The organism is Ensifer sp. 22460, from assembly GCF_052044935.1.
In the GTDB taxonomy this organism is placed as follows: Bacteria; Pseudomonadota; Alphaproteobacteria; order Rhizobiales; family Rhizobiaceae; genus Ensifer.
Genome location: NZ_JBQENZ010000014.1, coordinates 114,847 through 169,238 on the forward strand (window position 1 = coordinate 114,847; position 54,392 = coordinate 169,238).

Consider the following 54,392-nt stretch of genomic DNA (forward strand, 5'->3'; position numbering starts at 1 on the left):
CTCCGCTCGCCGACCCGCATGGGCTCGGGGTTATCAGCGGCTTGCCGCTCGATTCCTCCTTCGATGCGCTCTGCCGTCTCTATTGGCGCACCTGCGTCGCGATCGCGCTCGGCATCCGTCACATCCTGGAGATGATGCGCGAGGTCGGCTACCAGCTCGACACGCTGCACGTCACCGGCGGCCACGTGCGCAACGCGCTTCTGATGGAGCTCTACTGCGATGTGACCGGCTGCCGCGTGGTTGCGCCGCAGGCACCGGACGCGGTGCTGCTCGGTACGGCGATGGCAGCTGCGGTTGCCGGCGGCATCCACCGGGATCTCGCCGCCGCAGGGGCGGAAATGGCGTCGGAGGGGCACGAGCGCCTGCCGAACGCAAGTGCTCGCGGCACCTATGACCGCGATTACCGCCGCTTCCTGGCGCTCTACCGCCATCGTGACGAACTCGACAAGATGCAGTGAAGCGGTAGGCCGAAACGGTCAGGGCGGGTGCTTGGAACCTTTTGCCCCGTCGCGCATTCTGTTTGCGACCGGACGGTGGCGCGCATAGCCCCCAATGCCGCGCCGGAGGCAGACCGCCGGCCTACAACTCACACTCCCCGAGTGAGTTGCACATACCAGCCAGTGCCTTCCCTCGGCACTGGCTGTCGTGTTTCCGGGGTAAGCCAAAGAGATGCTGCGGGAAATGTGAAACGGCGGGGTGAGGCCGGCTGACATGAAGTCGCGCCGGCGAGTGTGCCTCCGCGCGAATATCGGGAAGTGGCGCAAATATCAGGAACGGCTGATTTCGGGAAAACCGGCCATTCGCCGCTTCGACGAAACGGTAAAATGGACTACGGCGTCGCGGCCCTTTGTGACGCGCGACGCTGTAGCCCTTTGAATGACCTGCATGTTCTTGCCTTTGACCGGCTGCGATCAAAGGGAACATGCAGGTTGCACTCAGGCCGCCGCCTTGGTCGATTCGTTGAAGAACAACGCCTGACTGATCAGTGCCTTGACCATATCCGGGTTGAACGGCTTGGTGACCAGGAAGGTCGGTTCCGGCCGCTCGCCGGTCAGGAGCCGTTCCGGGAAAGCGGTGATGAAGATCACCGGAATGGCGCTCGTCTTCAGGATGTCGTTGACCGCGTCGATGCCTGAGCTGCCGTCGGCGAGCTGGATATCGGCAAGCACCATGCTTGGCCGCGTCCTCTTGTAGAGGGCGATCGCTTCGTCGCGCGTCCGGGCGATGCCGGTGACCCGATGGCCGAGGCTTTCGACCATCTGTTCGATATCGATGGCGATCAGCGGTTCGTCCTCGATGATCATGATATCGGTCGCGACCTGGCGCGAGATTTCCTGCGAGGCGCGGTCGAGCAGGCTGCCGACCTTATCGGTGGACACGTCGAGAACCTCGGCGGCCTCCTCGGGACGGAAACCCTCGACCGAGACCAGCAGGAAGGCCTGGCGGGCAAGGGGCGAAACGGTTGCAAGATTGATCGATGCACGCTGTTCCCAGGCAAAAGGCGAGATCGGTTCCGGCACAAGCACGGACGAGGAACCGAAAAGTGAGGTGAAGAGCCGGAACAGGCCAACGCGATCATTGCTCGCTTCCGGGAAAATCGACGTGTCGGCGATCAGCGCTTCGAGAACGGCAGCGACATAGGCGTCGCCTGATGTCTGCGAGCCGGTCAGCGCGCGCGAATAGCGGCGCAGATACGGCAGAAGCGGTGCTATCCGCGTGGACAATGTCATAGGGGAACTCCCTCGGGTATCTTTCTACGGTGACGTTGCGAGAACGCCGGACGTAAAAAAAGGTTCCGCGAGGGAACATTTCAATTTTCTGCTGCGTTATGGCGGCTATGGACACTCGAAGGCGACAGTTTGACAATGAAATATAAAACAGGGGCAGGGCGGACTACCGGCACGACCTTATGGACAGAAGACCCAAATGCGCAGATCGCAGCAAAGCTGAAAGCGCTTTATCAGTCCGTGCAGGAAGAGGCGATACCCGCGCGTTTTCTCGATCTTCTGGAAAAGCTCGACGCAGCCGAGCAGCAATCGGCGCTGCAGGGCAGGGAGTAAGTGCCAGAATGTCGTCCGAAAAAAATGATTTCAAGCGAGAGATGCTTGCCGCCTTGCCGAGCCTGCGTGCCTTCGCCATGTCGTTGATCGGTCGCCACGACCGTGCCGACGATCTGGTGCAGGACACGATCATGAAGGCCTGGGCGAAGCAGGACCATTTCGAGATGGGCACCAATATGAAGGCCTGGCTCTTCACGATCCTGCGCAACGAGCTCTACAGCCAGATGCGCAAGCGCGGGCGCGAGGTGCAGGACACCGACGGTCACTTCACCGAGTCGCTGGCCCATCATCCCGAGCAATACGGCTCGCTCGACCTGCAGGATTTCCGGCGCGCGCTCGAGATGCTGCCGCCGGACCAGCGCGAAGCGATCATCCTGGTCGGAGCTTCCGGCTTCTCCTACGAGGAGGCGGCGACGATCTGCGGCTGTGCCCTTGGCACGATCAAGAGCCGGGTCAACCGCGCGCGTCAGCGGCTGCAGGATATCCTGCAGGTGAAGGGTGAAAACGACTACGGGCCGGATGAAACCTCGGCTCCGATCACGTCGCGGGCCTTCATCTCCTGAGGGAAGAATTTCGGGCAGGACACCGTTGCAAAAGTGGCGGTGTCCTGCTTTCACTGGCGGCTTGAGCCCAAGGGGGACACGCCGTGACGGCTGGCATCGACTGACGAATGCGCAGTGATGACGATTTTGGGGCGAGACGCTCCAGAATCGAGCGGGATGCGGGTGGATCGCCAGGGCTTCCTCATCTCGTTCAGATTGAGAATTGAGACAGTATGCACGTGAGGACAGAGAAAACGGACCCGCCCGTGACGAAGCTGCTCGACGCGCCCGAGCGTCTTGGCGTTCTGCATGCGACCGTCCCCGACATGGCCATCCCGGATCGGGATTTCGACGGGATCGTCGAAATTGCTGCCGGGCTTTTCGACGCTCAGATCGCACTGGTGACGCTGATCGACCGCGAATGGCAGTGGTTCAAGGCGGCTGTCGGCACCGATGAGACCCGTGCCCCATCCGAAGACGCGTTTTGCCCGCATGTGACCGCTGCGGCCGACTCCAGCCTCGTCGTGCTCGACGCTTCGACCGATCCGCGGTTCGCGCGTCACCGACAGGTCAAGGGGCCGCCATTTCTGCGCTTCTATGCCGGTGCGCCGATCGTGCTCGACGGGCAGGCAGTGGGCACGGTTTGTGTGTTCGACGACAAGCCGCGCGCTGAGGTGTCGCAACCGCTCATCCACCAATTATGCCGGCTTGCCGCGCTCGCAGCCTCGCTCTTCAAGGTCAAGGACGAAGCCCGTCGGCGCGCTCTAAAGGAGGCGGCGTTGTCGCGCGAGGAGCAGCGGCACGCGATGGCGCTCGAAGCGGCCAACATCGGCAGCTGGCTTTGGGATATCCGCTCAGGTGCGATCGCCGGCAACAGCGCATTGAAACGTATGTTCGGACTTTCGGCCGAGCGTTCGGTTGGCGTCCGGGACATCTTCGGCGCGATCCACGTCGACGACCGCGGCGCGACTTTCGCCAAGCTTCGCCAGGCGATGAAGGCTGACGATGAATATGACGGCATGTTCCGCATTGGCGATACCGGTCGCTGGCTGCTTGGCCGCGGCCGCGTGCACGACCGTGACGGCAAGGGCAATCCGCTTACGTTCATCGGCGTGACGATCGATGTCACCGACCAGCAGGCTTCGGCGCAGCGCACTCGGCTCCTGCTCAAGGAGCTCAATCATCGGGTCAAGAACACACTGGCCATGCTGCAATCGCTTGCGCGCCAGACGCTTCGCCAGACGAGCGACCCGGCCGAATTCATGACCGCGTTTGCCGGCCGCTTGCAGGCGATCTCCGAGGCGCATGGTCTGCTCTCTGATCACGAGTGGGGCACCATCCGGCTTGCCGACCTGATCGCCAAGCAACTGCTGCCGCATGTGAGCGCCTATGCGGACCAGATCGAACTGCACAAGGACGAAGTGTCGCTTGGTCCCGACCAGGCCGTCGGCCTCGGGCTGGTCCTGCACGAGCTTGCAACCAACGCCGTGAAATACGGATCGCTGTCGGTGCCGAAAGGCAAGGTGGTATTGACGGCGCGAAACGTCGTCGAAGACGGCGACACCGTTCTTCATCTCACCTGGACCGAGGTTGGTGGGCCGCCGGTGCGCGAGCCAAAGCGGCGCGGCTTCGGCTCCATCCTCATCGAGCGCAGCCTCGACAAGGTGCTGGGTAGTTCGGTGAAGGTGGAGTATCTCCCCGCCGGGGTCACGGCGCTGATCCGGTTGCCGCTCTAACGGGATCGCACCCGCCATTGAGACGACTGGCTTGCTGCGTGCATCAGTCGTCGTGTTTGCGTCCGCGTCGCTTGCCGGTGCCGAGAAGCGCGCCGATCGCAACAGCCGTCGCGACGGCGAGAAGCGGCTGTTTGCGCAGGATGCCGGCGGCTGCGAGCAGGGTCAGATTGGTCTGCATTTGCGTGCGACGGCGGCGTTCTTCCTGGCGCCGCCGGTCACGGTTCTGCAGAGACATGAGGATGCCAACCAGCACCAGCGCGGTGACGACCAGAGCCCCGGCGATTGCCGCCGCGGCCGCGACCGGGGAATAGCGCGCGCTGAGATAAAGAAAGGCTGCGGCTAGCGCGAAGACATAGGCGGTGACGAGCAACAGCCCTATGACGCTCCATAGGGCTGCATTGCGCTTCACCCGAGAGGCGGCGGCGCCGATATCGGCGGCCAAGAGGCTGGCGAGGGCGGCCGTCAATGGTCCCATGCGTTACTCCCCGTCGTGATAGGGCTTCTTAGGCAAGGTCGGGATACGGGCGGAAAACCTATATGCTTTTCCTCATCTCGTTCGAAACCGCGAACTGTTGCCCGCGGGTCCGGTTCGACCGAAATCAGCGCCGAAGCAGCGCCGCCACCGCGAGCCCGATCAGGGCGGCGGCGCCGAGCGTGGCGATGGGATGCTCGCGAACGGCGTGGCGAACCTGTTTTTCCGTGCCGGCATAGCGGTCGCGAAGTTCGGCCAACAGGTCTTCGCCGCTTGCCAGCAATTCGCTGATGCCGGCTTCGGCCTGTTCACGGGCGTCCTGCGCCTTGCCACGTGCCTGCTTTGTGGCGGCCGATCCACGATCGGCCAGCAATGCGACGAGCGTTGCGACATCACTGCGCAACTCGCCCAGTTGTTCCTCGATGGAGATATCGGCGAGCTTGCCGTTGCTTTTTGTCGATCGCGAGCTCGAGCCGGAGAAGAGGCTAGGCGCCATGATGGATACTCCCTTTCACGCATGCGCCGGCCGCGAACGGTCGGCGCTGTCTGACGGAACCGGCGAGCACAACTAGAGGCCCTTGCCGGCGCTTCGGGAGAACAACGCACAAGTGCGGAAATTGTTTCGATAAATCTTGGTGTTGAGGCTTGAGAAATCCGGACGCCCCAACGGGCATCTACCGGATCCGCGAGCGTGGCGTCAGAGCGATGCTGTCTGCGGCAGGACGAACGGCACGTGCAGCGCCGGTGCGACACCCACCTGCATGCGGCAGCCGAAGACGGCTTCCATCGTCTCGTCGGTCAGAACCTCGCGCGGCGTGCCGCAGGCGCGGACCTTGCCGGCCTTCATCATCACCATCCGGTCGGCGAACATGGCCGTCAGGTTGAGGTCGTGCATCACTGTGACGACCCCGCCGCCGCGTTCGCAGAACTTGCGGGCGAGCTGCATGATCCCGAGCTGGTGGCGGATATCGAGGCTCGACACCGGTTCGTCCAGCAGCAGGTAGCGCGGCTCGCCGTCGATGACCGGATCGGTGATTTGGCAGAGGACACGGGCAAGCTGCACGCGCTGCTGCTCGCCGCCTGACAGTTCCTGGTAGAAGCGTCCGGCAAAGCCAGCCAGATCCACCGCTTCCAACGCCTCGGCCGTGACCCGGTCGTGCACGGCGGAATGCGCATTGGCACCGGCGGCAAGACCCAATCTCACGACCTCGCGCACGGTGAAGGGGAAGGAGATGACCGTCGACTGGGGCAGCACACCGCGCATCAGCGCGAGTTCCCACGGCTTCAGTCCGCGCAGGTCGCGGCCATTGATGCGGATCGTTCCGCTCGACGGCGAAAGCTCCCCGGAGATCGCCTTCAGCGTCGTGGTCTTGCCGGAGCCGTTCGGGCCGACGATGGCGGTCAGTGCGCCGGGCAGCGCCTCGAGCGAGACGCCGTGGATGACGGGTCGCCCGCCAAGGCGAACGGAGAGATTGGAAACGTTGATCATGGTTTCGCTCAGAGTCCCATGTTCGAACGGCCGCGCAGCAGGATCCAGAGGAAGAACGGCGCGCCGATAAAGGCGGTAACGATGCCGATCGGCAGTTCCGCCGGAGAGACGATGGTGCGGGCGATCATGTCGGCGAGGATCAACAGCGTGCCGCCGAGCAGCGCCGAGGTGGGCAGCAGGTAGCGATGATCGGGACCGATGACGAGCCGCAGCAGGTGCGGAACCACGATGCCGACGAAGCCGATGCCGCCGCTGACCGCAACGGATGCGCCGGTCGCCGCGGCGACACTGACGATCGCAATGTTCTTCAGCCGCTGGACAGGAATGCCCATATGGAAGGCGGCCGCTTCGCCGAGCGTGATGGCATTCAGCCCGCGCGCCAGGAAAGGGGTAACCGCGAGCGAAGCGAGGATGATCGGCGCTGCAGCCAGGATCTTAGTCCAGTTGGCGCCGGCGAGCGAACCGAGGCCCCAGAAGGTCAGGTCGCGCAATTGCTTATCGTCGGCCCTGAAGACGAGAACGCCGGTGACCGCACCGGTCAGCGCGCCGAGCGCAATGCCGGCGAGCAGTAGCGTGGCAATCGAAGTCTGGCCGCCGCGCGTGGCGATACGGTAGAGCAGCAGCGTGGTGACGAGACCGCCGACGAAGGCTGCGACCGGCAATGCATAGAAGCCGAACAGCGCGAAGAGCGGCCCGAAGGCGGCGGTTCCGAGCACAATCAGCAGCACGGCGCCGAGGCTCGCGCCTGAGGACACGCCGACGAGGCCGGGATCGGCCAGCGGATTGCGGAAAAGGCCCTGCATGACGACGCCGGAAACCGCGAGCGAAGCGCCGACGAGCATGCCGAGCACGGCGCGCGGCAGGCGGATATCGAGAATGATGATGCGGTCGCGGATGCTCAGGGCCTGATCGGCCTCACCCATCAGCCAGCGCCAGACGTTGGCGAGCGATGCATCGGCGGCACCGGTCATGATCGAGCCGACGAAGGTCGCGACCGCAAGCGCGATGAGGGCGACGATGACGAGACGTGCCAGCCGGGACCGGTTGCCCGAGCGCCACTCGTTGCGGATATCGGCGGCAAAAGCGGTCAGGCGCATGCCGCGGGCCAATGCCTCACTGCGAGGCATTGGCCTTCTTCCCGTAGATTGCGGCATTCAGTTCGCGGACGGCGCTTGCGGTGCGCGGGCCGAAGCCGAGCAGGTGCAGGCCGTCCATGCGGATCAGCGCCTTGTTCTTGGCGGCAGGGGTAAGGCTGAGCGCCGGCAGGGCGAAGAGTTCGTCCGCCTCGGCGGAATGTTCGCCGCCGCGGTCCATCATCAGGATGACATCGGGCTTGGCCTCGATGATCGCCTCGTCGGTCAGCGCCTTGTAGCCGGGGAAGGTGCCGACCGCGTTGATGGCACCTGAGAGCTCGATGATGCCGTTGGCGGCAGTTCCCTGTCCCGATGCCATGACCTTTCCGCCCTGCGTGCTCAAGATGAAGAGCACGCGCTTGCGGTCGCTTTCCGGACGGGCGGCATTCTCGGAGACCGCCGCATTGAGATCGGCTTCGACGCTCTTTGCCAGGGTTTCGGCCTTTTCCTCGACACCGAGGAAGGTGCCGACGGCGCGGATCTTGGCGGGGATGCCGGCCTTGTCGAAGGTTTCCGGCACACTGGTGAAGGCGATGTTCGCCTCCTTCAGCACGGCCAGCGCCTCTGGTGGGCCGCTGCCTTCGACGGCGATGATCGCGCTCGGGTTGGCGGCGATGATGCCTTCCGGTGCGAGCTGGCGCATGTAGCCGACATCCGGCAGCGCCTTTGCCGCCTCCGGATAGGTACTGGTGGAATCGCGACCGACGAGGCGACCTTCCTCGCCGAGCGTATAGATGATCTCGGTGATCGCTCCGCCGACCGAAACGACGCGCGAGACGTCGGTCTTCTGCATGTCCTCGGCCATCGCCGGCCGGACGAAGGAGGGGGCACCGGGTGCCACCGCCGGCAACAGGAAGGGAGCCGAAAGGGCGAAGGCGGCAAGCGCCAGTTCCCAGCGGCGAAGGCGACGGAAGTCGAGACCCTTGATCATCTGAGTGTCCTATCCTGTCTTCAGGCGGCGACAGTCGTGTCGAGACGCGGCAGGCCTTCGGCGATGGAGCGCCATTCCGGCCGTTCCGCGAGACCCTCTTTCCGCTTGCCGAAGAACTGGATGATCATCTCGCCCTTGGCGTCGAGCGCCTCGATCGAGGTGACATGGCCGTCGGCCGTCGGCTTGCGCACGGCCCAGAGTTCGGCGATGTGGTCGGTGCGCAGATGCAGATGGAAGGTCGGGTCCATGACGTTGAGCCAAGGGCCCATCGGCGCGATCTTGGCAATCGGACCGGAATGGATCTGGATCATGCCGCGGTTGCCGACAAAGCACATGATCGGCAGTTCGATTTCGGCGCTCTCGCGCATCATCGCTTCGATACTGGAGGGGTCGAGCTGCCAGGCGAAATCCTCGCCGATGTTGCTGAGCGCCTGGCGACGGCCGATCTTCAGCTTGCGCAGCATGCCATGGAACTGGTGCGTGTCCGTCATTTTCGTCCAGCGGTCGCGCAGTTCGACGACGTCGACCACGGTTTCCGGCTTGTCGTCGGTTGCCGGCGCGCCCACGTCGGCGGCGAATTCCTGCGTCTGGTCGTCAAGGCGGAAGTCCGCGACGATCTTGTCATAGGCCGCAACGTTCGATTCCGGGCGCAGATGCACCTTGTGCACGGCATTGCCCCACTTGTCGAAGAACTGCAGGCTCTTGCGGGCTTCGCCCTGGTCGTCGGTCTTCGTCACGGCGAAAGCATGCGCCCAGGCGCTCGGGAAAACCCGCAGGTCGATCTGTTCGCCAAGCACGATGCTCGCCATCTCGCCGGTGGTGATCTTCTCGTAGACGCCGATCTTCTCGTGGACCGCGCTTTCGTTGCGGGTCAGCGCCATGACTTCGCCCAGTTCCTCGACGCGCGACAGGAAGCGGTTGGCATCGGCATCGATGCGCACGGCGGTCAGCCCACATTCGGCAGCAACGAGAGCGGCTTCGGAAACGCCGAGTTGGGCTGCGATATCACGCTCGCGCATCTTCGGGTTCTCGGCGCGGTAGGCGCGGATTTCGGAAGGAGTGGGGCGGAGGCTCTCGGTCATTTTCATCTGCCTATTTGTTCAGGATCAGTTTGCCTTGGCGGGTGATCTTCATGCGGTAGATCGCGCCGTCGTGGGAAATGAGGATCTCGTTTTCGCTGCCGAAAAGTTCGCGACTTTCGATAATCCGCTGCGCGCGCCCGGCCTGGATCGGCGGCTCGGAAGGGCGTGCAAGGTCACTGTCGTTGGTCACTGCGTTTGGCCGTTTCGAGAGGGCAGGCCGCGCTGTTTTTCCAGCATTTCCTGCCGTGCAATTCGTTTACTATCTTGACTTCATTACTCATATTTATTTATGGACGCAATACCGGACTTCTGCACTCAAGTTAGTTCTTGCCGGCTTGTGGACAAGGGCGTGCGGGTCTCGTTCGGTGGTTCGCTGCAACCTTTGGGGTGATGTCGATATGAAGTTTTCCAGCCTTCCGATTGTTTCCGTTGCTCTTGCGGCTCTCGTCGCTGCAGGCAGTGTCAACGCGCAGGAGGCTGTTCCCGCCGCCGGGCTGACGATCGAGTTGAATGACGTCGCGCCGTCGCAGAAGGGTTGCAAGCTCACCTTCGTCGCCGGCAACGCGCTTGCGCAGTCGCTGAGCAAGGTGTCCTTCGAGTTCGTGATCTTCGATCAGAAGGGCCTCGTCGAGCGCATGGCCGTGCTTGACTTCCGCGATCTGCCCGCCGGCAAGACCAAGGTTCGCCAGTTTGATCTCCCCGGCACCAACTGCGATGCGGTGAAGAGCCTGTTGATCAATGATGCGCCGGCCTGCGTCGGCAACGGCGTGCAGCCCGGCGCCTGCATGAGCGGGATCAAGACCGGCTCGAAATCGGCGGTGGAACTCAAGGGCTAAGTGAGGCCGCTCCTTCGGAGCGTGAAGTTTGCGCCGCCCGGTGCGGCGAAGGTAAGGCTGTAATGAAGCGTATCGTCATCTGGGCTGGGGCCGCCATCATCTCGCTTGCAACGCATGGCGTCGTGCTTGCTACCTTGTTTGGCCCAGGGCCGCCGGAAAAAGAGCATGCCCTCATGCTCGGCGGAGAGGCGACCGAGGTCGCGATCCTTGGCGATGCCTTTGAAGAGACGCTACAATCCGGCGATCCTGCGGAGATCGTCGAGCCGACCGAGGACGTTCCGGATGAGGTCAAGCCGGAGGAGATATCGCCCGTCGAAGATCTCACCTCGACAACTCAGGAAATCGTTGCCAAACAGCCGCATGATCTGACCGCGACCGAGGCAGACGTGATTTTGCCGGCTGAAGAGATGCCGACCCTTCAGGTCGCCGAGGCCGTCGTGACGGCGAGTGTTGCGCCGGTCGAAACCGTGGTGCCTGAAGAAAAGCCCGAGATCGAAGAGCCCAAGAAGGAGAAGGTTGAAAAGCCGGAACCGAAGAAGGAGCCGGTCAAGAAGAAGAAAGTGACCCGCAAGAAGACGGGTGACAAGGGCGAGCAGGCGCAGAACCAGGTCAAGGGCAAGCAGGACGGCCAGGAAAGCGGCAGTGCCGCAGCCGCGACCGGCAATAGCCGCGCATCCGAGGTCGGCAATGCCAATATGGAAAATTATGACGGCAAGGTCCGCAGGAAGATCATGCGGAGATTCAAGGTGCCGTCTTCGGCAAGGCGCGAAGGCGTTTCCGGCACGGCGACCGTCCGCTTCACATTGACCGCCAACGGTGAATTGACGCGGGTAAACGTCGCCGGCAGCTCAGGTTCTCCCGCCATCGACGACGCAGCCGTCGATGCCGTGCGCAATGCGGCGCCGTTCCCGGCCTTTCCTGCCGGGGGGCCGAGCTCCAAATCCTTCATCGTTCCGATGGTTGCCAGCGTCCGCTGAGGCGGGCGCCGTTTCGTATGCTCATTCGTACGGGCCGGGATTCGGCGAAAGAAATATGATGAAAAAACTCATGTTTATACTTTACTCTGATTATCAAGTTTAATAGGTTGCCCTCGTCACGCAGCCGAAGGGCGTGTGTCGAGATGATGTCCCGATGCGACCGGCTGCCCCTTGAAGGCCCTTGTCGCACGATCAGGCGGAGAGGATTGCATGCGCGGCAAGCGTCACCAGAATGCGGCGAAGAATGGCAAGGGCCGTTCGGGTTCAGAACCGACCGAAGCCCGCCAGGAGGCCGGCAAGGCAACGCTCGAAGGGCGCAGTTTCCTCTATGTCGGCGGCCGCGATTGTCAGGTGGCGCACTTACGCGAAATCGCCAGTTCCTTTGGCGCCGAGCTGCTTCACCATGATGGCGGTCTGCGCGAAGCCGTCTCGCGGATCGACCGGGTGCTGCCGTCGGTCGACTGCGTCTTCTGCCCGATCGACTGCATCAGCCATGACGCATGTCTTCGCGTGAAGACCGGCTGCAAGAAGTGGGGCAAGGCCTTCGTGCCGCTGCGCAACGGCTCGAAATCGAGCCTGGAGCGGGCACTTCAGGACCTCACCGCCAGCCGCGACGAGCGGTAACCCTCCCAAGACAAGACGAGAGTTTGCACAATGAACGAAGGACGTCCTGACCTGTGCATGATGATCGGTCTGCACAAGCTGGCGGCGCAGCATGGCGATGGCCTGGTGCCTGAACTCTACGAGATCCTGACGCGCCGCGCGCGCATGCTGGACGACGCCAACGTCGCCGAGTTTCCAACCTGGCAGACGCGCCCGCCGGTTCGCGACCCTCTCGGTCTTGCAGAGCCGAAGGAAGGAACTATTCTCGCCTTTCCGCGGGCTGCAAACGATGCCGCCCGCAAGAAGGAAAGCGCATAAGAGCAATTCCAGGAAAAGTGCGAAGCGGTTTTCCGTCCGGAGTTGCGCCTTTTAGTAAGAGAGCAATTCCAGGAAAAGTGCGAAGCGGTTTTCCGTCCGGAATTATGCAGTAGTTCAAGGTTGCTGTAGGAGACCAAGATGTACGTTGCCATGAACCGTTTCCGTATCGCCATCGGCCTTGAAGAGGCCTTCGAAGCCGTGTGGAAGGGGCGCGATTCCAGCCTTTCGGAAATGCCCGGCTTCGTTTCCTTCCACCTGCTGCGCGGCGACAGCGTGCCGGAGGAGGGCTATACGCTCTTCGTTTCGAATTCGGTCTGGAAGGACAGGGATTCGTTTTCAGCCTGGACGAAGTCTGAGAATTTTCGCGCGGCGCACAGGAATGCCGGCGAGAATAAGGCGATGTATCTCGGTCCGCCGAAGTTCGAAGGTTTTTCGGCCGTCGAAGGCGCCTGATCAGGCGGCCTCGCGCACGATCGGCCGCGTAAATTTTTGATTTTATATGCCATTCACCTCCAAAATGGGTCCATTCGGGAGGTGAATTTTTTTCTCAGGCTGTCTTTCGCGGCAGGAAGGCGCCGAGGGAAACGGCAAGCCAGCCCGCCATGATCGTCGTGCCGCCGAGCGGAGCGGACATCGGGAACAGGCCGTGACCCGAGATGTGGCGCATGGCGAGATCCGCCGAGAACAGCGCCGTTCCAACTGCAATCAGCAAGGCCGCAGCGGCCGCCGTGCGAAAGCTCGGCCAGGCTGCGTAGAGCGCGATCAAGGCCGGGGCATGCGCCAGGCACATCGCGGAAATGCCGGCGAGCAATCTTGGATCGTCGCCGTGCGAAGCGGCGGCCGCGCTGACAACGCCGGTCAGGCCCATCAAACCGGCAACAAAAAGCGTCGTTGCGCGAAATCCGCTGTGCGACATCACGGCTATTCCTTGTTCTGCATATGAAGGGCGAGGCGGGTGATCGGGTCGAGAATGATCTGCCTCAGCTTCGGATGGGCGATCGCTTCTTCAAGCGCTCGGGTAAAGCAGAGCAGCCATTCGTCACGCTCCTCGGGGCCGATCTCAGCGACGAAATGGCGGCGGCGCAGCATCGGATGGCCGCGCTTCTCGACATAAATAGGCGGTCCGCCAAGCCAGCCGGTCAGGTACTCGTAGAATTTCTCTTCACTGCCCGAAAGGTCGGGCGGATGCACGGCGCGGCATCGTGCCGCTTCCGGCAGCGTGTCCATCAGCTCGTAGAAGCGGCGGGTCAGCGCGCGAACCGTCGGGTCGCCGCCGATCGCTTCGTAGAGGGTCGTGGTTTCCGTTTCCGCCATGCTCGCCTCCTTCATTCCCTGCGGTCCTAGCGTGCGGCGACGGGGCGGACAACGGTTTTCGCGAGCGCCGATTTGCGGCGTTTCATCGCGGTTTGCGCTTGACAAACCGTCCAGACGGTATCTTTATGGCGACATGACAGAAGCTCATCGCCGCAAGAAACAACCGGAACAGGTGCGCCAGCAATTGCTGGAGGTTGCCGCACGCCTTTCGCATGAGCAAGGCGTTGCGGGCATCACGCTCGACGCCGTGTCGCAGGCGGCGGGCGTCAGCAAGGGTGGGCTGCTGCACCACTTCCCGAACAAGCTCGCTTTGCTCGACGGCCTGTTCGACGACCTGGTGACGCGGTTCGATCGTGAGATCGAGGCGGCGATGGCGCACGATCCGGTGGCGAAGGGGCGCTTTACCCGTGCTTATATCGACGTCTGCTTCGCGCTCGACCCGGCGACGGACGTGCCGGGCTGGCGCATGCTGACGATCGCGCTCATTGCCGAGCCGCATCTGAAGAGCCGCTGGCGCGACTGGGTCCGCCGGCGATCAACGGAGTTCGCAGAAACGGACGCCTCGACCGGCTGCGTGCTTGCCCGCTTTGCCTGCGACGGCGTCTGGCTGGCGGATCTGATGCAGAGCCACGATCTCGATGCGGCGGCGCGGGCCGGCCTTGTTGAAAACCTCAAAGCGCTTTCGGCGCAGTAACCCGGATGGAGTCCGTCATGAACCCCGCCATGCTCTACACCGTCCTGGTTGCAGCGATCGTCTTTGAAGTGCTCGGCACCTCGGCGATGCAGGCGGCCCAGCACTTCACCCGGCTGGGACCGACGGTGATCATGGTCGTCTGCTACGCGATCGCCTTTTTCTTCCTGTCCTATACGCTGCGCTTCATCCCTGTTGGCATCGCCTATGCGGTCTGGAGCGGGCTCGGCATCGTCTTGATTTCGCTCGTCGGTTACTTCGCCTTTGGGCAGAAACTCGACCTGGCGGCGATCCTGGGGCTGGGCCTCATCATATCCGGCGTGGTTGTGCTCAACCTGTTCTCCAAGTCCACCTTCCACTGAGGCGGTCGGCGGTCAGTCCTCAGGCGCCCTCTGGCGGGGGTGCGGTCGATTCCCGCAGGATCAGTTCCACCGGCCAGAGTTCGTGAACCTCTTCGGTCGGCCTGCCTGAGAGAAGCTGCAGCACGAGATCGGCCGAGCGTGCGCCGGCCGCGCGCATCGAAGAGCGCGTCGCCGAGAGCGACGGCACCATGTTTTCCGCCGTCAGGTAGGGGAACACGTCATCATGGGCGATGACCGAGACTTCGCGACCGATTTCCAGGCCTATGGACCGCGCCGCCCGATAGATGCCGAGGGCCGTCATCATCGAGCCTGCGACGAAGGCCGTCGGCCGCGGCGTTTGTTCCAGGAAGGAGCGTGCGAAGCGGAAGCCGAGTTCGTCGGTGAAGTTGCCGTGGGCAACGAGGCGCGGATCGAACGGGAGCCCGCGCGCCTGGAGCGCGTCGCGGTAGCCCTTGTCGCGGTGAAGCGAGAAGGTGCGTCCTTGCCTGCCGTTGATCATGGCGATGCGGCGATGGCCGAGATCGATGAGATGCGAGGTCGCGCGGCGGATGGCGCCCTCATTGTCGATATCGAGCCACGCATGCGGCACGTCGATATCGGATCGACCGTGGACGAGAAAGGGCATGCCGAGCTTGTGCAGGAGTGCGATGCGTTCGTCGTTCGGCTCGGGAGAATGCACGATCACGGCGTCGACGCGGCCGCTGACGGCAAGCCGGCTGTAAAGCTGGATTTCGCCCGTAGGGTTCTTGTCATCCATCGGGCTGACGAGGATGTCGATGTCCTCGGTGCCGAGCCGCTCGGCCAGGCCGCCCATGAATTCGGAGAAATGGAATTCGCCGGAGCGCCCCATGACGACGCCGATCGCACCGGCGCGACCGGTAGCGAGCCTCACGGCATTGATGTTCGGACGATAGCCAAGGCGAGTTGCCTCTTCGGCCACGCGCTTGCGCGTCTTTTCGCTGACCTCGGGATAGCCGCTCAGCGCTCGGCTGACGGTGGTCGGCGAAAGGCCCAGTTGTTGTGCGAACTCCCTCAGTTTCATTCGGTATGCGTTTCCTCAGCCTAGCCCGGTCCCAGAAGTATACACCTTCGTTGCCGGTAACAATCGGTTTGTCGCGTGCATGCAGCGCCTCGAACCACGATGGAATTTTACCAAACCGTTTTAAATTAATGCAGTTCCCCTTTGATTTTATGGGTTGTTGTTAGGTGCGGGTGAAATTTCTCCTCATCCGTTATAATATTGAAATTAAATAATTATTTTAAATGATTCACGGCAGAACGACTTTTTCTGATGTATGGATTGACAGTTTTTCCGTCTTCTGCCAACTTTTTTCAATCCAAACCGCTTTCGAATTTGCTGAGGAGCTTTCGTGCGGTGGAGGGGGAACAGGAGGAGTCGACCCAATGACAACCATGCTCAATGCCCTGAGTTTTTGTGCCGCAATCGTTGCAGCCGGAACGGCCAGCGCCGCCGAGCTCTCGCTCGCCGCCAACACGACCGGCAAGAACGTCAATTTCATCCGCGAGCAGCTCGCCATCTTCGAGAAGCAGACGGGGCACAAGGTGAGCCTGGTCACCATGCCGCCGTCGAGCAGCGAGCAGTTCAGCCAGTACCGTCTATGGCTCGCCGCCGGAAACAAGGATGTGGACGTCTACCAGACCGACGTCGTCTGGGCGCCGCAGCTTGCCGACCAGTTCGTCGACTTGACGGAGGCGGCGAAGGATGTCGCCGGACAGCACTTCCCGTCGATCATCGCCTCGCAGACGGTCAACGGCCGTCTCGTGGCCCTGCCTGCTTTCACCGATGCGCCGGCGCTCTTCTATCGCAAAGACCTCCTGGAAAAGTACGGCAAGGCGCCGCCGAAGACCTGGGATGAACTGGCGACGACCGCCAAGGAAATCCAGGAGAAGGAACGTGCCTCCGGCCAGGCCGACCTCTGGGGCTACGTCTTCCAGGGCAACGCCTATGAAGGGCTGACCTGCAATGCGCTCGAATGGGTCAAGTCGTCCGGCGGCGGCCAGATCGTCGAACCTGATGGCACGATCTCGATCAACAACGAGAAGGCGGCCGCAGCGATCGACCGCATCAAGGGGTGGGTCGGCACGATCTCGCCGCAAGGCGTGCTCGCCTATCAGGAAGAGGAATCACGCGGCGTCTGGCAGACCGGCAACGCCGTCTTCATGCGCAATTGGCCCTATGCCTATGCGCTCGGCAATGGCGACGACAGCGCGGTGAAAGGCAAGTTCGCCGTGACGCCGCTGCCGACGGCGACCGATGGCGATCAGCCGTCCTCGACGCTCGGCGGCTGGAACGTCGCCGTCTCCAAATATTCCGACGACCAGGAAGCAGCGATCGCGCTTGCCAAATTCCTCTCTTCGGCAGAGGTGCAGAAGCGCAGGGCCATCGAGCTCTCCAACCTGCCGACGATTGCCGCACTCTACGACGACGCGGAGGTCGCCAAGGCCCAGCCGTTCATGCCGGCCTGGAAGCCGATCTTCGAGAGCGCCGTGCCGCGCCCGTCGGCGGTCACCAAGGTCAAGTACAACGAGGTTTCGGCCAAGTTCTGGAATGCGGTCCATAACTCGCTCTCCGGCAACGGCACGGCCGCGGAAAACCTGGAGCTGCTCGAAGTTGAGCTCACCGAGATGAAGGGCGATAGCTGGTAATCCTCCCGGGGGCGAGGGGAGCGCCTCCGGGCCTTCCCTCGCTCCACCGAGCAACCGCCGACGACGCCCAGCGCTCTGAACAAGTGCTTTGAAAGCAAGCAATTCTGGATGGGAAAACGCTTCACACTTTCCTGGAATTGCCTGGTGGCGTCGTTCCTCTCGGGCCAACCGCTCGGCCGCGCGCCGAATGGCAAGAGTGAGCCAAGACAATGACCGATCTTTCACTCGCAGATCCCCCTTCCGTCCTCGGACAACAGGCAGGGATCCGTTCCGACCTCAACGCCAGCCGCATTCGCTCCGCCTGGATCTTCCTCGCGCCGACCTTGCTGGTGCTCGCGCTCGTCGCCGGCTGGCCGCTCATACGCACCGTCTATTTCAGCTTCACCAATGCGTCGCTGACCAATCTCGAAGGTGCCGAGTTCGTCGGCTTCAAGAACTATCTGAGCTGGATCACGCTGAAGAGCGGGCGCACGGTCTATAACGGCCTGCTTGCCGATCCTGCCTGGTGGAATGCCGTCTGGAACACGCTGAAGTTTTCCGCCGTCTCCGTCACCATCGAGACGGTGCTCGGCCTGATCGTTGCTCTGGTGCTGAACGCCCATTTCCCGGGCCGCGGGCTGGTGCGCGCCGCGATCCTCATTCCCTGGGCGATCCCGACCATCGTTTCCGCCAAGATGTGGGCCTGGATGCTCAACGACCAGTTCGGCATTCTCAACGACCTTTTGCTCGGCCTCGGCCTGATCAGCCAGAAGATCGCCTGGACGGCCAATCCGGAGACCGCGATGGTCGCGGTGCTGATCGTCGACGTCTGGAAGACGACGCCGTTCATGGCGCTGCTCATCCTTGCCGGCCTGCAGATGGTGCCAACGGATATTTACGAGGCGGCCAAGATCGACGGCGTGCATCCGCTGAAGGTCTTCTGGCGGCTGACGCTGCCGTTGATCCGGCCAGCGCTGATGGTCGCCGTGATCTTCCGCATGCTTGATGCGCTGCGCATCTTCGATCTCATTTACGTGCTGACGCCCAACAACGCCCAGACCAAGACGATGTCGGTGCTGGCGCGCGAGAACCTGTTCGACTTCGACAAGTTCGCCTATGGCGCCACCGCCTCGACGATGCTGTTTCTGATCATTGCGGCGATCACCGTCGCCTACATGTGGTTCGGCCGCGTCAATCTTGAGGGAGAGCGCTGATGGTTGCCACCCTTGCCAAGCGCACGGCGTTCTACGCCCTTGTCGCTGCCATCATCATCATGGCCGTGTTCCCGTTCTACTACGCGGTGCTGACGAGCTTCAAATCCGGAACGGCATTGTTCCGGGTCGATTACTGGCCGACGGAAATATCCTTCGACAACTATGCAGGTATCGTCACGAGCAGCGGCTTCCTGCGCAACCTTGCCAATTCGCTGATGGTTGCGACTGTTGTCGTCGCGGTGTCGCTGCTGCTTGCGGTTACAGCCGCCTATGCCTTGGCGCGGGTGCGGTTCCGCGGCCGCGGACTTCTGCTCCTGACGATCCTGTCGGTGTCGATGTTTCCGCAGATTGCGGTGCTTGCCGGCCTGTTCGAGTTGATCCGCGCCGTCGGCATCTTCAACACCCCCCTGGCGCTGATTTTTTCCTACATGATCTTTACGCTGCCCTTCACGGTTTGGGTGCTAACCACCTTCATGCGCGACCTGCCGGTCGAGATCGAGGAAGCGGCGATCGTCGATGGTGCGACGCCCTGGGTGATCATCACGCGCGTGTTCATGCCGCTGATGTGGCCGGCACTGGTGACGACGGGGCTACTCGCCTTCATCGCCGCTTGGAACGAGTTCCTGTTCGCGCTGACCTTCACGTCATCAGACAGCCAGCGGACGGTACCGGTCGCGATCGCGCTGTTGTCCGGCAGCAGTGAGTACGAAGTCCCTTGGGGCAACATCATGGCCGCATCGATCATCGTCACCGTGCCACTGGTTATCCTCGTGCTGATCTTTCAGCGGCGGATCATATCCGGGCTCACGGCCGGCGGCGTCAAAGGATAAGGGGAAAAAACATGGCAGAGCTTCAATTGCGCAACATCCGCAAGTCCTTCGGTGCCTTCGAGGTGATCAAGGGCGTCAGCATGGATATCCGGGCCGGCGAATTCATGGTCTTCGTTGGGCCCTCCGGCTGCGGCAAGTCCACGCTGCTGCGCCTGATCGCCGGGCTTGAAGACATCTCTTCGGGTACGCTTTCCTTCGACGGACAGGTGGTCAATCAGTTGACGCCGTCCAAGCGCGGCATCGCGATGGTGTTTCAGTCCTATGCGCTTTACCCGCATATGACCGTCTTCGAGAACATGTCCTTCGGCATGCAACTCGCCGGCAAGGATAAGGAGCAGTGCAGGAAACGCGTCGAGGCGGCAGCGGAGATGCTGCAACTGACCCCCTATCTCCAGCGGCTGCCGCGGCAGCTCTCGGGTGGCCAGCGCCAGCGCGTCGCCATCGGCCGGGCGATCGTGCGCGACCCCAAGGTGTTCCTCTTCGACGAGCCGCTTTCCAATCTCGACGCGGCGCTGCGCGTCGCGACCCGGATCGAGATCGCGAAACTGCATCGCAGCATGCACAACACGACGATGATCTATGTCACCCACGACCAGGTCGAGGCGATGACACTGGCTGATCGCATTTGCGTGCTACGGGATGGCCGGGTCGAACAGATCGGCACGCCGCTCGAACTCTACGAAAGCCCGAATTCGGTTTTCGTCGCCGGCTTCATCGGTTCGCCGAAGATGAACTTTCTGACCGGCGCGCTCGCCGCGCCCTATGATGCCCATACGATCGGCATCCGAGCCGAACATCTGGAGATCAGGGCAGGCGACGGCCGATGGTCGGGAACGGTGGTGCATTCCGAAATGCTCGGTTCCGACAGTTACATCTATCTCGACATCGGCGCCGCGGAACCGGTCATCGTCCGGGAAGGCGGCACCTCGCTTCACCGGCCGGGCGAGACAGTGCAGATTTCGCCGGTCGGCGACAATATCCACCGCTTCGATGCAGCGGGGCTTGCTCTGGGCCGGACGCCCTTGAAGGGGGCGGCCTGACACATCCTGACGAACACCGAAACGGTCTTCAAGCTTCGGGGTCGCCAATTTGTGGCGACCCCATCAATCGTAAGTCGACATGCCCGCAACGGGCGAACATGTAAGGAGAATGACCGTGCCTATCAGAACAGTCGTTTGGGGCGAGAATATCCACGAGCAGACCAATGAGGTGGTCCGCAGCATCTATCCGAACGGGATGCACAACACGATCGCGGCGGCGCTGAACACGGAAAGCGCGATCGAGGCGACGACGGCGACGCTGCAGGAGCCGGAGCATGGTTTGAGCGTCGAGCGCCTTGCCAATACCGACGTGCTTCTGTGGTGGGGACACAAGGACCATGGCGCCGTCAGCGACGAGATCGTCGAGCGGGTCGCCAAGCGCGTCTGGGAGGGCATGGGCCTGATCGTGCTGCATTCCGGCCACTTCTCCAAAATCTTCAAGCGCCTGATGGGAACGCCCTGCGCACTGAAGTGGCGCGAGGCCGGCGAACGCGAGCGCGTCTGGGCGATCAACCCGCGGCACCCGATCGCCGAGGGGCTCGACGAGAACTTCGTGCTTGAAAATGAGGAGATGTATGGCGAGCAGTTCTCGGTTCCCGAGCCGCTCGAAACCGTGTTCATCTCCTGGTTTGCCGGCGGCGAAGTGTTCCGTTCGGGGCTTACCTGGCGCCGTGGCGCCGGCAACATCTTCTATTTCCGCCCCGGTCATGAGACCTACCCGACCTATCACGACGCCAATGTCCAGAAGGTGCTGCGCAATTCGGTGAAGTGGGCCTACAACGCCGACAACCGCTACACGGCGATCCACGATGCGCCGAACGTGCCGGTCGAAAAGGCGCTGGAGCCGATCGTCGAGCGTGGCCCCCGGCTGCACCAGGCCGGCGAAGCAGGATACAGGTGAGCATCATGCGTCTTCTTGTAGTTGGAACCGGCGGCATGGCGAACAGCCATGCCCAGGCCTTTGCCAAAATCGAAGGCGTCGAGATGGTCGGCGCGGTCGATGTCGACCCCAAGCGTGCGCGTGCCTTTGCCGACAAGCACGGCATTGCCGAGACCTTCACCTCGCTCGACGAGGCGATCGCCTGGGGCAAGTTCGACGCGGCGACGAACGTGACGCCGGACAAGGCGCACCACCCGACGACGCTGGCATTGCTTGCCGCCGGCAAGCACGTGTTGTGCGAAAAGCCGCTCGCGGAAAATTACGCCAAGGCGGCGGAGATGGCCGACGCCGCCGAGCGCTCCGGCCTGGTGACGATGGTGAACCTCACCTATCGCAATGTCGCGCCGCTGCAGAAGGCACGGGCGATGGTGCTCGCCGGTGATGTCGGCCAGTTGCGCCATCTGGAGGCGTCGTACCTGCAGAGCTGGCTCGTCTCCAAGGCCTGGGGCGACTGGGCAACGGAATCGCAATGGCTGTGGCGACTTTCGACCAAGCACGGCTCGAACGGCGTTCTTGGCGATGTCGGCATCCACATTCTCGACTTCGCCGGCTACGGCGCCGGCACCGACGCGTCGCGGGTTTTCGCCCGTCTGAAGACCTTCGACAAGGCACCTGATAACCGCATCGGCGAGTATGATCTCGATGCCAATGACAGCTTCGTCATGACGGCGGAGTTCGGCAACGGCGCCATGGGCGTCGTCCATGCCAGCCGATGGGCGACCGGGCACTTGAACGAGCTCAGGCTCAGGCTGCACGGCGACAAGGGTGCGCTCGAAGTGGTGCACACGCCCGATGGCTCGACGCTCCGGGCCTGCCTCGGCACTGACGTTGAAACCGCGACTTGGCGCGATGTCGACGCGGGTACGGTTCTGACCAACTATGAGCGCTTCGTTGCGGCAGTCCGCGAGGGCAAGACCGAAGAGCCCGGGTTTCGTCACGCGGCGAACCTGCAGAAGGTGCTCGACCTCGCGATGGTGACGGAAGCCGAGCGGCGCGAGCTGCCCGTCTAACGTGAGTGACGGTCGGGGGAGCTGCTTTTGGCAGCTTCACCGCCCTCCGGCGGTACCCAAGGGGTCACTGCCGAGCCGACGGTGTTTTCCATCGATTGACCCAGACGGCGCAGCTGCGCGTCGTAGTTCTTGCGGGTGTTGGGATCGAAGATCATGATCGGCGTCGAGACCGCGAGACTTGCGGCACTGCCGACGGTCTGCGTTGCGCCGAGCGTGACGGCGCCCAGACGTTCGCCGAGCCCGACATCGGAATCGGTCACGGTCTGGCCGGCGATCAGCCGGTTGCCAAGCAGGCGCACGACTTCCGGGCTTTCGGCGAACTTGCCATGGTTCAGCTTGTCGCCGCCCTTCAGCGCCGTCAGATCGATGACGCTGATACCTGCCTGTTCGAGTTGTGTGCGATAGGGCTCGGCGGTCGGATCGATCTGGCCAAGACGGTCGACATTGCCGGAAATGCGCCTGGAGAGCGTCAGCGCCCGGTCGTCGCGCGACACGAACAGCGTGAATTTCGGGCGCTTGTCGCCCATGGCGCGGATCTGCTGGCCGAAGACGTCGACGTCGAGATCGGGCGAGGCCAGGATGACGTCGGTGATCTTGGGCGCGATGCGTCCGTCGCGGATCGCCATCTGGCGCAGAGCTTCGACCGTCACCCATGAGCCCATCGAATGGGCCATGACGGTGATTTCGCCGACCTGAGGATTGCTCGACGCACGCCGAAGCAGTTCCTCCAGCGCGTCACGCGAATAGTTGGTGCTTTCCTTGTCGTAATTGTAGTCGAAGATGCTGGCCCGCGAGGGCCAGGTGAAGATGACGGGGGCGACGTCCGTGCCGCTATCGTGGACGATCTGGGCAAAGCGGTAGACCGCGTCCTCGTAGCGGTTGTTGAAACCGTGAACGAAGATCAGCACGCGCCGGCTCTTCGGCAGGTTACCCTTCAGCCAGCTTTGGACGTCGTTGCCCTCACGCAATGGCGTGACGCTGACCGTGGAGAAGTCGCGCTCCGGATTGGCCGGAAGCTTCTTCGGCCATTGCACCTGGCCGACTTGCCGGTTTTTCTCCGGCGGAATTGAAACGACGATTTCCGTCAGGGAAAGCTGGTCCGACCGTTCGCCGCTGAAAAGCACGCCCGGTTCCGCCGTGGGCGCGCGCGTTGTCGCGACCATCAGGTCGACCTGGGAGGCGCCACCCGTCGTGCCCGAAGGAACGAGCACGCCGACCGGCCGGCCGGCACAGGCCGTAAGGGTTACGGCGAGGAGGAGCGTGGCGGCGATGCGGCTCCAATGCCCTTGCGAACCTGCGAGTGAAAACGGACGCAGCAACCAAACCCCCAGTACCGCATCATGCGGTGCGACATCCCTGCGAGCGGGACCGAGCCAATTCCTTGCATTAGAAACGCCAGATTTTCATCCCTTGATCGGCATTGCACACCTGTCGCCGCTGTGTTTGACGGCGAGATTGCGACAATCATGCAACATTTCGCTACAGGCAGCCCTGGGTAAAACCCCCTGATATTCATTGAAAAGGCTTTGGCCTTTCACTAGCATCGCCACAACCTTTCCCCGGACGCGGCCGTAGGTGCTCCGTTCGATCTCCCTGAAATGATGAAGGAATTCAGGAATGCAGGCGGTTTTCGATGGCCATAACGACGTGCTTCTGCGCCTGTGGCAGAACGCCCGAAAGGGGGCTGACCCGGTCCGCGAATTCGTCGACGGTATCGGCGAGGGCCACATCGACGCGCCGCGCGCCAAAGCGGGCGGCCTCATCGGCGGCATTTCGGCGATCTACGTGCCCTCGGGCGATCTGGTCCTGCAGCCGCCGGATGAAAACGGCCATTACGAAACGCCGCTCTCCGCGCCCCTCGAACACTTGCCGTCGCTGGCGATCGCCATCGAGCTCGCCGACATCGCCGTTCGCCTCGACCGGGCAGGGGCCTGGAAGCTTTGCCGCTCGACCGCCGAAATCCGCGGAGCGGTCGAGAAAGGTGTCTTCGCCTCGGTGCTCCACATGGAAGGCTGCGAGGCGATTGGTGCGGATCTGTCGGCGCTCGAAACCTTCTATGCCGCCGGCCTGCGCTCGCTTGGGCCGGTCTGGAGCCGCCACAACGTCTTCGGCCATGGCGTGCCGTTCTCCTATCCGAAGTCGCCGGACACAGCGCCGGGGCTGACGGATGCGGGTTTCGAACTCGTGCGTGCCTGCAACCGGCTGGGCATCCTGATCGACCTCGCCCACATCACAGAGCAGGGCTTCTGGGACGTCGCGAAAACCACGGACCAGCCGCTGGTTGCCAGCCATTCGAACGCGCATGCGCTGACGCCGGTTGCGCGCAACCTGACGGACAAGCAGCTGGACGCCATCCGCGAAAGCAAGGGGCTCGTCGGGCTCAACTATGCGACAACGATGCTGCGCGCCGACGGCCAGGAAAATGCCGCGACGCCGCTTTCCGACATGGTTCGCCATGTCGACTACATGGTCGAGCGCATGGGCATCGAATGCGTGGCGCTCGGATCGGATTTCGATGGCGCAACGATCCCCGTGGGGATCGCTGACGCAGCCGGTAACCATGCGCTCGTTACTGCGTTGAGAGGCGCCGGATATGGTGACGCCGAACTGGCAAAGATATGCCGGGAGAACTGGTGGAGAGTTCTGGGGCAGGCTTGGCACGAGGCCGCCTGAACCCATGAAGAAGGGCCCAAAAGGGCGCAAACGAGGGAACTGCAAAAAATGATGCACAAGCTCAATGGACGTCTTCGTCTTCTGACCGCTTCTGCGGCGCTTGCCATGGTGATGGCCGCGACCGCACCGGCCTTTGCCGAAACGCCGAAGGACACGCTGGTCGAAGCCTTTGCGATCGACGACGTCATCTCCATGGATCCGGGCGAAGCCTTCGAGCTGACCGCGGCCGAAATCACCGGCAACACCTACAGCATGCTGGTGCGCCTCGACATCAACGACACAACCAAGGTCGTCGGCGACCTCGCCGACAGCTGGACCGTGTCCGATGACGGCCTGACCTATACGTTCAAGCTGAAGTCCGGCCTTAAGTTCGCCTCCGGCAACCCGGTAACCGCCGAGGACGTCGCCTGGTCGTTCGAGCGCGCCGTCAAGCTCGACAAGAGCCCCGCCTTTATCCTCACCCAGTTTGGCCTCAACGGCGACAACGTGACGGAAAAGGCCAAGGCTACCGACGAGACGACCTTCGTCTTTACCGTCGACCAGCCCTATGCTCCGAGCTTTGTTCTGAATTGCCTGACGGCGACCGTGGGCGCAGTCCTCGACAAGAAACTCGTTCTCGAACACGTCAAAGTGGTCACGCCGAGCGACGACTTCAAGTACGACAACGACTTCGGCAACGAATGGCTGAAGACCGGCTACGCCGGCTCCGGTCCGTTCAAGCTGCGCGAGTGGCGCGCCAACGAGGTTATCGTGCTCGAGCGCAACGACAACTACTATGGCGAACAGGCCAAGCTCGCCCGCGTCATCTATCGCCACATGAAGGAAAGCTCGGGCCAGCGCCTGGCGCTCGAAGCGGGCGATATCGACGTCGCACGCAACCTCGAGCCGGGCGATTACGACGCCGTTTCGAAGAACGCCGACCTCGCCACGACGAATGCGCCGAAGGGCACGGTCTACTACATCAGCCTCAACCAGAAGAACGCCAACCTCGCCAAGCCTGAAGTGCGTGAAGCCTTCAAGTATCTGGTCGACTATGATGCGATCGGCTCGACGCTCATCAAGGGCATCGGCGAGATCCACCAGAGCTTCCTGCCGAAGGGCGTTCTGGGTGCCCTCGACGAGAACCCCTACAAGCTCGACGTCGCCAAGGCGAAGGAACTGCTGACGAAGGCCGGCCTTGCCGACGGCTTCACCGTCACCATGGACGTTCGCAACGGCCAGCCGGTCACCGGTATTGCCGAATCCTTCCAGCAGACGCTAGGCCAGGCCGGGGTGAAGCTCGAAATCATCCCGGGCGACGGGAAGCAGACGCTGACGAAGTATCGTGCTCGTAACCACGACATGTATATCGGCCAGTGGGGCATGGACTATTTCGATCCGAACTCCAACGCTGAAACCTTCACCAGCAACCCTGACAATTCCGACGAAGGCAAGAACAAGACGCTTGCCTGGCGCAATGCCTGGGACGTTCCGGAGCTGACGAAGAAGACCAAGGACGCTCTGCTCGAGCGCGACAGCGCCAAGCGTGCCGAGACCTACAAGGAACTGCAGAAGACCGTTCTGGGCGAAAGCCCGTTCGTCATCATCTTCCAGCAGACCGAAGTCGCCGGCTACCGCGGCAACGTCAAGGGCCTGAAGCTTGGTCCGAGCTTCGACACCAACTTCGTCGCCGGAATTTCGAAAGAATAAGCCGTCTCGAAGGAATAAACCGAAAGGATCGTTCCCTTGAGCATGAGCGCAACAGGGACAGTGGACGGGCGCAAACGCGCCCGTCCCGGCAAGATCGTGTCAGCCGTGCTGCGCTTTCTTGTCGTTGTCGTCACCACCTATCTCGGCCTTCTGGCCGTCACCTTCTTCATCGGCCGGGTGATCCCGATCGACCCGGTTCTGGCCGTTCTCGGCGACCGGGCGCCGACGCACGTCGTCGAAAGGACGCGCGAGGCGATGGGGCTGAACCTGCCCCTCTACCAACAATTCTTCATCTATGTCCGCCAGGCGCTGACCGGCGATTTCGGCGTTTCGGTGCTGACCACGAACCCCGTCATGACCGACATCCGCCGCGTCTTCCCGGCGACCATGGAGCTTGCGACGCTCGGCACCCTCATCGGCGCCATCTTCGGCGTGCCGCTCGGCGTTCTCGCCGCCGTCAAGCGCGGCAGCATCGCCGACCAGATCGTCCGCGTCATCGGCCTCGTCGGCTACTCGGTGCCGATCTTCTGGCTGGCGCTCCTGTCGCTGCTCGTCTTTTACGCGCGGCTGAAATGGGTCGCCTATCCCGGCCGCATCGACATCGTCTTCGAATATACGTTCACGCCGATCACCGGCTTCTACCTGTTCGACGCGCTCTGGCAGCGGCAGTGGGACGTGCTGTGGGACGTTTTCCGCCACATCATCCTGCCGGCGTCGCTGCTCGGTTACTTCTCGCTCGCCTATATCAGCCGCATGACGCGCAGCTTCATGCTCAATGAGCTGCAGCAGGAATATATCGTCGCCGCGCGCGCCAAGGGCCTTTCCGAGACCCGTATCATCTGGGGTCATGCGCTCAGAAACGCGGCGGTGCCGCTCGTGACCGTGATTGCGCTTTCCTATGCCGGCCTGCTCGAAGGCTCGGTGCTGACAGAAACCGTGTTCGCCTGGCCGGGCCTTGGCCTGTACATCACCAACTCGCTGCAGAATGCCGACATGAACGCCGTGCTTGGTGGCACCATCGTCATCGGTTCGGTCTTCATCGGCATCAATCTCCTGTCCGATCTTCTCTACCGGACGCTCGACCCGAGGACGCGCCAGCGATGAGCACCGTTACCGAAACACGTCCCCCGACACGCCCGATGACGCGGCGCGAATGGCTGCTGTCCGATCGCCCGCAGTCGCGCACCCAGGCCCGTCTCGGCCGCGCCTACATGACCTGGCAGCGCTTTGCCGCCAACAGGCTTGCCGTTCTAGGCCTCATCATCCTGCTGGCGCTGGTCTTCGTTGCGGCCTTCGCCGATGTCCTGGCGCCGCACTCGCCCTATATCGGCGATCTTGCCAACGCCCGGCTGCAGCCACCAGGAAGCCCCGGCTACCTGCTCGGCACCGACGATCTCGGTCGCGACATCCTTTCGCGGCTGATCCATGGTTCGCGGCTGACGCTTGCCGTCGTGCTGCTGGTCGCTGTTATCGCAGCGCCGATCGGCCTGATCGTCGGCGCGGTCGCCGGCTATGCCGGTGGCTGGGTCGATGCGGTGCTGATGCGCATCACCGATATCTTCCTTGCCTTCCCGAAGCTGGTGCTGGCGCTCGCCTTCGTCGCGGCGCTCGGACCGGGGATCGAAAACGCTGTCATCGCGATCGCGATCACCTCCTGGCCGCCCTATGCACGCATTGCCCGCGCCGAGACGCTGACGGTTCGCAACTCGGACTATATCTCGGCGGTGCAGCTCATGGGCGCGTCGCCGATCCGCATCGTCTTCCGGCACGTGATGCCGATGTGCATGTCGTCGCTGATCGTGCGCGTCACGCTCGACATGGCCGGCATCATTCTGACGGCCGCTGGCCTCGGCTTCCTCGGCCTCGGCGCCCAGCCGCCCTTGCCGGAATGGGGTGCGATGATCGCCTCGGGCCGCCGCTTCATCCTTGATCAGTGGTGGGTTGCAACGATGCCCGGCATTGCGATCCTGATCGTCAGCCTCGGCTTCAATCTGCTCGGCGACGGCCTGCGCGACGCGCTCGATCCCCGGGAGAGCGGCCAATGAGTACGCTGCTGACGGTAGAAGACCTCAAGATCTCGTTCCCGACCCGTACCGGCCTCATCGAGGCGGTACGTGGCGTCTCCTTCACGCTCGGCCGCGAACGCCTCGGCATCGTCGGCGAAAGCGGCTCCGGCAAGTCGCAGACGGGCCGGGCGATCATGGGGTTGACGCCGGGCCATGCGCAGGTGACGGCCAAGCAACTGTCCTTCGACGGTATCGATTTGCTCTCGGCATCGCCAAAGGTCCGTCGGGACCTCCGGGGCAAGCGCATCGCGATGATCCTGCAGGACCCGAAATATTCGCTGAACCCGGTCATGAGCATCGGCCGGCAGATCGTCGAGACGCTCAGGCAGCATGAGAGTGTCAGCCGCGGCGAAGCCCGGGAGCGGGCGCTCGACATGCTCGCGGCCGTGCAGATCCGCGATCCGAAGCGTGTCTACGATCTCTACCCGCACGAGGTTTCGGGCGGTATGGGCCAGCGCGCGATGATCGCGATGATGCTGGTTGCCGGACCGGAACTGCTGATCGCCGACGAACCGACCTCGGCGCTTGACGTCACCGTGCAGCTCGAAGTGCTTGGTATCCTCGACAAGCTGGTTGCCGAGCGCGGCATGGGCCTGATTTTCGTCTCGCACGATCTCAGGCTCGTCTCGTCCTTCTGCGACCGGGTGATTGTCATGTATGCCGGCAGGATCGTGGAGGAACTGGCTGCGTCCGAACTCGCCAACGCCAAGCATCCCTATACGCAAGGTTTGCTGAACTGCATGCCGGCGATCGGATCCGATCGCCATCCCCTGCCGGTTCTCGACCGCAAGCCGGAGTGGGCTCAATGACATCAGCCGTTTCCGTTTCGAATCTCTCCGTCACCTATGACGAATTCAAGGCGCTGAACGACGTTAGCGTCGAGATTGCGCCGGGCGAATCCTTTGGTCTCGTCGGCGAGTCCGGATCGGGCAAGTCGACCTTGCTCCGGGCAATCGCCGGTCTTGCGCCTGTTACGGGCGGTACCATCCGCGTCCATGATCGGGTGCTCAAGGGTGCCAAGCGCGACAAGGCCTTCTATCGCGCCGTGCAGATGGTGTTCCAGGATCCCTACGGCTCGCTGCACCCGCGCCAGACGATCGACCGGCAACTGCTTGAGCCTTTGGCTATCCACGGCGTGACGGACGGCGAACGCCGCATCCTCAAGGCGCTCGACGAAGTCGGTCTCGGGTCGGGGTTCCGCTTCCGCTATCCGCATCAGCTTTCTGGTGGGCAGCGCCAGCGTATCGCCATTGCCCGGGCGCTGATCCTCGAGCCCTCGACCCTGCTTCTCGACGAACCGACGTCGGCGCTCGACGCTTCGGTGCAGGCAGAGGTCCTGAACCTACTGGAGCAGGTCAGGCGCGACCGCAAGCTCACCTTCATCATGGTCAGCCATGACCTCGGCGTCGTCACCCATATGTGCGACCGGCTGGCGGTCATGCAGGGCGGGCGCGTCGTCGATTACCTGTCTTCCGGCGATCTCGTCGCCGGGCGGATCGGCGAGGACTATACGCGCAGCCTGATGGTGGCGAGCAAGGGGTTCCAGCGCAAGGACGCTGCCGCGACCGCGTGACGGTACCAGCGCAAGCGGGACGAGCATCCCGCTTGCGTAACCCTTGTTGGGGGGAACCGCGCCCTACAGCGCCGCGCGTCTTATCAGACGCGCAAAGGTCGCTGTAGCACTTTGAAGTGCTGCATGTTTTTGTCCTTTATCGGGTACGATTGAAGGAAACATGCAGTAGAGCCGGCACGTTTACGCGCTTTGCCGCCAGATCGAGGCCGAGTCGGTGATCACCTTCCGGATGCGGCGCTGTTCGCGCCATTCCCGTCCGATGTCCTTGATGACCGGGCGGGCCTCAGGCGAGAAGATGTAGTTCCGGCACCGGGCGACGTAGGTTTCCATTGCCGGATTTACGCCGGAATAGAACTGCTTCTCGGGGTCACGAGAAAAATCCATCAGCCCGGCGCAATGGTGCGCAAAGCCGCCGCGAAGGATGGAGGGAGACGTTGTGAATTTCGGGAAGGTGCGAAACAGCGGGATCTTGATCCCGAGGAAACGCGCATACTCGTTTCGCCGGTGGAAGTGACCCTTGCGGCGGATATCCCAGTTCTGGTCCGCCGTATGGAATGACACCTGGGTGATCGCCGGATCGGCAAAGGGTGCCAGCAATTCCTCTCCCATGTCCCTCAGGGCAATCGTCTTCCAGATGGAAGACCCAGTCGGCGCTGGTCGACGACCAGAGTCTCGCGACAGCCGCGCAGAAGCCGGGGTTCTCCGGTTGGAAGACGATGCCGTCGGGGAAGTGGCTGCGGAAGATCTCCACGCAAGTGCTGTGATCCTCGGGCGATCCGAAGATCGGATCAAGGTTGAGATAGGCGCCGCGCAGCTCGAGCCTGAGAAAGATCCTGTCCCGGAAGCTGGCCAGCGTCTGGGCAAGCAGGTCCGGTCGCCGGGTGGCGACAAGGCATAGGTCAATAGTGGACATTGCACCTCCTTAGGGTGCTAATTTGCAACTGTTGGAACCCACGCCATCGCCGAATTTCAATCTGAACACGTCAAATTTGGGGCAGACCAACCCCAGGCGATATACATTATGGATTTTCGCTGCTTGGTGTGGGGTCCGGGCGGAAGCATGTCCACATTTTCTCCGCCCGGCGCCGGGAATCAGAAGATTTTCAGCTCCGGAATTGCAACGACGAACTGTCCGTCCCAGTCGCGGATTGCGGCATTGTCCGCAACGATTTCCGTGGTCAGGTTCCACGGCAGGATGACGAGATAATCGGGCTTCGCAACCTGCAGGTGGGCCGGTGCGTGCACCGGGATATGGGTGCCCGGCAACAGCTTGCCCTGCTTCAGATCGTTGCGGTCGACCGCGAAGGCAATGTCGCCCGGCTTTACGCCGCAGACATTGAGGAAAGTGTTTCCCTTGGCGGCGGCGCCATAGGCGGCCACCGTCTTGCCTTCGGCCTTGGCACGCGCCAGGAACTCTTGAAATCCTTTGCAGACGGCGGCGATCCGGTCGTCGAAGGCAGCGTAGGTTTCCATCCGCATCAGGCCGGCTGCGGCTTCCTTCTCGCGGACAGCTGCTAGCCTTTCGGTCGCTTCGCGCGCACCGGAGGCCAGTTGAGCAAAGACCCGCAGCGAACCGCCGTGGGTCGCGAGTTCCTCGACGTCGAAGACCTTCAGGCCGGCGTTTGCGAAGATCCGTTCGACGGCGGCCAGCGACAGGTAGGAATAGTGTTCGTGGTAGATCGTGTCGAACTGCACGCCTTCCATGAGACGCAACAGATGCGGAAACTCGAACGTCGCCACGCCATCGGGTTTCAGCAGGATGGCGAAGCCGCCGACGAAATCCGCGATATCGGGCACATGGGCCAGCACGTTGTTGGCGGCGGTCAGGTCGGCGCGGATGCCGCGATTGACGAGCGCCGTCGCGGTTTCGCGGCCGAAGAAGGCCACCTCGGTCGGAACGTTGCGGTCTTCGGCGATCCGTGCCGCATTGGCGGCGGGCTCGACGCCGAGCACGGGCACGCCCTTGGCGACGAAATATTGCAGCAGGTAGCCGTCATTCGAGGCGATCTCAACCACCTGTGACGCGTTGCCGAGTCCGAAGCGCTCGGTCATGGTCTCGGCGTAACGGCGGGCGTGCTCCAGCCAACTGGTCGAGAACGACGAGAGATAGGCGTAACCGTCGGTGAAGATCTCGTCGGCCGGCACGGTCTCCGTTGTCTGCACCAGCAGGCATTCGGAGCAGACCATGGCCTTCAGAGGAAACGAGCGTTCGCGCGCGATTGCTTCCTCTGTCGGCTCCAGGAACGAATTCGACCAGGGCGTCGATCCCAGGTCGGCGACGACGGTCGTGAGCGGCGTCGAACAGAAACGGCAGTTGTGGGGCATCGAAGTCGTTAGCCTCTCATGAAAGCGTCGATTTGGCCGAGCGTCAGGTCGCGGGCGGAGCCGCCGCGACGCCAGCCGTCATACCAGTGCGCGGTCCAGGCGATCGCCTGATCCTGCGAGAGCCGCGCGGTCCAGGACAAGGCCTTCAGCGCAAGGGCCGGATCGAGGCCGAGCGTCTGCATTTCGCGGGGCCGATCCTCAGACGAACTGTCGCGCCATCCTGTCTGCAGACCCATGGCGATCTGGATTGCGCCGGCGACATCGCGCACGGGGATCTGCCGTTCTGCGGGGGAGGGGCCGAAATTCAGTGCTGCAACATCGGTTTGGCCCTCGTGCAGCGCTTCGGCATAGACGAAGTAACCGTTGAGGCAATCGAGCACGTGCTGCCAGGGCCGGGTCGCCATGGGGCTGCGGATATCGAGCATCTCGCCCGATAGTGCAGCTCGGACGATATCGGGGACCAATCGGTCGACGGAGAAGTCGCCACCGCCCAGCACATTGCCGCCGCGGGCGGTCGCGACCCGGATGCCGCGCTCGCGCAGGAACGAATCCCGCCAGGTCGAAACGACCAGTTCGCAGGCAGCCTTCGAGCCGGAGTAGGGGTCATGGCCGCCGAGTGCGGCCTCTTCCGGAAAATGCCGGCCGCTTTCGTCGTTGCGGTAGACCTTGTCGGTGGTCACGACGACGATCGTTCTGAGCGCGGGCGCCGTGCGGGCCGCCTCCAGCAGGCGCACCGTGCCCATGACGTTGACATCGAAGGTCTCGGCCGGTGTCCGGTAGCTTTCGCGCACCAGCGGCTGGGCCGCCATATGCAGGATGATTTCCGGGTCGAACTGGCGGATGGCCGTCGCAAGCGTATCGCCGTCGCGGATATCGCTCAGATGTTCGCCTGCGGTTTCGCTTGGCCCGAGCAGGGCGTGCAGAGACGGCTCAGCGGCAGGCGGCAAGGCATAGCCGGCAACGCGGGCGCCCATCTGCGCCAGCCAGAGCCGCGCCCAGCTTCCCTTGAAGCCGGTGTGGCCCGTCAGAAGCACGCGTTTGCCGGCCCAGAAGGCGGGGTTGGCAAGCCGGCTCATGACCAGACTTTCCAGGGCGCCGAACCGTGTTGCCAGAGTTCTTCGAGCTGGTTCTTGTCGCGCAGCGTGTCCATCGGTCGCCAGAAACCGTCATGCGGGAAGGCCATCAACTGGCCGTCACTGGCCAGGCCTTCGAGCGGCGTGGTTTCGAACGAGGTGTGGTCGCCCTCGATGCGATCGAGCACGGACCGGTTGAGGACGAAGAAGCCGCCATTGATGCGGTTGTTGTCGCCGGCGGGCTTCTCGATGAAGCTCTGAACCCGCCCGTCGCTGACGGCAAGCGCGCCGTAACGCCCCGGCGGAACGACGCTGGTCACGGTCGCTTCGCGGCCGTGGCTGCGATGGAAATCGGTAAGCGCCTTGATGTTCACGTCGGCAACGCCATCGCCGTAAGTGAGGCAGAAGGTATCGCCCAGGTGATCGGCGACGCGCTTCAGGCGCCCGCCGGTCATTGAGTCCGTGCCGGTGTCGACGAGCGTCACGCGCCACGGCTCGGCCTTGTTGGAATGGAAGAGTGTCTCGCCGGTCGCCATGTCATAGGTGACGTCGGAAGAGTGCAGGATGTAGTTGGAGAAGTATTCCTTGATCATGTAGCCGCGGTAGCCGAGGCAGATCACGAAATCCGAAAAGCCGTAGTGGCTATAGATCTTCATGATGTGCCAGAGGATCGGCCGCCCGCCGATTTCGATCATCGGCTTGGGTCTCAGATGGCTCTCTTCCGAGATGCGCGTGCCGTAACCACCGGCGAGTATGACGACTTTCATGCAGCTACCTCACAGTGACGCGCGTACAGCGCGCGACGCATTCCTCCCGTTGAGATAACCCATGCTACCTTGCGCGTGGATCGCTCGTGCGATGTTGACAATCCAGGCGATCGAATTATCACAGCCGGAAACGCGACTTTCGGGGCGGACGCGCACGGTTCATTGCACGATTTGCCGGCTCAATCAATTGCCGGGAAGGATACGGAAATGGCGCGGGTGGGTATCGGGCTGCCAACGTATAACGGCGCGGATTTCATCGCTGAGTGCCTCGCCTGCCTTCGGGACCAAACGTTCGAGGATTTTGAGGTCTTCATCTCGGACAACGGATCGACCGACGGCACCTCCGACATCTGCGCGGATTTCGTGAAGACCGACACGCGGTTTCGGCATGTATTCTACCGTGAGACGGTTTCGGCAACTGAGAACTTCCACAGAGCGCACGCTATGAGCAGCGCTCCTTATTTCTGCTGGCGTGCCGACGATGACCTTGCCGATCCGAACCACATTGCCGGTCTCGTCGCGGCGTTGGACAGGGAGCCGCATGCCTCGCTTGCCGTTTCGCCGGTGTTGAGGATAGTAGAGCTGCCGGAGCGGATCGAGCGACTTTACGGCCTGCCGTCTCAGCTATCGGGGGAGCGAGCGCTGCGCATTCGCGACATCCTTCTCGGCTGCCACCCGAGCTGGTTCTACGGCCTATGGCGCAGAGAGGCCACAGGCGTGGCCCTGCGGCGTCTTCCCGACTACGGGTTCGCGTGGGCTGCGGACCATCTCGCGCTGCTGCCTGCGATTTTCGACAATGCGGTCGCCCTGTCACAGGAAGGGCGTTTCATTCAGCGCATCAAGCGCCAGGCCGACTACCACCTGCCGCCGCTAGACCTGCTGGAAGCGCGCAGGCGCTACAAACGAATTGCACTTGAGATGATTGCAGAACGACAATGGTCGGCCGCCGAGCTGAAGGCGATGAAGCGCGCGCTTGAGCTGCACATGGACCTCCGGGTCGCCCCCTGGTTCAAGACGCACAAACGGGCGCTCAGGCAGAAATTCCGGTCTGCCTTATCGCTTCGCTGAGTTCTGCCATCAATGTGCTGCGCAGTCGCGCAGGACCTGCACGACCCGGCCGATCTCGTCAGACGTCATGTCGTGATAGCTCGGCAAATTGATCGCCCGGCCGGGAAGGTCATAGGCAACGGTGTTTGCCGACACACCTTCGAAGGGCGGCAGCGAGCTCAGCGGCCAGAAGAAGACGCGGGCGTCGATGTTTTCGGCGGCGAAAGCACCCTGAAGCTTCTCGCGCGTGACGTCGGTTTCCGGCGCGAAGACGACCGTCGGCATCCAGAAGCCGTTCTTCGTGTCTTCCGGTTCCGGATTCATGGAGATGGAGTTCACGCCCGCGAGCTGTTCCCTGTAGGCGTAGAAGATCTCGCGCTTGCGCTCGACCAGTTCGTTGACGCGTTCGATCTGCGCCAGGCCGACGGCCGCCTGAAGGTTCGACATCTTGTACTTGAACCCGACTTCGTCCGGCCAGAACTGTTTCTTTTGTCCGCGTGCCCGGCCGTGATTGGAAAGGGTCAGCACCTTTTCATAGAGCTTGCTGTCGCTGGTGACGAACATGCCGCCTTCGCCCGTCGTCATGGTCTTGGTGCCGTGGAAGGAAAATGCGCCGAAGGCGCCGAGCGAACCGGCCTTGCGTCCGCGCCATTCCGATCCGAGTGCTTCGGCTGCGTCTTCGACAACGGGGATGTTGTGCCGCGTGCCGATTTCGAGCAGGCGGTCCATGTCGCAGAGATTGCCGTAGATATGCACGGCCATGATCGCCTTGGTCTTCGGCGTGATGGCCGCTTCGGCCTTGTCAGGGTCGATGCACCAGCTGTCGGCGAGCACATCGACGAAGACCGGTTTTGCTCCGAGGTGGACGATCGGGGCGGCGGATGCGGTCCAGTTCGTGTCAGCCAGGATGACTTCATCACCCGGCCCGACGCCGAGAGCGGCAAGGCCCATGTGCAGCGCGCCGGTGCAGCTCGATGTCGAAATCGCATGGGTGACATCGAGATGTGCGGCAAAGGCAGACTCGAAGCGATTGATGTAATCGTAGCAGCGCTCGCCCCAGCCGTTCGCCGCTGCATCGGTGGCATAGGCGACTTCGCGTTCGGTGATTGAGGGCTTGGTGTAGAGAATGCGAGGTTTCGTCATGTGGGTCGCCTGTGCTCAAGCCGATCGGTCGTTGGTTGCGTCTGCGGCAACGATCTTGTCAATCCGGCCGCCGATCTGCGCGCCGAGATAGAGGTTTTCGTAAAAGCGCTCCGGGAAGCCCGCCTGCCGCATGTGGTGGGCCGTCCTGTCGATGTCGTAGGCGACACGGTGGAGTTCGATGCCTGCCGGCGAGAGCGTCGCAAAGGCGGCGCGCGGGTCGCCGTCGCGCGGTTGCCCGACCGAGCCGGGATTGCAGAAGACCTTGCCGCCGATCTCCAGGCGCACCTGCACATGGGTGTGTCCGGCAAAAAGCCGTTCGCAGCCGTCGGGAAACTGCGCCTCCGAAACCTTGTAGAGATATTCGTCGATCGGATCCTGCCAGCTGCCGTGAACGAAATAGGTCGATCCATCGACGACGTAGGTTTGCGATCCGGCGAGCCAGGCGCGTTGATCGGCCGAAATGATGCCTCTCTGGTACTCGATGATGTCATTGACCATCTTCGATCGCGGGCAGCCTTCTCCGCTGACGATGTAATAATCGTGATTGCCCAGGATGTTTGCGATGCCGCGTGCTTTCAGCACGTCTACGCACTCGCCCGGCTGAGCGTAGTATCCGACGACGTCACCCAGCGACAGGATCGAGCTGCAGCCGAGTTCGTCGATGCGTGCGAGCACCGCCTCGAGTGCGGGAAGGTTGCCATGAATATCGGAAATGATGGCGATCATAGAACCACCAGGTCCTCGGAGTAGCGCCAGGCCCGGCCCGTCTTGATCTCCGGTGCTTCGGGTTTTCTCCCGTAAACGTAGTAGTCGAGCGCCATCGCCGCCTCGTTGTAGCCGAAGGCGGCACGCAGTGAGGTACTGCTCGAGAAGCGAGGATTGATTTCGAGCAGGTAGGGGATCGTGCCTTCCAGCCGGAACTGATAGTTCGTCGGTCCGAGCGGCTTGAAGTGTTGCGATAGCCTGCGCACGGCCTCGGTCAGGAGCGGCTCGTCGACGACTTCGGCATATTGGGTATTGCCGGCGACGGACAGCTTGCGCTTGAAGACGATCGGCGGCAGCGTCGTGCCATCACCAAATCCGAACGCGCCGACCGTGTATTCCTGGTCGTTGCTGCCCACAAATTTCTGGATGAGGAAATCGTCCGCGCTCTTCAGGGTCCAATAATCGAAATCGGCCGCGTCCCGCAGGAGTGCTATTCCCCGGGAGCCGTTGCCGCGACGGGGCTTCAGCAGCAGCGGCAAGGGGCCGAGCTCGCGGGTGCAAGCTTCCAGGCTGCGGCTAAGCGTGCTCGGAATGGCCGGAAGGTCCGCTTGCAGCAGTGCCTCGCCCATGTCCCATTTGTCCTGCGCCAGCGCGATCAGCGGCGAGCTGTTCAAGACGACGCGCGTCTCGGTCGCCTCGAAGCGTGCACGGTTGTCATTGAAGAACAGGACATCGAGTTCCAGGCCGGGTAGCGCCAGTGCGACGTTTTCTCGCCGAAGCAGTTCCAGCCAGAACTCCAGATATACGGGAGAGGTCTCATCGCATGATGGCTTGGCGACGAAGTCGTCGCAGAAGTGTCGACCGATGCCATTGGCATCACGATCGATGCCGATGATACGGATCGGTGCTTCCAATCGGCGGAGCGACGCGACGATACCCTGGCCGATGATTGCGCCTACCGCAGTCACCACGACCGTAATCGGCTGTTTCGATTGCTTTGTGTCGTCGTGCATTACTTGACGTCCATCGGGCCGAATGCTTCGGCGGTTCCGGCTGATTTGATCATGGCAATCCCGTCTCGCATCGTGATCAGAGGCGGCATGCCCAACTCGGCCAGTGTTTCCGCACCATCAGGAAAATTCACCTTCCGAAAGGGAGCCTTCTCCGCCGCGATCACGACATTGCCCCCGAGCCCAAAGGTTTCATAGGCGATTTCAGCGATCCTGTCGCAGGTCATCGCCTCCGTGTGAACCGCATTGCAAACACCGGATATGCCCGTTTCGGCCGCGCGGATCATCATATCTGCCGCGTCCTGCACGTGCAGGAAGTTGCGCACACCATGGGAAGCAGGCATGCGAAGGTCGAGCCCACGGGACGCGTAGGCGATGATACGCCCCATCCACGGCTGGTGGGCGCAGCAGCGGCCCTCCACGTCATAAAGCTGCGAGAAGCGAAGGCTGCAGAAGCGAAAGCCCAGTTTCTGCGAGCTCCATTCCAGCATTTGCTCTGCCAGTTGCTTGGTGAGTCCGTAGGATGTCAGGGGTGCCGCATCCAGCGTCGCGTCCGAGGAAAGCGATCCGGCGTATATGACCGCCCTGGTCTGCAGCCGTTTGGCGAGCTCGGCGACGTGAAGCGCGCTTGCGGCATTTGCCGCAAAGTTTTGCTGTGTCCCCGATGGACCGTCGTCGGCGAAGCTCGCTGCACAATGGAACAGCACGTCCGCGGTCAGGCCATCCGGTGCCTTTGCCGAGCCGCCTTCGATGTCGAAGAAGATGTCATCTGTCTTCGCCCGGCCGACACTGATGGTCTCGACGCCCATGTTCCGCAGGCGCGCGACAAGCTGGCCCCCCAACATCGAGCGCGTGCCGATGATGGCGGCGGTCTTCATGCCAGTTCTGCTTCCATCAACAGGCCGACGCAAAGATCGGGGAACTCAATGCCGACCTTGAGCATGGCATGCAGATTGGCCTCGAAATCGGGCAGCGTCTGCAACACGGGCAATGGCAAAGGCTTCAGATAGATGCCTTCCTCGTGCACCACGCGGAAGCCATGATTTTCGAGTTCGGCGCGGAAAGTGTCCCGGCAATATTGGCGCTTGTGGCCGAGCGCCAGATCGTTGGCGTTCAGGCTGTAGATGTCGTCGATCTTGCCGAGTTCCACGCCCAGTCGTCTGTTCAACGACTTGGCATTCGGCACCGCGGCGAACAGACGGCCATTGGGTTTCAGGAAGCGCCGGAACCGGTCGAGGACGAGGCCCGGATCGTCGACATGCTCGAGAACGAAACCCATGATGATGACGTCGAAGCGCTCTTCCGTTTCGAAGTCTTCGAAATAGGAGAAGACGATCTCGCCGGAAAAGTCCGGGCTGTTCTTCTTGAAAAGATCAATGACGAACTGCGAGCCTTCCACGATTACGTGGCGGTCGCAGACCTTGTTGAAAAGGTGAGGGGTGTAGCCGTGGCCAATTCCAAGATCGAGCAGCGATTGGCATTTGCCAAAGCGTTCGACCATGCGCTGCGGATACCAGTTGAGAATGAGATTGTTCTCGATCGATGTGACTGCGTTTGGAAGATATTCCGACGCCACGTTATCCAGGTTCTCGGATTTCACTTGGTAAACTCCCTCCAATCGACAGTTCCGGAATGCACGACACTTGCGCCCTTGGTACCGCAATTGGCGACGAGGTCCAATGCCGTCACATAAGGGGTGAACTCTCCGTGCATCTGCGGGTAGGGTGTGCGTTCGTAGTTCATGTACTGAACCGATATTCCGTTGCGATTGAAGAGATCGTGATCGAGATAGTTCCGTGCGCCGTGGCCGGTGATATAAACCGTCCCTTCGAGATGCGCAGCGATGTCGTATACTCTCTCGCTGCTCGCACCGCCAATGGTCAGCGTGTCCGACGAGACGAACTTCGGTCTGTCCAGATTGAAGTAGGCAGCAAGCGCGAGCATGGAATTGCGTGCAACATCCGCAATCGTCGATGCGTCCTTTGCGAACACATCGTCGACCAGTTCCAGCATATCCTTGGCGAAGGGGGCCTTCATATAGGCCTGCCGGAGGATATCGCGGTGGCGGGCCCGCCAGTCGTCTCGATTGTCGATCAGCACTTCATCGATCCGCTGCCCCATGCGAAGGTCTTTCAAGGGCACGGTCAGCCAGCGGACGCCGTTCTGGGTCTTGATCTGTACGCGGTTTGTGAAGCTGCCGCGCGAGAACTGCACATCGTCGTAGTGGACGAACACGTCCGCCAGTTTGATCTGCTCCAGCATCCCAACCCAAGGAAAGTACATGGATTGTGAGATGACAATATTCCGAGTCATCCGGTACTTGCCTAGTGTTCGTGTTTTCGCGATCGAGAGTTGGCGAGCGGCACGAAGGCCTGGTCGAGCCGCTCTTTTCGTGCCCCTACTTTTCGATGCAGCGCAGATAGCCGCGCGGCGAGCTTGAAAGAACAAGCTTGCCGTTCAGGGCCTCATCGGTCTCGAAGCGGGTCGTTTCTTCCATGTACGCCTTGAGCGCCGCGTAGGGCTCGTCGCCGGCGCGCCAGATTTTCGAGCGCTTGGTGGGCGTTTGCGAAGAGTCGGCCCATCCAAGAACCGTATCCGCCACCACCATGTACTGGCCTTCGGTGACCAGCGGGCCATAGGTGCGCAGTTCATCCAGCACGTGGTCGCGGCTGTGGTCGCTGTCGAGCACGACCATGACCGAGGCGCCCTCAGGAATTTCCGCCTTCACCTTCGCCAGCGTCTCGGCGGTCGTCGACGGACCTTCAATCAGCGTAATGCGCGAGGACATCGGATGCTTTTCGATCGAATCCCGATTGTGCGCGCGGATGTCGATATCGACGCCGATGACCTTGCCCTTGCCGATCAGTTGCAGCATCGCGGCCATGAAGATCACCGAACCGCCGCGGGCGACGCCCGTTTCGATGATGACGTCCGGCTTGGTGTTCCAGATCACTTCCTGGGTCGCCATGACATCGGCCGGCATCTGGATGATCGGCACGCCCATGAACGACCAGAGATAGGCATAGTCGTATTTGTCGAGCGTCACCAATGTCTCGAGCGACTGGCGAAAGGCGTCCTCGTCCTTGCCGAGCGCGAGCGACATTTCCTTCTTGTGAGCCTCGAATGCGAGACGATCGTCTGCTGCTGCCATAACTGCTACCCTTTATTCGGATACGCCGCAGGTCACGATTCGCGATCTTGCAGCCTCGTCGATTCGTAACGCTTTCCTGTGAACGCTTTCATGTCGACAATTGCAAATACGGTCAAGGCCGGTTTCTTAAGGGGGGAAAGCGGGGGCGCCTCGCTCACTCGTGGAAGTTTCAATGTCGCGTTTTGACCGTATTCCTACACCCCTGTCGGGTCTCGTTGTTGTCGAACGCCAGCGCTTTGGCGACGATCGCGGCTTCTTTTCACGTTTCTTCTGCCGTGAGGAACTCGCCGATTTTGGCGCCGGCGGCTCTATTGCCCAGATCAATCATACGCTTACGCGGGTGGCAGGCACGGTTCGCGGCATGCATTTCCAGCGCGCGCCGCATGACGAGACGAAATTTGTCTCCTGTCTCGCGGGCAAAATCTTCGATGTCGCCGTCGATATGCGGCCGGACTCTCCGACCTATCTTCAGTGGCATGGCGAGGTGCTGAGCGCCGAGAACGGCCGGTCGATGATGATCCCCGGTGGTTTCGCGCATGGATTCCAGACGCTTTCCGCTGATTGTGAGCTGATTTATTTGCACGACAAACCCTATGCGCCCGACGCCGAGGGCGGGCTCAATGCCCTGGATCCGCGGCTCGCGATCGCCTGGCCGCTGCCGGTCGCCCAGATGTCGGCGCGTGACCAGGCCTTTGCTATGCTGAAGGACGAGCGCTGATCGTCGGTCCCGTCCGTCGTTGACTTCGTGGTGGATGGGAGGACAATAACCTTTCCGCGCCACCACGGAAGAAGGGGTGTCGACGATGACGATCGCCAGAAAACTACAAGACTATATCGATGGTGCGGGTGTCGCCTATGACACCGTCGCCCATCACCGCACAGCCACCACCAGCCAGACGGCGAGAGCGGCACATGTGCCCGGCAGCAGGCTTGCCAAGTCCGTGGTCGTCCACCACGAGATGGGGTACGTGCTTGCCGTTGTGCCGAGCACGCACCGGGTTGAGCTCTCCACCTTGCAGGACGTGATGGACCGGCGCCTCGGTCTCGCTTCGGAAGAGGAAGTCTGCAACCTCTTCGCCGATTGCGATATCGGCGCGGTGCCGCCGATCGGCTCGGCCTATGACGTGCCGGTGTTGCTCGACGAAAGTCTGGGCGACGTAAACGACGTCTACTTCGAGGGCGGCGACCACAGGACGCTGGTGCACATGAGCGGATCGAACTTCCGCAACCTGATGAAGGGTGCGCAGATCGCCCGCTTCAGCCACCCGGCCTGACGGCCGCTCAGAGAATATGCCAAGCCGGCGGTTCGCCGGCGGCCGCCTTCGCGCGCCGTTCTCTTGGGTCGGAGATGACAGCCCACCTGCGGTCGAACATTGCCGAGTTCGAATGCAGCCTGTCGGGCTTGTCAAAGCGGGGGCTTGGCGTCACCATCCTTTTCGACGGACACCTTATCTATACCGGGTTGGGGGGATCGATGGTGCGCATACGCTCTACGAATATGTCCAAGTCTCTGACACTGCTGCTGGTTGCGGCCAGCGCTCCAGCTTTCGGATCCGTTGCCCTCGCGGAGGGCAATCTGTTCGATCAGTTTCCGTTCGCTGTCGCCTGCGAATACAAGGGCACGCAGCATGCCTTTTACCTGTCGAAGGTAACGGCCGATGGCACGGCGACCTACTTGGCCTCGGACAACTTCGCCGGGACGATTACCCTGGGCGGAGGGGCAAAGGCCGTGGGCACCGAACAGGGCGGAAGCTGCCTCGGCAAGACGGTCGAAGAGCTGAGAGAATCGGGCCAGGCGCGGGACATCAGGGCCAACTAAAGCGCGTCGCGATCTTTCAGATTCGCTCCTTGCGCTTTAAGTTTTTGATATTTCGCGTGTCGTTATCGCAAAACCGCTGCGCACTTTTGCGCGACAGGCTTTAGGACCGCGCTCGCCAACGAGCCTGTTGCAGGTGACATGATCGACAACCGCTGCCTTGGTTCCCAAGATGCCGCGAGGGTATGTTCGCCCAATTGTCGTCACCCAATGTTGTGAAATTCGACAATAACCAATGTGCCATTGTTGCGACTACTGAGAAGAGCCAATCGATTATGGCGCTTCGCAAGCGTCACTTGCCGGTGTTGCTCACGGGGGCGATCGATCCGGCGATAGACCCTATCCCCTAGACCTGCAGAGCAGGCAAAATCGCGTGATAGTCTGCAACTATCGGCGAAACGCTTCTTGCAAAACAGTCATTGAAAGAATCGGTGCCTGATAATTTTCCGTTGTGGCAAATGAAAAATCTGATTTACTGCGGCTCGCTGCTTGGCTTTTCGGGGGATATTGCCGATGGAATGCACCCGCAGGGATATTATGCTTGGTGGTTTGGCGCTGCTTAGCGCCGGCGCAGCGCAGAAACCGGCCTTCGCTGCCGCGACGTCCTATTTTTCCGGCACCGCAGTCGACAATGGCGTGACCTACCGAAGCACGAATTTCGCCAAGATCGACAGGAAATGGCAGCGTCAGGTCGTCAAGTATTTCAGCACCGAGCCGATCGGCACGGTCGTCGTCGATACCAGGCACCATTTTCTCTACCTGATCATGGAGAACAAGACGGCCATCCGCTATGGCGTCGGCGTCGGGCGTGAGGGCTTCAAATGGTATGGCCGCGCTACGATTGATCGCAAATCGCTCTGGCCGCGCTGGACACCGCCACCGGAAATGCGCGAGCGTCACCCCGAACTGCCTGAGTTCGTCGAGGGAGGCTCGCCGAAGAACCCGCTTGGCCCGCGCGCCATGTACCTGCTTCGTGATGGCGTCGATACCGGCTACCGCTTCCACGGTACGCTGGAGCCGGGCAGCATCGGCAAGGATGCCTCCAGCGGATGCATCCGCATGTTCAACGAGGACGCGATCGATCTTTATCAGCGCTGCCCCATCGGCACCGCCGTGCAAGTCCTGCCGCACATTGCCGACAAGGCCCCCGAGGTCAGCCAAGCAACCCCGGTCGCAACCCAGGTCGAATGAGGAATACCACCCTGATGCCCGCTATGCCCGGATATACGAGGCTGCTCTCCGCTGCGGCCATTCTGCTGACGCTGACCGCCTGCAACACCACCGAGATTGCCGCGGTCGAAGAACCGACCGTGGTGCCGATGACCGGAAAAACCGACGATCCGGCGCCCGGCTTCGAGACTGTCTCGGCCGGCAGCGAAGAGGATTTCATCCTCAATGTCGGCCGCCGGACCTATTTCACCCAGGACTCGGCCACGCTCGATCCCGTCGCCAAGGCAACCTTGGACAAGCAGGCCATCTGGCTCAACAGCAACCCGCGCTGGCTCGTCAAGCTGCAGGGCTTTTCCGACGACAGCGGCTCCGCATCGAAGATGGCGACGTTGTCGCAGCAGCGCGCCGATGCAGCGATGGCCTATCTCGCCTCGAAGGGCGTGGACCCAAACCGCATGTGGGCCAAGGGGTATGGAAACGACCGCGAGGTGCGCGACTGCACGGAGCGCTCCTGCAAGGTACAGAACCGCCGCGTCGTCTCCAATCTGCGCACGGAGCGCGACGCGATTTGATCGCGCGTCGCCTCGGCGTCTCTTGGCCAGCCGAAATCGGACCCTTCGCGTTCATGGCAGAGGCTTGAGGAACAGGTGGGCCGTTCGCTATTGAACGGCAGTTGCCTGCGACCAGACCACCATCCATTGCCCGTCTCTGCATTCATACGTGTCCGTGTGCCAGTAGGCACTGAGCGGCACTTTGTGCCCGCCGAAGATCACTTCAAGCTGCGCGCAATAGCGGATCACGGCGAGTCTCCGTGCACCCGCACGGCGATCGTTTCGGGCTCCCAATGCAGGTAGTTGATGTTTCCGACTGCGATCGACACAGCGTCGCGATACCCCTTCAACGAAGTCCGCCGTAGGTGATCGTACCCGTTGCGTCCCAGTATTCGCACGCGGCGGGAACGTCGCCTTGCCGATGCGTGCGCGAGACTAACCTCGCCAGCCTCACCATCGATCCAGTCGCCAACAGCGCCGTCATTCGACGGCGCCCGCTTGACTGGTCCAGAGCGTATCAATCGAACGGAACGGCAGGCAGACATTATCCGGCCGATTGCTGCACCCTGTCGGCGGCCTCGCGGATCACCTCGTAGACGCGGCGGGGTTGAGACAGCATCGGGACGTGGCTAGAGGCCAGTTCCGTCACCTTTGCATTCATGCGCTTGGCGAGGAAGCGTTGCAGGTCGGGCTGAACTGTCCGGTCTTCGGTACCGACGATGTAGTATGTCGGCTTTGTTTTCCACGCCGCACCCGGAACGGGTTGATCGAACAGGTCTGCCAGTGGCCCCATCTGCGTGGCCCAGACGAGCCTCTGTTCTGCTTCAGGCAGATCGCCGGCGAATTCCGGGATCCCCGAAGGACGAAGAAACAGCCGGCCGTCCGCCACCTCGATATGCTGAAAGACGGGGGCCTGGGGGAATTTTGTCTGGTCGGCCGCCGTCGTTTCACCGTTCTCCGGCGCCAGCGCGCAGATATAGACGAGCGCCTTGACGCGATCATCGGTGCCCGAAGCGGTGATGACGGTACCTCCATAGGAATGTCCGACCAGAACAACCGGACCGCGCACACGGCCCAGCGACGTGCGAACTGCCGCGGCGTCGTCGGCGACGGTATTCAAGTGGTTTTGCGTCGCGATCACTTCGTAGCCGTCGGCAACCAGCAGTTCGATGACCTTGCTGAAACAGGATCCGTCGGCCCAGAGGCCATGTGCGAAGACAATGCTGGGTTTGTTGGGCATGCCACACCTCCAGGGGAAGCAACTTTCCCGAACGACATCCGTATGTTCGGCCGGCGGGTCAGGAAAGGGCGGACGAACTTCCTGCTGGAAGTTCGGTCGGCGAGTTTAAGCCGCTGCCGGTGTTTTTCAAACTTGCTATTTCGGGCGAAGCGCGTCTTTCGCCTGCGGCGAGCCCTACAGCGCCACGCGTCTTATTAGACGCGCAAAGGTCGCTGTAGCACTTTGAATTGCTGCATGTTTTTGTCCTTCAATCGGCTACGATTAAAGGAAACATGCAGTAGGCCCTTGAATAGAACAGGCGCGAAGCGTTCAAGAAGAGCAGAGTAACGCCCTTCGCCGCCAAACATCGCCTTTCATGCGACAACGAATTTTGTCAGATGGCCTGCGCGTAGCCGATCGCGAGAAGTCGTAAATTCGGCAAAAATGGCGCACCCGACAGGATTCGAACCTGTGACCTTTGGAATCGGAATCCAACACTCTATCCAGCTGAGCTACGGGTGCATCCGTTGGCGGCAGGGCCGCCGAAGCAGGCTGTGAGCGGTTCATAGCTTAGCTTGCGCGCCGCATCAATGGTGAAAAGGCGGAGTTCGCAGGGGAATTTGCGGTTGTTGCTGAAAATGCAACCGCGCGCCCTGTCTCTGCCGGTTGACAATAAGTGCTCGGCGGCGGGCCGGTTAGGCGCGCCGTCGAGTATTGGTTCATGCCACCTGCATGGCGCCGGGGCCGGGGATCGCTTTCGGCGGTACCTTGCCCATGATGATCATGCCGAGCACCTCGTCCTTGGTGACGTCCTCGGTGCGGGCCTGGCCGACGACCTGGCCGTTCTTCATCACCGAGACGCGGTCGGCGAGGTCGAAGACGTCGTGGATGTCGTGGCTGATCAGGAAGATGCCGATGCCTTCGCGCTTCAGTTGCTTGATGAGGTCGCCGACCTGGGCGGTTTCCTGTGGCCCGAGCGCTGCCGTCGGCTCGTCCATGATCAGGATGCGGGCGTCGAAGAGGATCGCACGTGCGATCGCCACCGATTGCCGCTGGCCACCCGAGAGCGCCTTCACCGGCTCCTTGAAACGCTGGAAGTTGGGATTGAGGCGCCCCATGACTTCGCGGGCCTTGGCCTCCATCGCTACGTCGTCGAGCGTGCCCCAGGGGGTCCTGAGCTCGCGGCCGAGATAGAGGTTGGCGGCGGCGTCGACATTGTCGGCGACGGCGAGGGTCTGGTAGATCGTCTCGATGCCGTATTTCTTGGCGTCGCGCGGGTTGTTGATGTCCGCAGCCTCGCCATTGATCAGGATCTCGCCGGCATCGCGCTTGTAGGCGCCGGAGAGGATCTTGATCAGCGTCGACTTGCCGGCGCCGTTGTGGCCGAGCAGCGCCACGACCTCGCCGGGGTAGAGATCGACGGAGGCGTTGTCCACCGCGTGGATGCCGCCGAAGGAGATGGAAATGTTCTTCATTTCCACGAGCGGAGTGCGTTGGTCTTTCATGGATCGTACTCCTTACTTGGCGCGGGCGCGGTAGATGGTGTCGAGCCAGACGGCGACGACGAGAACCACGCCGACGACGATGCGCTGGAACGGACTGTCGATCCCCAGGAGCACCATGCCCGACTGTAGTGATTGCATGACGAGCGCGCCGATCATGGCGCCGGCGATCGTGCCGACGCCGCCGGCAAGCGAGGTGCCGCCGATGACCGCGGCGGCGATCGTGTAGAGCTCGTCGAGTTCCCCTTGCGCATTGGTCGCCGCATTGAGGCGGGCGGTCGAGATTGCCGCGGCAATGGCGCACAGAATGCCCATCAGCGTGAAGATCTTGACGGTGACCCAGCGCGTCTTGATGCCGGCAAGTTCGGCTGCTTCCGGGTTGCCGCCGAGCGCGAAGACGTAGCGGCCGAAGCGCAGCCGCGTGGCGATGAAGGTCATGACGATGCCGACGGCGATGGCGACGAGAACCGGAATGGCGATGCCGTGCGAGATCTGCAGTCCGCCGTCCGGCCAGGCAATGCCGTTGGCGTCGGCATATTTGCGGGCGATGTTGGTCGGCCAATAGTAGCTGTTGGCGACGGTGATTGCGCCCAGCACCAGGATACAGCCGAGGATCGCCAGGAAGTACTCCGCCCAGACCGGGCGCAGCGGGAAGCGGAAGCGCTTGCGCTGCTTTCGCGAATTGAGGATGGCAGCGACGATGGCAATGCAGGCGAGGATGCCGACGATCCAGCTTGCCGTTGCGCCGATCGAGCCTTCCGTGCCGCCGCCCATCAGGCGGAAGGTGGCGTTCATCGGCGCAACCGTCTGGCCGCTGGTCACGAACCAGGTGGCGCCGCGCCAGACGAGCAGGCCGCCGAGCGTGACGATGAAGGCGGGCACGTTGAGGAAGGCGACGATCGAGCCCTGGAGCGCGCCGATGGCAGCACCGACGGCGATGCCGCTCAACAGCGTGATGATCCAGATGGCCGGATGTTCGAGGCCGAGATACTGCGGCAGGAATTTTACCTGCATGACGCCCATGACCATACCGCAGAAGCCCAGCACGGAGCCGACGGAGAGGTCGATGTTGCGGGTGACGATGATCAGCACCATGCCGGTCGCCATCACGGCGACGGAAGACGTCTGAACCGTCAGGTTCCACAGGTTGCGCGGCGTCAGGAACAGGCCGCCGGTCATGATCTGAAAGCCGATCCAGATGATGACGAGCGCGCCGACCATGCCGAGCAGCCGGGTGTCGATTTCGGTGGCGCGGAAGAAGCGCTTCACCGGGTTTTCGTCCGCTGTGCGGGCGCGGTTTGCTTGTGCGCCCTGCGTATTGCCTTGTGTGATGTCGGCCATGGACGTGCCTTCCCCCACTTTTTGTGTTGATGTCGTCGCGTCAGGTGGCACCAAGAGCCGGGATCGACGCGACAAGTCCGGTGCGACGGCAGAGATCGAGCGTTTTCGTTGAGCTGCGCTGGTTGTGCATCTGGCATTGTCCGCCCGGCACGCACCTTGCGCAAGCGCCGCAACGGGTTGCGTTGCGGCGCTTGTCTGAAGTCAGCGCTCAGTTCTGCTGATGCGGTTTATTTGCAAGCTGCGACGTCGCCCTTGACGCCCTGGCAGGCTTCTTCCTTGGAGATCCAGCCTGCGTCGATCACGACGTTCAGGTTGTCCTTGGTGATCGGCAGCGGTGCGAGGAAGACCGACTGCATGGCCACACCCTTCGGTCCGCCGTTGAAGGTGGTGACGCCGGCGACTTCTTCCATCTTCTTGCCGCCGGCAAGTTCGACGGCGACTTCTGCGGCGCGCTTGCCGAGTTCACGGCTATCCTTCCAGACCGAAACGGTCTGCGTGCCCAAGGCAACGCGGTTCAGCGCCGCCTTGTCGGCGTCCTGGCCGGAGACCGGAACCGAGCCTGCGAGGCCCTGCGCATCGAGGGCTGCGATGGCGCCGCCGGCGGTGCCGTCGTTGGAGGCGACGACCGCATCGACCTTGTTGTCGTTGGCGGTCAGGAACTGCTCCATGTTCTTCTGGGCGTTTTCAGGCTTCCAGCCATCCGTGTAGGCTTCGCCGACATTCTTGATCTTGCCGGCATCGACGGCTTCCTTCAGCACTTCCATCTGTCCGGAGAAGAGGAAGTCGGCGTTCGGGTCAGCCGAAGAACCCTTGATGAAGACGTAGTTGCCTTCCGGCTTCACCTTGAACACTTCGCGGGCCTGCATGCGGCCGACTTCCTTGTTGTCGAAGGTGATGTAGAAGGCGGCCGGGTTTTCGATCAGGCGGTCGTAGCCGACGACCGGGATGCCTTCGGCAGCGGCCTTTTCGATTGCCGGGCCGATGGCGTCGCTGTCCTGGGCAAGCACGATCAGTGCATTGGCGCCCTGGGCGATCAGCGACTCGATGTCGGTCAGCTGCTTGGCGGCCGACGACTGTGCGTCAGCGGAGATGTACTTGTCGCCGGAGGCTTCGAGTGCGGCCTTGATCGCGGCTTCGTCGGTTTTCCAGCGCTCTTCCTGGAAGTTGGACCAGGAAACGCCGACGACCAGGTCTTTTGCCTGGGCCACGGAATGCAGGGAAACGATGACGGCAACACCTGCCATCAGCTTCAAAACGGATTTCATTTCATCCTCCCGAGTGAGGGCCAGCCGAGCGTGCGAACCTCCCGCACCATCCTCCGCCAGCCTTGGAACGCTGTCGTAGATCGTGCCGCTACACCGTGCGGAATTATTTTCTCGACAGTCGAGAAAATGAATGTCATGGATTTTTGAGGCTGTCAACACGGCGTGAATGCGGTGGTTGCGGCATCAACAAGGTGCTTAGCGAGCGGTCGCGTCCGTTGTTTCTCGGCCGCCGATAAAATCCGTGCCACAAGGCTGTCGACAAGGCGTCCGGCGCCTTGTCTTGCCGTTCAACAGATGCTTTGGGAGGGGCATGTGTTCGAAGGATCCGCCACTGACAGGGACGTCTCATGCTGACCAAGTCCAGCACTGAGCTCGTGCGTCAGCAAAACAGCGCGCTGGTCCTTGCGGCGCTCAGGCGCGCCGGCAATCTCTCCCATACGGAAATTTCTGCTGATACGGGGCTTGCCTCGGCGACCGTTTCCGCGATCACGGCGGAGTTGGAAAAGGCGGGGGTGCTCGCCAAGGCCGAGCACCAGGTGCAGGGTGGGCGAGGGCGGCCGCGTGTCCTCTTCACGCCGCGGCGCGACTACGGCCATCTCGTGGTCGTCAGGATCTCCTCCGACATCGTGCAATATTCGCTGATCGATTACGGCGGCACGCTTCTCGACCGCTTCGACGAATCGCGAAACCACGACGAGCGCGGCACGATCCCTTTCGCTCGCGCATTCGTGGACGCGCTCGAACGTCTGCTGCAGCGCTCAAGGCTGGAGCGGGATCGCGTGCTCGCCGTTTCGATCAGCAGCAAGGGGCTGGTCGACAGCGACACGGCGCGGCTTTTGTGGTCGCCGGTCTTCGGTCGGGAAGAGCTGGATTTCGCTGCACTGCTTGCGCCGCAATGGCGCGCGAAAGTCATGCTCAGCAATGAGACTCTGCTGGTCGCGCAGGCGCTTGCAGCACAAGCCGAACGCAAACCGGAAGGTGGGTTCAGGGCGCTTGCGGCGATCTCTCTCGGCCACAGCATCGGCCTTGGCGTTGCCCGCAAGAGCCAGAGCGGCGAGATGGATGTCAGCGCGCCGAATTTCGGCCACATGCTGCACGCGCCGTCAGCGGGCCTCTGCCGTTGCGGCGCCTATGGCTGCATCGAGGCGGCAGCCGGTTTCTATGGGATTCTGCGTGCCGCCTTCGAGGTGCCGGCGGATACCATCCCCGCCAAGTTCGTTCCCGTCGCCGAGCTCGACAAGATCGCGGCCAGCGCGCGGCAGGGACATCGCATGGCCGGCTACGCGTTCCGCCAGGCGGGCATTGCGCTCGGCAACGGCATCTCGCGCATGCTGAGCCTCTACGAGCGCATGCCTGTCCACGTCACCGGGCCCGGCATCCGATACTTCGATCTCATGCTGCCGGGGATCGAAGAAGGACTTGCCCAGTCCATGCAGGTCCGCCTTCAGGGCGCTCCCGAAATATCGGTCGCGCCCGACGAGCAACGCCTCGTCTTCGAGGGACATCTGGAGCGGGCGCTGGGCGCGATCGACGCCGATATTACCGCCACCGGCGTTTCCTGATGCACGGTTGAAGTGCATCGCCTGACGCAACCTTTTTTTGGGGTTGTATCGAAGGTGAGCACCTCTAGTAATGCAATTTACAGTTATTTAGCGACTCCTTGTCAATGTGGCTGTGACGCGGGAGACACTCATGTTTTCAGTGATTGCATGCATACGTGATGACCATGACTGGCGCCTTATCGTGGCCGCCGCGATCGTCTGCCTGGCGGGCAGTGTCGCAACGATGTTGCTGCTGCTGCGCGCCCGGCGAAGCGAAGGTAGCCAGCGCAGCCTCTGGATCGCGGCCAGCGGTTTTGCCTGCGGTGTCGGTGTCTGGTCGACGCATTTCATCGCCATGCTGGCCTATGATGGTGGTGTGCCGGTTGCTTACGGCCTCTGGGGCACCGCTCTGTCGGTGGTCGTCGCCATAGCCGCGTCGTGGGTCGCCTTTGCAATCGGCCTCGGTGGTGGTTCACGTCTCTCGATGTCCTGCGGTGGCTTCGTGCTTGGCGCCGGCGTCGCGGCGATGCATTTCACCGGCATGCAGGCGATCGAGATCCACGGGCACATAAGCTACGATCCGCAAGCGACTGTTTCGGCGCTCGTCGTGGGAACGCTGCTGGCGGGTGCCGCGCTTCATGCTTTTCATGCCTTGCGCAGCATGCGGCGGCTGGTCGTCTCCTCCTTGCTGCTGGTGCTGGCAATCTGCACCATGCACTTCACGTCGATGAGCGGCGTGACGCTCATGCCGGAGGCCAATGTGGCTGTCGCCGGCACCATTCATCCCGCCTGGCTTGCCGGCGGGGTCATCGCAGCCTCCACGACATTGATCGTACTCGCCTTCGGCGCCCTCTTCGTCGATCGGCAACTGACCGATCTCAGAGGGCTCGCCAACGCCTCGCTCGAAGGCATGGCGATCGTTTTCAATGGCGTCATCGTCGAAGCCAACGAGCGCTTCTGTGGCCTCACCGGTCGGACGTTTTCCGATCTGTCCGGGCGCCGCCCGTCGGAGATCTTCGTCTTCGGCGAAGAGGGGCTCGAGGGACACAGGCGCGGGGATGGTCCCGGCGAGATCGATCTTCTCAACGCCGATGGGCGCACCATTCCCGTGGAATTCATGTGCCGGACGATCGAGTATCGTGGCCGCGAATGCGAAGTGATTTTCGTGCGCGACTTGAGGGCACGGAAGGAAGCCGAGCGCACGATCGAGCATCTGGCCCATCATGATGCGCTCACCGACTTGCCGAACCGCGCCTTCTTCGACCGCAGGCTGGCCCAGACGCTGGCGGCGGCCTCTGCGCGGGGCGAAGAGTTGGCAATCCTCTGCCTCGACCTCGACCGCTTCAAGGCAGTCAACGATATCTTCGGCCACGGCGAAGGCGACCGCATCCTGAAGAAGGTTGCCGATATCCTGCGCCAGGCTGCCGGAGAGCACGACACGGTCGCCCGGCTCGGCGGTGACGAGTTCGCAATCATCCACGTGGGCGGCAAGCGGCCGGCGGCGGCGCGCCAATTGACGGACCGCATCCTGGCGCTGTTTGCCGCGGAAATGGACACCAACCGCGATCCGACCGCCGTCGGCGTCAGCATCGGTGCTGCGCTCTATCCGGTCGACGGGCAGACGGCAGATCAATTGCGCAACAATGCCGACACGGCGCTCTACCGCGCCAAGCAGAGCGGCAAGGGCATCGCCTGCTTCTTCGACCGGGGAATGGATGAGGCGGTTCGGACCCGCCGGCAGATCGAAAACGACCTGCGCCATGCGGTGCTTCGCCGCCAGTTCTTTCTCGAGTACCAGCCGCTGGTGGAAGTCCATAGTGACAGGATCATCGGCTACGAGGCACTTCTGCGCTGGAGCCATCCGCAGCGCGGGCTCATCGGCCCTGATGTGTTCATCCCGATCGCGGAGGAAAGCGGCTCGATCATCCAGATCGGCGAGTGGGTGCTGGAACAGGCCTGCACGGAAGCGGCAAAATGGAATGAACCGCTGCCGATTTCCGTCAATATCTCGCCGGTCCAGTTCCTTCTGCCCAATCTCTTCGATCAGGTCGCGAGCATATTGCGTCGGACTGGCCTTGATCCCTGGCGGCTGGAGCTCGAAATCACCGAGGCGGCGCTGATGCACAATCGCGAGGATGTGCTGGCGGTGCTGGTTCGCCTGCGCGTCCTCGGCGTCCGGATCGTCATGGACGACTTCGGCACCGGACATTCTTCGCTGAGCAACCTGCAGACCTTCCCCTTCGACAAGCTGAAGATTGATTGCAGCTTCACCGCTGCCCTCGAAAAGGACCCTTCCGCACAGGCGATCGTCCGCGCCATCATCGCGCTCGGCCACAGCCTCAGGCTCGCGGTCGTGACCGAAGGCGTCGAAACCGAACGGCAGAGGCAGATCCTGGCGGAGGAGGGCTGCCTGCAGATCCAAGGCTATCTCTCCGGCCGACCGGGCGCTGCGCCCAGCACCGGCCGGGAAGCGCCGCGATGGGAGAAGATGCCGGTGTGCGCCGAGGGCTGAGGCACCTGCGCGGATGCCGGTTTGCCA

General features: G+C 62.2%; 58 protein-coding genes and 1 tRNA gene (1 of these 59 running past the window's edge). 31 read left to right on the plus strand and 28 right to left on the minus strand.

Features of this window, described 5'->3' with window-relative positions:
• Positions 1 to 458, plus strand: the final stretch of a protein-coding gene (locus tag ACTJKM_RS18675) for an FGGY-family carbohydrate kinase (RefSeq protein ID WP_058326446.1). The gene continues 1,126 nt to the left of window position 1, outside the view; only the last 458 of its 1,584 coding nucleotides appear in the window; its start codon lies beyond the left edge, outside the window; the stop codon is at positions 456 to 458.
• Between the two features lie 477 nt (positions 459 to 935).
• Here the strand turns inward: ACTJKM_RS18675 and ACTJKM_RS18680 are convergent, their stop codons facing one another.
• Complete coding sequence (locus ACTJKM_RS18680; protein WP_057249067.1) at positions 936 to 1,730, minus strand: response regulator; 795 nt, start codon at positions 1,728 to 1,730, stop codon at positions 936 to 938.
• Between the two features lie 135 nt (positions 1,731 to 1,865).
• Between ACTJKM_RS18680 and ACTJKM_RS18685 the strand changes: the two genes are divergently transcribed.
• From ACTJKM_RS18685 to ACTJKM_RS18695, 3 genes are all read left to right on the plus strand, one after another.
• A complete protein-coding gene (locus ACTJKM_RS18685; RefSeq protein ID WP_058320782.1) occupies positions 1,866 to 2,060 on the plus strand; it encodes a NepR family anti-sigma factor in 195 nt (64 codons plus the stop codon).
• An 8-nt stretch (positions 2,061 to 2,068) separates the two neighbouring features.
• The gene (locus tag ACTJKM_RS18690; protein WP_057249069.1) at positions 2,069 to 2,623 is read left to right on the plus strand and encodes an RNA polymerase sigma factor; all 555 of its coding nucleotides are present in this window, start codon (positions 2,069 to 2,071) and stop codon (positions 2,621 to 2,623) included.
• Between the two features lie 212 nt (positions 2,624 to 2,835).
• Complete coding sequence (locus ACTJKM_RS18695) at positions 2,836 to 4,338, plus strand: sensor histidine kinase (protein WP_058320783.1); 1,503 nt, start codon at positions 2,836 to 2,838, stop codon at positions 4,336 to 4,338.
• Positions 4,339 to 4,381: 43 nt separating this feature from the next.
• Here ACTJKM_RS18695 and ACTJKM_RS18700 read toward each other — a convergent pair whose 3' ends face one another.
• From ACTJKM_RS18700 to hemP, 7 genes are all read right to left on the minus strand, one after another.
• Entirely contained in the window at positions 4,382 to 4,813 is a 432-nt protein-coding gene (locus ACTJKM_RS18700; protein ID WP_058326445.1) for a hypothetical protein, read from the minus strand.
• A 124-nt stretch (positions 4,814 to 4,937) separates the two neighbouring features.
• Positions 4,938 to 5,306, minus strand: coding sequence for a DUF883 family protein (locus ACTJKM_RS18705; RefSeq protein WP_058326444.1), 369 nt, complete (start codon positions 5,304 to 5,306; stop codon positions 4,938 to 4,940).
• A gap of 201 nt (positions 5,307 to 5,507) precedes the next feature.
• Positions 5,508 to 6,299: a heme ABC transporter ATP-binding protein gene (locus ACTJKM_RS18710; protein ID WP_058326443.1), complete on the minus strand. Its 792-nt coding sequence runs from the start codon at positions 6,297 to 6,299 to the stop codon at positions 5,508 to 5,510.
• An 8-nt stretch (positions 6,300 to 6,307) separates the two neighbouring features.
• Positions 6,308 to 7,426, minus strand: coding sequence for a FecCD family ABC transporter permease (locus ACTJKM_RS18715; protein ID WP_057249074.1), 1,119 nt, complete (start codon positions 7,424 to 7,426; stop codon positions 6,308 to 6,310).
• Positions 7,413 to 8,363, minus strand: a complete 951-nt coding sequence (locus ACTJKM_RS18720; protein WP_058326442.1) for a heme/hemin ABC transporter substrate-binding protein — start codon at positions 8,361 to 8,363, stop codon at positions 7,413 to 7,415. Before ACTJKM_RS18720 ends, ACTJKM_RS18715 begins: the two co-directional genes overlap by 14 nt.
• Positions 8,364 to 8,383: 20 nt before the next feature.
• Positions 8,384 to 9,445, minus strand: coding sequence for a hemin-degrading factor (locus ACTJKM_RS18725; protein ID WP_058326495.1), 1,062 nt, complete (start codon positions 9,443 to 9,445; stop codon positions 8,384 to 8,386).
• 10 nt (positions 9,446 to 9,455) lie between these two features.
• Positions 9,456 to 9,635, minus strand: a complete 180-nt coding sequence (gene hemP / locus ACTJKM_RS18730) for a hemin uptake protein HemP (protein ID WP_176907420.1) — start codon at positions 9,633 to 9,635, stop codon at positions 9,456 to 9,458.
• A gap of 208 nt (positions 9,636 to 9,843) precedes the next feature.
• Here hemP and ACTJKM_RS18735 point away from each other — a divergent pair, with 208 nt between their 5' ends.
• From ACTJKM_RS18735 to ACTJKM_RS18755, 5 genes are all read left to right on the plus strand, one after another.
• The gene (locus ACTJKM_RS18735; protein WP_058326441.1) at positions 9,844 to 10,281 is read left to right on the plus strand and encodes a hypothetical protein; all 438 of its coding nucleotides are present in this window, start codon (positions 9,844 to 9,846) and stop codon (positions 10,279 to 10,281) included.
• A gap of 62 nt (positions 10,282 to 10,343) precedes the next feature.
• Positions 10,344 to 11,258, plus strand: coding sequence for a cell envelope integrity protein TolA (locus ACTJKM_RS18740; RefSeq protein WP_058326440.1), 915 nt, complete (start codon positions 10,344 to 10,346; stop codon positions 11,256 to 11,258).
• A 210-nt stretch (positions 11,259 to 11,468) separates the two neighbouring features.
• Entirely contained in the window at positions 11,469 to 11,882 is a 414-nt protein-coding gene (locus tag ACTJKM_RS18745) for a DUF2325 domain-containing protein (protein ID WP_057249078.1), read from the plus strand.
• Positions 11,883 to 11,912: 30 nt separating this feature from the next.
• Positions 11,913 to 12,179, plus strand: a complete 267-nt coding sequence (locus ACTJKM_RS18750; protein ID WP_058326439.1) for a hypothetical protein — start codon at positions 11,913 to 11,915, stop codon at positions 12,177 to 12,179.
• 138 nt (positions 12,180 to 12,317) lie between these two features.
• Entirely contained in the window at positions 12,318 to 12,632 is a 315-nt protein-coding gene (locus tag ACTJKM_RS18755; protein ID WP_058326438.1) for an antibiotic biosynthesis monooxygenase family protein, read from the plus strand.
• Between the two features lie 94 nt (positions 12,633 to 12,726).
• On the opposite strand, the gene ACTJKM_RS18760 is transcribed toward ACTJKM_RS18755, so the two are convergent.
• Both ACTJKM_RS18760 and ACTJKM_RS18765 read right to left on the minus strand, forming a co-directional pair.
• Positions 12,727 to 13,095, minus strand: coding sequence for a DUF423 domain-containing protein (locus ACTJKM_RS18760; protein WP_058320792.1), 369 nt, complete (start codon positions 13,093 to 13,095; stop codon positions 12,727 to 12,729).
• Positions 13,096 to 13,100: 5 nt separating this feature from the next.
• On the minus strand, positions 13,101 to 13,493 hold the full coding sequence (locus ACTJKM_RS18765) for a globin domain-containing protein (protein WP_057249082.1): 393 nt from the start codon (positions 13,491 to 13,493) through the stop codon (positions 13,101 to 13,103).
• Between the two features lie 133 nt (positions 13,494 to 13,626).
• On the opposite strand from ACTJKM_RS18765, the gene ACTJKM_RS18770 reads away from it, so the two are divergent.
• Both ACTJKM_RS18770 and ACTJKM_RS18775 read left to right on the plus strand, forming a co-directional pair.
• The gene (locus ACTJKM_RS18770; protein WP_058326437.1) at positions 13,627 to 14,187 is read left to right on the plus strand and encodes a TetR/AcrR family transcriptional regulator; all 561 of its coding nucleotides are present in this window, start codon (positions 13,627 to 13,629) and stop codon (positions 14,185 to 14,187) included.
• Between the two features lie 17 nt (positions 14,188 to 14,204).
• The gene (locus tag ACTJKM_RS18775; RefSeq protein WP_058320832.1) at positions 14,205 to 14,546 is read left to right on the plus strand and encodes a DMT family transporter; all 342 of its coding nucleotides are present in this window, start codon (positions 14,205 to 14,207) and stop codon (positions 14,544 to 14,546) included.
• A 19-nt stretch (positions 14,547 to 14,565) separates the two neighbouring features.
• Here ACTJKM_RS18775 and ACTJKM_RS18780 read toward each other — a convergent pair whose 3' ends face one another.
• The gene (locus ACTJKM_RS18780; RefSeq protein ID WP_058320794.1) at positions 14,566 to 15,588 is read right to left on the minus strand and encodes a substrate-binding domain-containing protein; all 1,023 of its coding nucleotides are present in this window, start codon (positions 15,586 to 15,588) and stop codon (positions 14,566 to 14,568) included.
• A gap of 362 nt (positions 15,589 to 15,950) precedes the next feature.
• Here ACTJKM_RS18780 and ACTJKM_RS18785 point away from each other — a divergent pair, with 362 nt between their 5' ends.
• The 6 genes from ACTJKM_RS18785 to ACTJKM_RS18810 all read left to right on the plus strand — a co-directional run bounded on the left by ACTJKM_RS18785 (position 15,951) and on the right by ACTJKM_RS18810 (position 22,226).
• The gene (locus ACTJKM_RS18785; RefSeq protein ID WP_058326436.1) at positions 15,951 to 17,213 is read left to right on the plus strand and encodes an ABC transporter substrate-binding protein; all 1,263 of its coding nucleotides are present in this window, start codon (positions 15,951 to 15,953) and stop codon (positions 17,211 to 17,213) included.
• Between the two features lie 209 nt (positions 17,214 to 17,422).
• A complete protein-coding gene (locus tag ACTJKM_RS18790; protein ID WP_058320796.1) occupies positions 17,423 to 18,406 on the plus strand; it encodes a carbohydrate ABC transporter permease in 984 nt (327 codons plus the stop codon).
• A complete protein-coding gene (locus ACTJKM_RS18795; protein WP_058320797.1) occupies positions 18,406 to 19,236 on the plus strand; it encodes a carbohydrate ABC transporter permease in 831 nt (276 codons plus the stop codon). The genes ACTJKM_RS18790 and ACTJKM_RS18795 overlap by 1 nt, the downstream gene beginning before the upstream one ends.
• 11 nt (positions 19,237 to 19,247) lie before the next feature.
• Complete coding sequence (locus tag ACTJKM_RS18800) at positions 19,248 to 20,276, plus strand: ABC transporter ATP-binding protein (protein ID WP_058326435.1); 1,029 nt, start codon at positions 19,248 to 19,250, stop codon at positions 20,274 to 20,276.
• Between the two features lie 109 nt (positions 20,277 to 20,385).
• Positions 20,386 to 21,177, plus strand: a complete 792-nt coding sequence (locus ACTJKM_RS18805) for a ThuA domain-containing protein (protein WP_375374130.1) — start codon at positions 20,386 to 20,388, stop codon at positions 21,175 to 21,177.
• A gap of 5 nt (positions 21,178 to 21,182) precedes the next feature.
• Positions 21,183 to 22,226, plus strand: a complete 1,044-nt coding sequence (locus ACTJKM_RS18810; protein WP_057249133.1) for a Gfo/Idh/MocA family protein — start codon at positions 21,183 to 21,185, stop codon at positions 22,224 to 22,226.
• Here ACTJKM_RS18810 and ACTJKM_RS18815 read toward each other — a convergent pair.
• The gene (locus ACTJKM_RS18815; protein WP_058326494.1) at positions 22,223 to 23,542 is read right to left on the minus strand and encodes an alpha/beta hydrolase; all 1,320 of its coding nucleotides are present in this window, start codon (positions 23,540 to 23,542) and stop codon (positions 22,223 to 22,225) included. The two genes, ACTJKM_RS18810 and ACTJKM_RS18815, sit on opposite strands and share 4 nt — an antisense overlap.
• Before the next feature lie 301 nt (positions 23,543 to 23,843).
• Here ACTJKM_RS18815 and ACTJKM_RS18820 point away from each other — a divergent pair, with 301 nt between their 5' ends.
• From ACTJKM_RS18820 to ACTJKM_RS18845, 6 genes are read left to right on the plus strand one after another with little or no spacing between them, the layout of a single operon-like run.
• A complete protein-coding gene (locus ACTJKM_RS18820; protein ID WP_057249089.1) occupies positions 23,844 to 24,899 on the plus strand; it encodes a dipeptidase in 1,056 nt (351 codons plus the stop codon).
• Between the two features lie 48 nt (positions 24,900 to 24,947).
• Positions 24,948 to 26,588 (plus strand): ABC transporter substrate-binding protein, encoded by a 1,641-nt coding sequence (locus tag ACTJKM_RS18825; protein ID WP_057249090.1) that lies wholly within the window; start codon positions 24,948 to 24,950, stop codon positions 26,586 to 26,588.
• A gap of 42 nt (positions 26,589 to 26,630) precedes the next feature.
• Positions 26,631 to 27,692, plus strand: coding sequence for an ABC transporter permease (locus tag ACTJKM_RS18830; protein ID WP_057249091.1), 1,062 nt, complete (start codon positions 26,631 to 26,633; stop codon positions 27,690 to 27,692).
• Positions 27,689 to 28,633, plus strand: coding sequence for a nickel transporter permease (nikC, locus tag ACTJKM_RS18835; RefSeq protein WP_057249092.1), 945 nt, complete (start codon positions 27,689 to 27,691; stop codon positions 28,631 to 28,633). The genes ACTJKM_RS18830 and nikC overlap by 4 nt, the downstream gene beginning before the upstream one ends.
• Complete coding sequence (locus tag ACTJKM_RS18840; RefSeq protein ID WP_058326434.1) at positions 28,630 to 29,463, plus strand: ABC transporter ATP-binding protein; 834 nt, start codon at positions 28,630 to 28,632, stop codon at positions 29,461 to 29,463. The genes nikC and ACTJKM_RS18840 overlap by 4 nt, the downstream gene beginning before the upstream one ends.
• Positions 29,460 to 30,227: an ABC transporter ATP-binding protein gene (locus ACTJKM_RS18845; protein ID WP_440660722.1), complete on the plus strand. Its 768-nt coding sequence runs from the start codon at positions 29,460 to 29,462 to the stop codon at positions 30,225 to 30,227. The genes ACTJKM_RS18840 and ACTJKM_RS18845 overlap by 4 nt, the downstream gene beginning before the upstream one ends.
• 180 nt (positions 30,228 to 30,407) lie before the next feature.
• On the opposite strand, the gene ACTJKM_RS18850 is transcribed toward ACTJKM_RS18845, so the two are convergent.
• From ACTJKM_RS18850 to rfbF, 4 genes are all read right to left on the minus strand, one after another.
• On the minus strand, positions 30,408 to 30,824 hold the full coding sequence (locus ACTJKM_RS18850) for a hypothetical protein (RefSeq protein WP_440637753.1): 417 nt from the start codon (positions 30,822 to 30,824) through the stop codon (positions 30,408 to 30,410).
• Between the two features lie 495 nt (positions 30,825 to 31,319).
• The gene (locus tag ACTJKM_RS18855) at positions 31,320 to 32,552 is read right to left on the minus strand and encodes a class I SAM-dependent methyltransferase (RefSeq protein ID WP_057249095.1); all 1,233 of its coding nucleotides are present in this window, start codon (positions 32,550 to 32,552) and stop codon (positions 31,320 to 31,322) included.
• An 8-nt stretch (positions 32,553 to 32,560) separates the two neighbouring features.
• The gene (rfbG, locus tag ACTJKM_RS18860) at positions 32,561 to 33,628 is read right to left on the minus strand and encodes a CDP-glucose 4,6-dehydratase (protein ID WP_057249096.1); all 1,068 of its coding nucleotides are present in this window, start codon (positions 33,626 to 33,628) and stop codon (positions 32,561 to 32,563) included.
• Entirely contained in the window at positions 33,625 to 34,392 is a 768-nt protein-coding gene (rfbF, locus tag ACTJKM_RS18865; RefSeq protein WP_057249097.1) for a glucose-1-phosphate cytidylyltransferase, read from the minus strand. Before rfbF ends, rfbG begins: the two co-directional genes overlap by 4 nt.
• A gap of 207 nt (positions 34,393 to 34,599) precedes the next feature.
• On the opposite strand from rfbF, the gene ACTJKM_RS18870 reads away from it, so the two are divergent.
• Entirely contained in the window at positions 34,600 to 35,460 is an 861-nt protein-coding gene (locus ACTJKM_RS18870; RefSeq protein WP_058326432.1) for a glycosyltransferase family 2 protein, read from the plus strand.
• 9 nt (positions 35,461 to 35,469) lie between these two features.
• Here ACTJKM_RS18870 and ACTJKM_RS18875 read toward each other — a convergent pair whose 3' ends face one another.
• The 7 genes from ACTJKM_RS18875 to ACTJKM_RS18905 all read right to left on the minus strand — a co-directional run bounded on the left by ACTJKM_RS18875 (position 35,470) and on the right by ACTJKM_RS18905 (position 41,448).
• Positions 35,470 to 36,582, minus strand: coding sequence for a DegT/DnrJ/EryC1/StrS family aminotransferase (locus ACTJKM_RS18875; RefSeq protein WP_057249099.1), 1,113 nt, complete (start codon positions 36,580 to 36,582; stop codon positions 35,470 to 35,472).
• Between the two features lie 15 nt (positions 36,583 to 36,597).
• Positions 36,598 to 37,308, minus strand: coding sequence for a metallophosphoesterase family protein (locus ACTJKM_RS18880; protein WP_058326431.1), 711 nt, complete (start codon positions 37,306 to 37,308; stop codon positions 36,598 to 36,600).
• On the minus strand, positions 37,305 to 38,300 hold the full coding sequence (locus ACTJKM_RS18885) for an ATP-grasp domain-containing protein (RefSeq protein WP_058326430.1): 996 nt from the start codon (positions 38,298 to 38,300) through the stop codon (positions 37,305 to 37,307). Before ACTJKM_RS18885 ends, ACTJKM_RS18880 begins: the two co-directional genes overlap by 4 nt.
• Positions 38,300 to 39,175, minus strand: a complete 876-nt coding sequence (locus ACTJKM_RS18890) for an NAD-dependent epimerase/dehydratase family protein (protein WP_057249102.1) — start codon at positions 39,173 to 39,175, stop codon at positions 38,300 to 38,302. The genes ACTJKM_RS18885 and ACTJKM_RS18890 overlap by 1 nt, the downstream gene beginning before the upstream one ends.
• Positions 39,172 to 39,897, minus strand: a complete 726-nt coding sequence (locus tag ACTJKM_RS18895) for a class I SAM-dependent methyltransferase (RefSeq protein ID WP_057249103.1) — start codon at positions 39,895 to 39,897, stop codon at positions 39,172 to 39,174. The genes ACTJKM_RS18890 and ACTJKM_RS18895 overlap by 4 nt, the downstream gene beginning before the upstream one ends.
• Complete coding sequence (locus ACTJKM_RS18900; RefSeq protein ID WP_058326429.1) at positions 39,894 to 40,610, minus strand: WbqC family protein; 717 nt, start codon at positions 40,608 to 40,610, stop codon at positions 39,894 to 39,896. The genes ACTJKM_RS18895 and ACTJKM_RS18900 overlap by 4 nt, the downstream gene beginning before the upstream one ends.
• Before the next feature lie 85 nt (positions 40,611 to 40,695).
• Positions 40,696 to 41,448, minus strand: coding sequence for a cephalosporin hydroxylase family protein (locus tag ACTJKM_RS18905; protein ID WP_058326428.1), 753 nt, complete (start codon positions 41,446 to 41,448; stop codon positions 40,696 to 40,698).
• Between the two features lie 172 nt (positions 41,449 to 41,620).
• On the opposite strand from ACTJKM_RS18905, the gene rfbC reads away from it, so the two are divergent.
• The 5 genes from rfbC to ACTJKM_RS18930 all read left to right on the plus strand — a co-directional run bounded on the left by rfbC (position 41,621) and on the right by ACTJKM_RS18930 (position 45,006).
• Positions 41,621 to 42,166, plus strand: coding sequence for a dTDP-4-dehydrorhamnose 3,5-epimerase (gene rfbC, locus ACTJKM_RS18910; RefSeq protein WP_058326427.1), 546 nt, complete (start codon positions 41,621 to 41,623; stop codon positions 42,164 to 42,166).
• Between the two features lie 85 nt (positions 42,167 to 42,251).
• Positions 42,252 to 42,722 (plus strand): aminoacyl-tRNA deacylase, encoded by a 471-nt coding sequence (locus ACTJKM_RS18915; protein ID WP_057249136.1) that lies wholly within the window; start codon positions 42,252 to 42,254, stop codon positions 42,720 to 42,722.
• A gap of 74 nt (positions 42,723 to 42,796) precedes the next feature.
• Entirely contained in the window at positions 42,797 to 43,267 is a 471-nt protein-coding gene (locus ACTJKM_RS18920; RefSeq protein WP_306341285.1) for a hypothetical protein, read from the plus strand.
• Between the two features lie 510 nt (positions 43,268 to 43,777).
• Positions 43,778 to 44,455: a L,D-transpeptidase gene (locus ACTJKM_RS18925; protein ID WP_058326426.1), complete on the plus strand. Its 678-nt coding sequence runs from the start codon at positions 43,778 to 43,780 to the stop codon at positions 44,453 to 44,455.
• Entirely contained in the window at positions 44,452 to 45,006 is a 555-nt protein-coding gene (locus ACTJKM_RS18930; RefSeq protein ID WP_058326425.1) for an OmpA family protein, read from the plus strand. Before ACTJKM_RS18925 ends, ACTJKM_RS18930 begins: the two co-directional genes overlap by 4 nt.
• A gap of 523 nt (positions 45,007 to 45,529) precedes the next feature.
• On the opposite strand, the gene ACTJKM_RS18935 is transcribed toward ACTJKM_RS18930, so the two are convergent.
• The 5 genes from ACTJKM_RS18935 to xylF form a co-directional block, all read right to left on the minus strand.
• Positions 45,530 to 46,225 (minus strand): alpha/beta fold hydrolase, encoded by a 696-nt coding sequence (locus tag ACTJKM_RS18935; RefSeq protein WP_058326424.1) that lies wholly within the window; start codon positions 46,223 to 46,225, stop codon positions 45,530 to 45,532.
• Between the two features lie 424 nt (positions 46,226 to 46,649).
• Positions 46,650 to 46,726: transfer RNA gene (locus ACTJKM_RS18940), tRNA-Arg, on the minus strand.
• A gap of 197 nt (positions 46,727 to 46,923) precedes the next feature.
• A complete protein-coding gene (locus tag ACTJKM_RS18945; RefSeq protein WP_034793927.1) occupies positions 46,924 to 47,709 on the minus strand; it encodes an ATP-binding cassette domain-containing protein in 786 nt (261 codons plus the stop codon).
• A gap of 12 nt (positions 47,710 to 47,721) precedes the next feature.
• Positions 47,722 to 49,047, minus strand: a complete 1,326-nt coding sequence (locus tag ACTJKM_RS18950; protein ID WP_058326423.1) for a sugar ABC transporter permease — start codon at positions 49,045 to 49,047, stop codon at positions 47,722 to 47,724.
• Positions 49,048 to 49,274: 227 nt separating this feature from the next.
• Positions 49,275 to 50,312 carry a D-xylose ABC transporter substrate-binding protein gene (gene xylF, locus ACTJKM_RS18955; RefSeq protein ID WP_057249110.1) on the minus strand — a complete coding sequence of 346 codons (1,038 nt, stop codon included), beginning with the start codon at positions 50,310 to 50,312 and terminating at the stop codon, positions 49,275 to 49,277.
• A 347-nt stretch (positions 50,313 to 50,659) separates the two neighbouring features.
• Between xylF and ACTJKM_RS18960 the strand changes: the two genes are divergently transcribed.
• Positions 50,660 to 51,874: an ROK family transcriptional regulator gene (locus ACTJKM_RS18960; RefSeq protein ID WP_057249111.1), complete on the plus strand. Its 1,215-nt coding sequence runs from the start codon at positions 50,660 to 50,662 to the stop codon at positions 51,872 to 51,874.
• 130 nt (positions 51,875 to 52,004) lie between these two features.
• Positions 52,005 to 54,365: a bifunctional diguanylate cyclase/phosphodiesterase gene (locus tag ACTJKM_RS18965; RefSeq protein ID WP_058326422.1), complete on the plus strand. Its 2,361-nt coding sequence runs from the start codon at positions 52,005 to 52,007 to the stop codon at positions 54,363 to 54,365.
• Positions 54,366 to 54,392: the final 27 nt, after the last annotated feature.

Coding starts and splice junctions, on each gene's coding strand:
- ACTJKM_RS18680 (WP_057249067.1), bottom strand. CDS start 1,730: ATGACATTGTCCACGCGGATAGCACCGCTTCTGCCGTATCTGCGCCGC.
- ACTJKM_RS18685 (WP_058320782.1), top strand. CDS start 1,866: ATGAAATATAAAACAGGGGCAGGGCGGACTACCGGCACGACCTTATGG.
- ACTJKM_RS18690 (WP_057249069.1), top strand. CDS start 2,069: ATGTCGTCCGAAAAAAATGATTTCAAGCGAGAGATGCTTGCCGCCTTG.
- ACTJKM_RS18695 (WP_058320783.1), top strand. CDS start 2,836: ATGCACGTGAGGACAGAGAAAACGGACCCGCCCGTGACGAAGCTGCTC.
- ACTJKM_RS18700 (WP_058326445.1), bottom strand. CDS start 4,813: ATGGGACCATTGACGGCCGCCCTCGCCAGCCTCTTGGCCGCCGATATC.
- ACTJKM_RS18705 (WP_058326444.1), bottom strand. CDS start 5,306: ATGGCGCCTAGCCTCTTCTCCGGCTCGAGCTCGCGATCGACAAAAAGC.
- ACTJKM_RS18710 (WP_058326443.1), bottom strand. CDS start 6,299: ATGATCAACGTTTCCAATCTCTCCGTTCGCCTTGGCGGGCGACCCGTC.
- ACTJKM_RS18715 (WP_057249074.1), bottom strand. CDS start 7,426: ATGCCTCGCAGTGAGGCATTGGCCCGCGGCATGCGCCTGACCGCTTTT.
- ACTJKM_RS18720 (WP_058326442.1), bottom strand. CDS start 8,363: ATGATCAAGGGTCTCGACTTCCGTCGCCTTCGCCGCTGGGAACTGGCG.
- ACTJKM_RS18725 (WP_058326495.1), bottom strand. CDS start 9,445: ATGACCGAGAGCCTCCGCCCCACTCCTTCCGAAATCCGCGCCTACCGC.
- ACTJKM_RS18735 (WP_058326441.1), top strand. CDS start 9,844: ATGAAGTTTTCCAGCCTTCCGATTGTTTCCGTTGCTCTTGCGGCTCTC.
- ACTJKM_RS18740 (WP_058326440.1), top strand. CDS start 10,344: ATGAAGCGTATCGTCATCTGGGCTGGGGCCGCCATCATCTCGCTTGCA.
- ACTJKM_RS18745 (WP_057249078.1), top strand. CDS start 11,469: ATGCGCGGCAAGCGTCACCAGAATGCGGCGAAGAATGGCAAGGGCCGT.
- ACTJKM_RS18750 (WP_058326439.1), top strand. CDS start 11,913: ATGAACGAAGGACGTCCTGACCTGTGCATGATGATCGGTCTGCACAAG.
- ACTJKM_RS18755 (WP_058326438.1), top strand. CDS start 12,318: ATGTACGTTGCCATGAACCGTTTCCGTATCGCCATCGGCCTTGAAGAG.
- ACTJKM_RS18760 (WP_058320792.1), bottom strand. CDS start 13,095: ATGTCGCACAGCGGATTTCGCGCAACGACGCTTTTTGTTGCCGGTTTG.
- ACTJKM_RS18765 (WP_057249082.1), bottom strand. CDS start 13,493: ATGGCGGAAACGGAAACCACGACCCTCTACGAAGCGATCGGCGGCGAC.
- ACTJKM_RS18770 (WP_058326437.1), top strand. CDS start 13,627: ATGACAGAAGCTCATCGCCGCAAGAAACAACCGGAACAGGTGCGCCAG.
- ACTJKM_RS18775 (WP_058320832.1), top strand. CDS start 14,205: ATGAACCCCGCCATGCTCTACACCGTCCTGGTTGCAGCGATCGTCTTT.
- ACTJKM_RS18780 (WP_058320794.1), bottom strand. CDS start 15,588: ATGAAACTGAGGGAGTTCGCACAACAACTGGGCCTTTCGCCGACCACC.
- ACTJKM_RS18785 (WP_058326436.1), top strand. CDS start 15,951: ATGACAACCATGCTCAATGCCCTGAGTTTTTGTGCCGCAATCGTTGCA.
- ACTJKM_RS18790 (WP_058320796.1), top strand. CDS start 17,423: ATGACCGATCTTTCACTCGCAGATCCCCCTTCCGTCCTCGGACAACAG.
- ACTJKM_RS18795 (WP_058320797.1), top strand. CDS start 18,406: ATGGTTGCCACCCTTGCCAAGCGCACGGCGTTCTACGCCCTTGTCGCT.
- ACTJKM_RS18800 (WP_058326435.1), top strand. CDS start 19,248: ATGGCAGAGCTTCAATTGCGCAACATCCGCAAGTCCTTCGGTGCCTTC.
- ACTJKM_RS18805 (WP_375374130.1), top strand. CDS start 20,386: ATGACCGTGCCTATCAGAACAGTCGTTTGGGGCGAGAATATCCACGAG.
- ACTJKM_RS18810 (WP_057249133.1), top strand. CDS start 21,183: ATGCGTCTTCTTGTAGTTGGAACCGGCGGCATGGCGAACAGCCATGCC.
- ACTJKM_RS18820 (WP_057249089.1), top strand. CDS start 23,844: ATGCAGGCGGTTTTCGATGGCCATAACGACGTGCTTCTGCGCCTGTGG.
- ACTJKM_RS18825 (WP_057249090.1), top strand. CDS start 24,948: ATGATGCACAAGCTCAATGGACGTCTTCGTCTTCTGACCGCTTCTGCG.
- ACTJKM_RS18830 (WP_057249091.1), top strand. CDS start 26,631: ATGAGCGCAACAGGGACAGTGGACGGGCGCAAACGCGCCCGTCCCGGC.
- nikC (WP_057249092.1), top strand. CDS start 27,689: ATGAGCACCGTTACCGAAACACGTCCCCCGACACGCCCGATGACGCGG.
- ACTJKM_RS18840 (WP_058326434.1), top strand. CDS start 28,630: ATGAGTACGCTGCTGACGGTAGAAGACCTCAAGATCTCGTTCCCGACC.
- ACTJKM_RS18845 (WP_440660722.1), top strand. CDS start 29,460: ATGACATCAGCCGTTTCCGTTTCGAATCTCTCCGTCACCTATGACGAA.
- ACTJKM_RS18855 (WP_057249095.1), bottom strand. CDS start 32,552: ATGCCCCACAACTGCCGTTTCTGTTCGACGCCGCTCACGACCGTCGTC.
- rfbG (WP_057249096.1), bottom strand. CDS start 33,628: ATGAGCCGGCTTGCCAACCCCGCCTTCTGGGCCGGCAAACGCGTGCTT.
- rfbF (WP_057249097.1), bottom strand. CDS start 34,392: ATGAAAGTCGTCATACTCGCCGGTGGTTACGGCACGCGCATCTCGGAA.
- ACTJKM_RS18870 (WP_058326432.1), top strand. CDS start 34,600: ATGGCGCGGGTGGGTATCGGGCTGCCAACGTATAACGGCGCGGATTTC.
- ACTJKM_RS18875 (WP_057249099.1), bottom strand. CDS start 36,582: ATGACGAAACCTCGCATTCTCTACACCAAGCCCTCAATCACCGAACGC.
- ACTJKM_RS18880 (WP_058326431.1), bottom strand. CDS start 37,308: ATGATCGCCATCATTTCCGATATTCATGGCAACCTTCCCGCACTCGAG.
- ACTJKM_RS18885 (WP_058326430.1), bottom strand. CDS start 38,300: ATGCACGACGACACAAAGCAATCGAAACAGCCGATTACGGTCGTGGTG.
- ACTJKM_RS18890 (WP_057249102.1), bottom strand. CDS start 39,175: ATGAAGACCGCCGCCATCATCGGCACGCGCTCGATGTTGGGGGGCCAG.
- ACTJKM_RS18900 (WP_058326429.1), bottom strand. CDS start 40,610: ATGACTCGGAATATTGTCATCTCACAATCCATGTACTTTCCTTGGGTT.
- ACTJKM_RS18905 (WP_058326428.1), bottom strand. CDS start 41,448: ATGGCAGCAGCAGACGATCGTCTCGCATTCGAGGCTCACAAGAAGGAA.
- rfbC (WP_058326427.1), top strand. CDS start 41,621: ATGTCGCGTTTTGACCGTATTCCTACACCCCTGTCGGGTCTCGTTGTT.
- ACTJKM_RS18915 (WP_057249136.1), top strand. CDS start 42,252: ATGACGATCGCCAGAAAACTACAAGACTATATCGATGGTGCGGGTGTC.
- ACTJKM_RS18920 (WP_306341285.1), top strand. CDS start 42,797: ATGACAGCCCACCTGCGGTCGAACATTGCCGAGTTCGAATGCAGCCTG.
- ACTJKM_RS18925 (WP_058326426.1), top strand. CDS start 43,778: ATGGAATGCACCCGCAGGGATATTATGCTTGGTGGTTTGGCGCTGCTT.
- ACTJKM_RS18930 (WP_058326425.1), top strand. CDS start 44,452: ATGAGGAATACCACCCTGATGCCCGCTATGCCCGGATATACGAGGCTG.
- ACTJKM_RS18935 (WP_058326424.1), bottom strand. CDS start 46,225: ATGCCCAACAAACCCAGCATTGTCTTCGCACATGGCCTCTGGGCCGAC.
- ACTJKM_RS18945 (WP_034793927.1), bottom strand. CDS start 47,709: ATGAAAGACCAACGCACTCCGCTCGTGGAAATGAAGAACATTTCCATC.
- ACTJKM_RS18950 (WP_058326423.1), bottom strand. CDS start 49,047: ATGGCCGACATCACACAAGGCAATACGCAGGGCGCACAAGCAAACCGC.
- xylF (WP_057249110.1), bottom strand. CDS start 50,312: ATGAAATCCGTTTTGAAGCTGATGGCAGGTGTTGCCGTCATCGTTTCC.
- ACTJKM_RS18960 (WP_057249111.1), top strand. CDS start 50,660: ATGCTGACCAAGTCCAGCACTGAGCTCGTGCGTCAGCAAAACAGCGCG.
- ACTJKM_RS18965 (WP_058326422.1), top strand. CDS start 52,005: ATGTTTTCAGTGATTGCATGCATACGTGATGACCATGACTGGCGCCTT.